Annotated in this window: 44 protein-coding genes and 1 tRNA gene (1 of these 45 cut by a window edge); 28 read left to right on the top strand and 17 right to left on the bottom strand. The window is 42.6% G+C overall.

Annotated elements, in window-relative coordinates; genetic code table 11:
• On the top strand, nucleotides 1–1167 hold the 3' portion of the coding sequence (locus F887_RS15745) for an electron transfer flavoprotein-ubiquinone oxidoreductase (protein ID WP_005291510.1). It extends 546 nt beyond the left edge of the window; the window shows 1167 of its 1713 coding nt (coding positions 547–1713); its start codon lies off the left edge, out of view; its stop codon occupies nucleotides 1165–1167.
• A 156-nt stretch (nucleotides 1168–1323) separates the two neighbouring features.
• Here the strand turns inward: F887_RS15745 and tusA are convergent, their stop codons facing one another.
• Complete coding sequence (gene tusA / locus F887_RS15750) at nucleotides 1324–1581, bottom strand: sulfurtransferase TusA (protein WP_005291507.1); 258 nt, start codon at nucleotides 1579–1581, stop codon at nucleotides 1324–1326.
• 175 nt (nucleotides 1582–1756) lie between these two features.
• On the opposite strand from tusA, the gene F887_RS15755 reads away from it, so the two are divergent.
• From F887_RS15755 to F887_RS15765, 3 genes are all read left to right on the top strand, one after another.
• On the top strand, nucleotides 1757–2596 hold the full coding sequence (locus F887_RS15755; protein WP_004802396.1) for an HlyC/CorC family transporter: 840 nt from the start codon (nucleotides 1757–1759) through the stop codon (nucleotides 2594–2596).
• Nucleotides 2593–4152 (top strand): apolipoprotein N-acyltransferase, encoded by a 1560-nt coding sequence (lnt, locus tag F887_RS15760; protein WP_005291505.1) that lies wholly within the window; start codon nucleotides 2593–2595, stop codon nucleotides 4150–4152. Before F887_RS15755 ends, lnt begins: the two co-directional genes overlap by 4 nt.
• A gap of 334 nt (nucleotides 4153–4486) precedes the next feature.
• Nucleotides 4487–4750: a DUF2798 domain-containing protein gene (locus F887_RS15765; protein WP_005291502.1), complete on the top strand. Its 264-nt coding sequence runs from the start codon at nucleotides 4487–4489 to the stop codon at nucleotides 4748–4750.
• A gap of 62 nt (nucleotides 4751–4812) precedes the next feature.
• On the opposite strand, the gene F887_RS15770 is transcribed toward F887_RS15765, so the two are convergent.
• The 3 genes from F887_RS15770 to gspF form a co-directional block, all read right to left on the bottom strand.
• Entirely contained in the window at nucleotides 4813–5157 is a 345-nt protein-coding gene (locus tag F887_RS15770; RefSeq protein ID WP_005291500.1) for a hypothetical protein, read from the bottom strand.
• 262 nt (nucleotides 5158–5419) lie between these two features.
• The gene (gene gspG, locus F887_RS15775) at nucleotides 5420–5857 is read right to left on the bottom strand and encodes a type II secretion system major pseudopilin GspG (protein ID WP_005154957.1); all 438 of its coding nucleotides are present in this window, start codon (nucleotides 5855–5857) and stop codon (nucleotides 5420–5422) included.
• A 23-nt stretch (nucleotides 5858–5880) separates the two neighbouring features.
• Nucleotides 5881–7086: a type II secretion system inner membrane protein GspF gene (gene gspF / locus F887_RS15780; RefSeq protein ID WP_005291498.1), complete on the bottom strand. Its 1206-nt coding sequence runs from the start codon at nucleotides 7084–7086 to the stop codon at nucleotides 5881–5883.
• A gap of 213 nt (nucleotides 7087–7299) precedes the next feature.
• Between gspF and F887_RS15785 the strand changes: the two genes are divergently transcribed.
• The 6 genes from F887_RS15785 (at nucleotide 7300) to F887_RS15810 (ending at nucleotide 14614) form a co-directional block, all read left to right on the top strand.
• The gene (locus F887_RS15785; RefSeq protein WP_416201958.1) at nucleotides 7300–9525 is read left to right on the top strand and encodes a primosomal protein N'; all 2226 of its coding nucleotides are present in this window, start codon (nucleotides 7300–7302) and stop codon (nucleotides 9523–9525) included.
• Between the two features lie 121 nt (nucleotides 9526–9646).
• On the top strand, nucleotides 9647–11464 hold the full coding sequence (locus F887_RS15790; protein WP_005291494.1) for a cation:proton antiporter domain-containing protein: 1818 nt from the start codon (nucleotides 9647–9649) through the stop codon (nucleotides 11462–11464).
• 119 nt (nucleotides 11465–11583) lie between these two features.
• On the top strand, nucleotides 11584–12459 hold the full coding sequence (gene hslO, locus F887_RS15795) for an Hsp33 family molecular chaperone HslO (protein ID WP_005291492.1): 876 nt from the start codon (nucleotides 11584–11586) through the stop codon (nucleotides 12457–12459).
• Between the two features lie 119 nt (nucleotides 12460–12578).
• A complete protein-coding gene (locus F887_RS15800) occupies nucleotides 12579–13190 on the top strand; it encodes a LysE family translocator (protein WP_005291490.1) in 612 nt (203 codons plus the stop codon).
• 141 nt (nucleotides 13191–13331) lie between these two features.
• Complete coding sequence (locus F887_RS15805) at nucleotides 13332–14276, top strand: DnaJ C-terminal domain-containing protein (protein ID WP_005291488.1); 945 nt, start codon at nucleotides 13332–13334, stop codon at nucleotides 14274–14276.
• A gap of 11 nt (nucleotides 14277–14287) precedes the next feature.
• Nucleotides 14288–14614, top strand: a complete 327-nt coding sequence (locus tag F887_RS15810) for a chaperone modulator CbpM (protein WP_005154940.1) — start codon at nucleotides 14288–14290, stop codon at nucleotides 14612–14614.
• Nucleotides 14615–14635: 21 nt separating this feature from the next.
• Here the strand turns inward: F887_RS15810 and F887_RS15815 are convergent, their stop codons facing one another.
• From F887_RS15815 to rpsO, 4 genes are all read right to left on the bottom strand, one after another.
• Nucleotides 14636–15859: a magnesium transporter CorA family protein gene (locus tag F887_RS15815; protein ID WP_005291486.1), complete on the bottom strand. Its 1224-nt coding sequence runs from the start codon at nucleotides 15857–15859 to the stop codon at nucleotides 14636–14638.
• A 134-nt stretch (nucleotides 15860–15993) separates the two neighbouring features.
• Nucleotides 15994–17313, bottom strand: a complete 1320-nt coding sequence (locus tag F887_RS15820; RefSeq protein WP_005291484.1) for a dicarboxylate/amino acid:cation symporter — start codon at nucleotides 17311–17313, stop codon at nucleotides 15994–15996.
• Between the two features lie 258 nt (nucleotides 17314–17571).
• Nucleotides 17572–19659, bottom strand: a complete 2088-nt coding sequence (pnp, locus tag F887_RS15825; protein WP_171067193.1) for a polyribonucleotide nucleotidyltransferase — start codon at nucleotides 19657–19659, stop codon at nucleotides 17572–17574.
• 255 nt (nucleotides 19660–19914) lie between these two features.
• Nucleotides 19915–20184, bottom strand: coding sequence for a 30S ribosomal protein S15 (gene rpsO / locus F887_RS15830; protein WP_005154935.1), 270 nt, complete (start codon nucleotides 20182–20184; stop codon nucleotides 19915–19917).
• Between the two features lie 240 nt (nucleotides 20185–20424).
• On the opposite strand from rpsO, the gene F887_RS15835 reads away from it, so the two are divergent.
• Nucleotides 20425–21723 (top strand): serine hydrolase domain-containing protein, encoded by a 1299-nt coding sequence (locus tag F887_RS15835; protein ID WP_005291482.1) that lies wholly within the window; start codon nucleotides 20425–20427, stop codon nucleotides 21721–21723.
• A gap of 702 nt (nucleotides 21724–22425) precedes the next feature.
• Here F887_RS15835 and recD read toward each other — a convergent pair.
• The 3 genes from recD to F887_RS15850 all read right to left on the bottom strand — a co-directional run bounded on the left by recD (nucleotide 22426) and on the right by F887_RS15850 (nucleotide 31629).
• Nucleotides 22426–24177 carry an exodeoxyribonuclease V subunit alpha gene (gene recD, locus F887_RS15840; protein WP_212749622.1) on the bottom strand — a complete coding sequence of 584 codons (1752 nt, stop codon included), beginning with the start codon at nucleotides 24175–24177 and terminating at the stop codon, nucleotides 22426–22428.
• 99 nt (nucleotides 24178–24276) lie between these two features.
• Complete coding sequence (locus F887_RS15845; protein WP_005291478.1) at nucleotides 24277–27990, bottom strand: UvrD-helicase domain-containing protein; 3714 nt, start codon at nucleotides 27988–27990, stop codon at nucleotides 24277–24279.
• 3 nt (nucleotides 27991–27993) lie between these two features.
• Complete coding sequence (locus tag F887_RS15850) at nucleotides 27994–31629, bottom strand: exodeoxyribonuclease V subunit gamma (protein WP_005291476.1); 3636 nt, start codon at nucleotides 31627–31629, stop codon at nucleotides 27994–27996.
• A 183-nt stretch (nucleotides 31630–31812) separates the two neighbouring features.
• Between F887_RS15850 and F887_RS15855 the strand changes: the two genes are divergently transcribed.
• Both F887_RS15855 and F887_RS15860 read left to right on the top strand, forming a co-directional pair.
• Complete coding sequence (locus tag F887_RS15855; RefSeq protein WP_005291473.1) at nucleotides 31813–32313, top strand: hypothetical protein; 501 nt, start codon at nucleotides 31813–31815, stop codon at nucleotides 32311–32313.
• 189 nt (nucleotides 32314–32502) lie between these two features.
• A complete protein-coding gene (locus F887_RS15860) occupies nucleotides 32503–33795 on the top strand; it encodes an MFS transporter (RefSeq protein ID WP_005291471.1) in 1293 nt (430 codons plus the stop codon).
• A gap of 27 nt (nucleotides 33796–33822) precedes the next feature.
• On the opposite strand, the gene F887_RS15865 is transcribed toward F887_RS15860, so the two are convergent.
• On the bottom strand, nucleotides 33823–35241 hold the full coding sequence (locus tag F887_RS15865) for a polyphosphate:AMP phosphotransferase (RefSeq protein WP_005291469.1): 1419 nt from the start codon (nucleotides 35239–35241) through the stop codon (nucleotides 33823–33825).
• A 211-nt stretch (nucleotides 35242–35452) separates the two neighbouring features.
• Between F887_RS15865 and F887_RS15870 the strand changes: the two genes are divergently transcribed.
• From F887_RS15870 to F887_RS15945, 15 genes are all read left to right on the top strand, one after another.
• Complete coding sequence (locus F887_RS15870) at nucleotides 35453–36160, top strand: DUF8198 family protein (RefSeq protein ID WP_005291467.1); 708 nt, start codon at nucleotides 35453–35455, stop codon at nucleotides 36158–36160.
• Nucleotides 36161–36370: 210 nt separating this feature from the next.
• A complete protein-coding gene (gene ubiE / locus F887_RS15875) occupies nucleotides 36371–37312 on the top strand; it encodes a bifunctional demethylmenaquinone methyltransferase/2-methoxy-6-polyprenyl-1,4-benzoquinol methylase UbiE (protein ID WP_005291465.1) in 942 nt (313 codons plus the stop codon).
• Nucleotides 37313–37322: 10 nt separating this feature from the next.
• On the top strand, nucleotides 37323–38003 hold the full coding sequence (locus tag F887_RS15880) for a ubiquinone biosynthesis accessory factor UbiJ (protein ID WP_005291460.1): 681 nt from the start codon (nucleotides 37323–37325) through the stop codon (nucleotides 38001–38003).
• A 12-nt stretch (nucleotides 38004–38015) separates the two neighbouring features.
• Nucleotides 38016–39635 (top strand): ABC1 kinase family protein, encoded by a 1620-nt coding sequence (locus F887_RS15885; protein WP_005291458.1) that lies wholly within the window; start codon nucleotides 38016–38018, stop codon nucleotides 39633–39635.
• A gap of 123 nt (nucleotides 39636–39758) precedes the next feature.
• Entirely contained in the window at nucleotides 39759–41075 is a 1317-nt protein-coding gene (locus F887_RS15890) for an FAD-dependent oxidoreductase (protein WP_005291456.1), read from the top strand.
• 12 nt (nucleotides 41076–41087) lie between these two features.
• A complete protein-coding gene (locus F887_RS15895; protein ID WP_005291454.1) occupies nucleotides 41088–41474 on the top strand; it encodes a VOC family protein in 387 nt (128 codons plus the stop codon).
• 536 nt (nucleotides 41475–42010) lie between these two features.
• Complete coding sequence (hisIE, locus tag F887_RS15905; protein WP_005291450.1) at nucleotides 42011–42778, top strand: bifunctional phosphoribosyl-AMP cyclohydrolase/phosphoribosyl-ATP diphosphatase HisIE; 768 nt, start codon at nucleotides 42011–42013, stop codon at nucleotides 42776–42778.
• A 9-nt stretch (nucleotides 42779–42787) separates the two neighbouring features.
• On the top strand, nucleotides 42788–44290 hold the full coding sequence (locus F887_RS15910; RefSeq protein ID WP_005154916.1) for a UvrD-helicase domain-containing protein: 1503 nt from the start codon (nucleotides 42788–42790) through the stop codon (nucleotides 44288–44290).
• Nucleotides 44291–44314: 24 nt separating this feature from the next.
• Nucleotides 44315–45697, top strand: a complete 1383-nt coding sequence (locus F887_RS15915; RefSeq protein WP_005291448.1) for an ATP-binding protein — start codon at nucleotides 44315–44317, stop codon at nucleotides 45695–45697.
• Nucleotides 45698–45947: 250 nt separating this feature from the next.
• Nucleotides 45948–48800, top strand: a complete 2853-nt coding sequence (locus tag F887_RS15920) for a monovalent cation/H+ antiporter subunit A (RefSeq protein WP_005291446.1) — start codon at nucleotides 45948–45950, stop codon at nucleotides 48798–48800.
• Nucleotides 48793–49161 carry a Na+/H+ antiporter subunit C gene (locus F887_RS15925; RefSeq protein ID WP_005291445.1) on the top strand — a complete coding sequence of 123 codons (369 nt, stop codon included), beginning with the start codon at nucleotides 48793–48795 and terminating at the stop codon, nucleotides 49159–49161. Before F887_RS15920 ends, F887_RS15925 begins: the two co-directional genes overlap by 8 nt.
• On the top strand, nucleotides 49161–50972 hold the full coding sequence (locus F887_RS15930; RefSeq protein ID WP_005291443.1) for a monovalent cation/H+ antiporter subunit D: 1812 nt from the start codon (nucleotides 49161–49163) through the stop codon (nucleotides 50970–50972). The genes F887_RS15925 and F887_RS15930 overlap by 1 nt, the downstream gene beginning before the upstream one ends.
• The gene (locus F887_RS15935) at nucleotides 50972–51499 is read left to right on the top strand and encodes a Na+/H+ antiporter subunit E (protein WP_005291440.1); all 528 of its coding nucleotides are present in this window, start codon (nucleotides 50972–50974) and stop codon (nucleotides 51497–51499) included. Before F887_RS15930 ends, F887_RS15935 begins: the two co-directional genes overlap by 1 nt.
• On the top strand, nucleotides 51496–51771 hold the full coding sequence (locus F887_RS15940) for a monovalent cation/H+ antiporter subunit F (RefSeq protein ID WP_005191977.1): 276 nt from the start codon (nucleotides 51496–51498) through the stop codon (nucleotides 51769–51771). Before F887_RS15935 ends, F887_RS15940 begins: the two co-directional genes overlap by 4 nt.
• An 11-nt stretch (nucleotides 51772–51782) precedes the next feature.
• On the top strand, nucleotides 51783–52160 hold the full coding sequence (locus F887_RS15945; RefSeq protein ID WP_005291438.1) for a Na+/H+ antiporter subunit G: 378 nt from the start codon (nucleotides 51783–51785) through the stop codon (nucleotides 52158–52160).
• A gap of 50 nt (nucleotides 52161–52210) precedes the next feature.
• On the opposite strand, the gene F887_RS15950 is transcribed toward F887_RS15945, so the two are convergent.
• From F887_RS15950 to F887_RS15970, 5 genes are all read right to left on the bottom strand, one after another.
• Nucleotides 52211–52612, bottom strand: a complete 402-nt coding sequence (locus F887_RS15950) for a ribosome-binding factor A (protein ID WP_005291436.1) — start codon at nucleotides 52610–52612, stop codon at nucleotides 52211–52213.
• The gene (infB, locus tag F887_RS15955; protein ID WP_005291435.1) at nucleotides 52612–55326 is read right to left on the bottom strand and encodes a translation initiation factor IF-2; all 2715 of its coding nucleotides are present in this window, start codon (nucleotides 55324–55326) and stop codon (nucleotides 52612–52614) included. Before infB ends, F887_RS15950 begins: the two co-directional genes overlap by 1 nt.
• A gap of 10 nt (nucleotides 55327–55336) precedes the next feature.
• Nucleotides 55337–56821 (bottom strand): transcription termination factor NusA, encoded by a 1485-nt coding sequence (gene nusA / locus F887_RS15960; protein ID WP_005191970.1) that lies wholly within the window; start codon nucleotides 56819–56821, stop codon nucleotides 55337–55339.
• Nucleotides 56822–56858: 37 nt separating this feature from the next.
• A complete protein-coding gene (gene rimP, locus F887_RS15965) occupies nucleotides 56859–57383 on the bottom strand; it encodes a ribosome maturation factor RimP (protein WP_005291432.1) in 525 nt (174 codons plus the stop codon).
• A gap of 202 nt (nucleotides 57384–57585) precedes the next feature.
• A tRNA-Met gene (locus F887_RS15970) sits at nucleotides 57586–57662 on the bottom strand.
• Nucleotides 57663–57671: the final 9 nt, after the last annotated feature.

Below are 57671 nucleotides of genomic sequence, written 5' to 3'. Positions count from 1 at the left end.
CATGCCAAATATACATTATTCGCTGAAGGCTGCCGTGGTCACCTCGGTAAACGCCTGATTGCCAAATATAATCTAGATAAAGATGCTGATCCGCAACATTACGGTATCGGGATTAAAGAACTTTGGGAAATCGACCCTGCAAAACACAAACCAGGTTTAGTGATGCATGGTGCAGGTTGGCCTTTGTCTGAAACAGGTTCGACTGGTGGCTGGTGGTTATATCACGCAGAAAACAACCAAGTGACCATGGGTATGATCGTGGATTTATCGTATGAAAATCCGCACATGTATCCATTCATGGAAATGCAACGTTGGAAAACACACCCAACCATCAAGCAATTCCTTGAAGGTGGCAAACGTATTTCTTACGGCGCACGTGCTGTTGTGAAAGGTGGCTTCAATGCTTTACCTAAACTCACTTTCCCAGGCGGTTGTTTGATTGGTGATGATGCTGGTTTCTTGAACTTCTCAAAAATCAAAGGCTCACACACTGCAATGAAATCAGGCATGTTGTGTGGTGAAGCAGTCTTTGAAGCGATTGCTGCAGGCGTTGCAAAAGGCGGCGATCTTGCCATTGCACGTGTGCTTGAAGGCGAAGACCACTTTGATAAAGAGCTCACTGCTTATACCGATAAATATAACAATTCTTGGTTAAAAGAAGAGTTATATAGCTCGCGTAACTTTGGTCCAGCGATGCACAAATTTGGTCAATGGATTGGTGGTGCATTTAACTTTATCGATCAAAACATCTTTAAAGTGCCATTCACTTTGCATGATCTTAAGCAGGACTTTGCGGTACTTAAAACTGTAGATGCGTCAACGTTTAAGCCGAACTATCCAAAACCAGATGGCAAGCTGACCTTTGACCGTTTATCTTCTGTATTCGTATCAAATACCGTACATGAAGAAAATCAGCCAGCACACTTAAAGTTGACTGATCCATCTATTCCAGTTGATGTAAACCTACCAAAATGGGATGAGCCTGCTCAGCGTTACTGCCCTGCTGGTGTTTATGAAATCATGGAAAATGATGATGGTTCGAAACGCTTCCAGATTAACGCAGCAAACTGCGTACACTGTAAGACTTGTGATATTAAAGATCCTTCACAAAACATCACTTGGGTAACACCAGAAGGTGGTGGTGGTCCGAACTACCCGAACATGTAATAGAACAGCACCTTCTCTGCAAAAGCATAGCTTTTGCACTTGCGGCAGGACAAAGTATTGCTTTGTGCTTCCTGCTTCAGGTGATGATGATTTGAATATGCAATGCAAAAAATCCGAGTTTAGACTCGGATTTTTTATGTGCTATTTAAACAAGTACTAACCTTTCTGCACTAAGTAACGATATTCAGTATTGCTGTTTTCGTCCTGAGTTTCTTCTTTCAGTACCAGTTCATGGCCAAGATGCATACAAAATTTTGGAATATCCCATGATGTAGACGGGTCTGTGGCAAGCACCTCAACCACATCACCCGACTTGGCTTTGCGAATGGCTTGATGCAACATCATCACAGGCTCAGGGCAACGTAAACCTCGCGTATTGATTTGAACAGCAGGAAGTTTTGGTTGTTCAGACATCATAAAACTCAAATATTCGAATTTTTACATTTTAGCATAAACTGCTGATATGAAAATCATCATCAGCTTTTTGAAAAACTGTACGTTTTTTACATAGTATTATTGATGCATATCCGCTTTATCTTCGGTATGATGAAAATCATCTAATTGATATAGAGAGTCTTTAGGAAAGATCATGGTCGAGGAATCCAGTCCGTCGTGGGGTATGCGTGGCTTAAGAAAATGGTTAGGTACCGCACCTGAAACCCGCGATGAATTACTCAAGTTAGTTCAAGACTCACGTCGCTTTTTAGAGCCAGATACTGTTGCTATGCTTGAGGGTGTTCTCGATCTGCCAGCAACCAAGATTCGAGAAGTCATGACACCGCGTACAGCGATTATTAGCTTACAGGAAGATGATCAATTACTTGATATTCTGCATGTGCTGATTGATTCGGCACATTCGCGCTTCCCAGTATTCTCTGCGGATCAAACCGATAATGTGGTTGGTATCTTATTAGCGAAAGATCTCTTACCTTTTTTAACTGAACGCAATGTCAAAGTTGATATTCGCTCATTGATGCGTCAGCCTGTATTTGTACCTGAAAGTGCACGTTCAGACCAAGTATTACGCATGTTGAAAAATACCCAGACCCATATTGCGATTGTGATCGATGAATATGGTTCAACCTCGGGTTTAGTCACGCTTGAAGACATTCTGGAAGAGATTGTCGGTGAAATCGAAGATGAACACGATATCGCAGATGAAGAAGCATTATATATCGTGCCAGATAATGATCCGACCACAGCCAATACCTGGATTGTGCAGGCACTTACACCAATCGAACACTTCAACACAATTTTAGATGCAGATTTTTCTGACGATGAAGTTGAAACTATGGGCGGTTTACTGCTGCAAGAGATTGGTTTAGTGAGCGATTTACAAGGTCAAACCATTGAGCTTGGCGATTGGCAATTCACCATTATTGAAGCAGATGCACGCACTATTCATCTGATTCGAGCTGTCCGTCAATGAGAACCTATTTTGAAAAGCTGTTAAATTCGTCTCAACCACAGAAACAGCTTCCTTTTATTTTTCCACTGTTGATTGCACTCATTGCGGGTGCAATCTTTAGTTTGGCTTTAGCCCCATATTATTTCTGGTGGCTTGCGATTTTATCGCCTGCATTGTTGTATGCAGTATTACGTCAACGTAGCCCTCGACAAGCTTTTGCACTCGGTTGGGCTTATGGTTTTGGTTTATGGTTTGTCGGCGCGTTTTGGCTGTACACCTCGATCCATACCTACGGGGATACCAATGCCTTTTTAAGCATTTTGATGATTGTCTTTATGGCAGCCGCAATGGGCTTATTTACGGCTTTTCAAACATGGTTGTATCGTCGCTTCTTTCCAGAAACACCATTAACTTTCGCTCCACTCTGGATATTATTTGAGTGGGCAAAAACTTGGGTATTTACAGGTTTTCCATGGTTGTTTGCAGGTTATGCCTTCACTGAACGCCTACTCGATGGCTATGCGCCTTTATTTGGCGTCTATGCGGTTTCTTTCGTGGTGATTGTACTGGCCTGTGCCTTGGTCGAAATTTTAAATCGTCGCTGGTTTTGGGCAATTCCTTCAGCACTCTTGGTATTAGGTGCTTGGGGAGCTGGATTTATTCAATTTGTGCAACCTAAGGCCACTAAACCACTGAGTGTTTCACTCATTCAAGGCAATATTCCACAAGACCTAAAATGGTTAACCGAATATCAAATTAAAACCTTAGAAATTTATGCCAACCTCACTCGCGCTGAATGGGGACGTGATCTGATTGTCTGGCCTGAATCCTCAATTCCGATGTTCCAAACGGATATTCCAGAATTTTTGGATGCTATGGCTGCGCAAGCTAAAAAAACAGATACCGCTTGGGTCACAGGGATTCCTTACTGGGATCTACCTAAATCACAACAAGCCGGCGAGCCACTGTATTACAACAGTATTATGGCCTCTGGTAGTGACTCACATGGCTTATATAAAAAACAACGGTTAGTACCATTTGGTGAATATATTCCATTATCAGGGATGTTGAAATGGGTACTGCCCGCGATGCAGAATGATGTCAGTATGAGTGGCTTTTCTCGTGGTGAAGCTAATCAAAAACCATTAACAGTGAAAGGCCATGCCCTTGCAGCAGCCATTTGCTATGAAGTGGCGTATCCAAACCTGACCCGTCGGAATGCATCAAACAGTGATTTTTTAATTACAGTGTCGAATGATGCTTGGTTTACAGGGACGGCTGGACCTTGGCAACATTTACAAATGGTACAAATGCGTGCCAAAGAAAATGGCCGTTGGTTTATTCGTGCCACCAATACAGGGGTAACTGCGTTTATCGATCACAATGGTCATATCGTCAAACAAGCCCCAATCGATCAAGAGGTCGTGTTGCGTGGTGAATTACCTGCCATGCAAGGGCAAACGCTCTACAATCGTTTAAGCGATTATCCAATCCTGATTTTCTCACTATTATTGTTGGTTATGGGATGGATCTATCGTCCACGTAAAGTGGATATTACCTTCAAATCCCGTCGATAAATGAGAGCAACGTTGTGCCCAGAGAAACTTCAAACTTTGGGCACAAAGGGTAATACCGCCTCTCAATCTTTCACTGAATTTACTGTATCTGTTTCTCTTCCCCGCCTTAAATAATTACAAGAAAGAACATAGGCCTATAGTGTTAAGGAAATGGCCCCTTCCAGATTTGTAATTTTAAATATTCATGCTAGATTAACTGTGCTGATCAAAAAAGCCGTAAACGTTTACGTCAATCAACGTGCCAACATATCTCCAACAAGGCTTGGAGCTATTTTAATCAAGATATTTATATCTTTGATAAGGCACTGGCTTTTGTTGGTTTACGGAGTAAAAAATGCAAAATTCTCAATCTTCTTCTTTTCGTTTTCAAAAGATTCCAAATCGTTACGCCTCGATTGTTTTACCTTTCTTCTTATCAATCATCATGACCTTTATCGTGTCATTTATTAGCACCTTACGTAGTATGGGCTTTGAACAATTTTCTGTTCATACATGGATGTCAGCTTGGGGGATTTCGTGGATCATTGCTTTTCCGGTTCTGCTTTTGGTGTTACCTGTAGTCCGAAAAATCACCATGCTGATTGTTCAACCCACTTAAATTCGACAAATAAAAAACGTAGATTTCATATCTACGTTTTAACATTGGACGGTCTAAAATATTTAGATGGCTATAGAAAACTGCATGGTTAAATAAGCAACCAAGCTAGATAAAAATAACATTGGAATATAGCGATAGGCACTAAACAGCAGCTGCTCATATTTCGAAATCAGCTCTTTATTACTCCAAACTGTGGTTTTTAAAGCACTTAAGAAACAAACCACAAACCATGCACTCAACATACTGAGAACAAAAAAGCCAATCATAATTTGACTACTGCCTTCAGTGGCCTGCCATAGGCTTAGGGCACCTTCACTAATCGGTAATAAACTTAAAATGAGCAATACAGATTTAAGCATTGCCCAATGAAACTGATTCAGTTCATCCAACATAAAGAATGCTTTCATCTGATTTCTCCACATCTTATTTTCAACGGCTTGAATTTATTATGCAAAGCTTTGATCTAAAGAAATAGTCTATTTTTCTGCATAATTTCTTTTTCTTGTAACTATCAAATATGGGAATAATTCTTATTATAACTCTCACATATTTAATATTTTATTCATTTTATATTTTTCAAACAGTTATGCTATTTTATTTAATTAAGAAACATTATCACTTCACTCTCTATTTATTTAATTCAAAAGTGAAGTGATATTTTATTCATAATTATGGCTGATAATAAATATCCGCATCATTCCCTTCGCCACCTTCTTTACCATCCGCACCAAACGAATATAAATCAAATGAACGTCCTTCACGGCCAGGAATCACATACTGTAAATCATTTTCCCAACTGTCTTTTGGATAGCCACCTTTCACATAACCGCCAGGTAACCAGTTTTTTGCAGATGCAGGCTGATTCACCAATGCATCTAAACCACCATCTTGCATCGATGGGTAACGACCATTGTCCAACTTATATTGATCCAAGGCACCCGCAACACCTTTTAAGGTAATACTGGTGGTATCCACTTTAGCCTTTTCACCACGACCCATGACGTTTGGAACGATCAGTGCCGCCAAAACACCTAGAATTACAATAACAACCATCACTTCTATTAACGTGAAGCCAGATTGCTTCACATACATTTTTTGATTCTTCATTTTCATCTCTTACATGTCACTCATTAGATCATATTGTTCATATTAATAATTGGCAACATTACCGCAATCACAATCACCAATACAATTGCTGCCATAAAAATCAACATCAAGGGTTCAAGTAAAGCCAGTAAGGTTGAAATAAAGGTGGTCACTTCACGATCTTGCATAATAGATGCACGATCCAACATGCGATCCAGTTCACCAGAGACTTCACCACTTCGAATCATTTGTACCATCATCGGGGGAAAATAACCGCAACGCTCTAATTGTGTTGCCAAATTACCACCTTCTGTTACACGCTCCATTGCCACCTCAATCGCATCACGGATCACCCAGTTATTACTGACTTCGGCACCAATACGTAAGGCCTCAACCAAAGGCACACCCGAACGCGTTAAAATGGACAAGGTACTGGCAAAACGTGCCGCATTTATACCACGTGAAAGTTTACCAAATAGTGGCAATCTGAGCGTTAATCGGTCAAATGCATAATGCCCTGCATTGGTTCTTAAAAATCGAGTGAATAGAATAATGGCAATAAAAGCAAGAATCAGCATGCCAACCCAAGTATGCCGAATAAAGGCACTGGCTTTCATCAATGCGACTGTAATCCACGGCAAAGCTTCTTTACTCTGTTCAAAGGTTTTGACGATTTCAGGCACGACATAAGTCATCAAACCCATCACAATCCCGAAAGACATCAGCATCAGCACAATCGGATAGATCATGGCACCCTGAATTTTCTTCTGCATGGCAAAACGATTTTCGGTGTAATCAGACAGTTGATCTAGAATCAAATCAAGATGTCCTGAACGCTCGCCTGCAGCAACCGTTGCAATATAGAGTTCAGGGAAACGACCTGACTGTTGCATACTTTTTGCCAGTGAATGCCCTTCAAGCACCTTAGACCGTACGGCGATCAATAAATTTTGGACATGTGATTTTTCACTTTGTTTACTGACCGCACGCAAAGCTTCTTCCAATGGAATACCTGCGGCAACTAGAACGGAAAGCTGACGGGTCATCAGTGCCAAATCATAAGCGCTAAAGCTTTTTTTAAACCATGACCGCTGTTGCTGTTTGTCTTTTTGCTCAACGGCATCAACCGCAATCGGGGTCCATGCTTTATCGCGCAACTGTTGGCGAATTTGACGTGCAGAATCCCCTTCAAGCACACCTTTATGTTGCTTTCCAGAGGCATCAAGAGCGGTAAATTGATAAGCAGGCATGGTTCTGTTCTAATTGTCCCAAAATAGTTGTTGTTGCTATTGCATCCGTGTTTGCAATGAAATACGTGAGTTTCACAAGAAATTCATCGACATAACACTCCGCACTTTAGCATAATTCCATGACATGCAGTCATGCCTTGTATAAGTTGTTTTAGTCAATAACACAACCTAAAGGCTGAAGTGTCAATCGCCCCTTATATGAATGAAGCCTATATGTCGTCCCAAAATTCTAACGCTATTTTGTACCGTATTCGAGTTGCAATACCCGTTTATGTGTACGACACGTTTGACTACACGGTCAGCGCTGAGCAGTACGCTCAAGCTCAAATCGGTGCACGTGTCGCGATTTCTTTTGGTCGGCAAAATCTTGTTGGGATCATTACAGAGAAAGTTGATCCAAACGAAGCATTTACAGGACAGTTCAAACTTAAGGCCATCACAGAATTACTCGATCAGGAATCGATTTTAGACCAACAAGTTTTAACTTTGTTGACATGGTCAGCCCAATATTATCAATTTCCGATTGGTGAGGTGATGCAAAGTGCCCTGCCGACCTTATTAAGACAAGGACGTGCCTTAGATATTCTGTTTCATTTATGGAAAATCACAGCGCATGATGATCCAGCATCTTTATTAAAACGCTCTCAAAAACAATATGATGCCTATCAAGTTTTAAAACTTCATCCGCACGGCACCACTGAGAATGTTTTAAATCTCAGCGGTGTAGAAACCTCAACCCTGAAAGCTCTGGAAAAGAAAGGCTTGGTTGAGTGCTGTCTAGAACCCCATGATTTCACCCCGACACCAGTACAATTGGCTCAAGTCCCTTTAACGCCCAATGACGATCAGAAAAATGCCATTCAACAAATTCTCAAAGCACAGCATCACTATCAAGCATTTTTATTGGATGGTTTGACTGGCAGTGGTAAAACTGAAGTCTATCTTCAAGTGATGCATGAGGTATTAAAACAGGGCAAACAGGTTCTAGTGTTGGTCCCCGAAATTGGCTTGACGCCTCAAACTGTAGCGCGTTTTAAGTCCCGCTTTCATTGTGATGTTGCCTTACTGCATTCGGGGTTAAATGACTCGAAACGCTTACAAGCTTGGCAACATGCCCAGACGGGTAAGGCTTCAATTATTATTGGTACTCGCTCTGCAATCTATACCCCGCTGCCTCATCTGGGCTTAATCATTCTGGATGAAGAACACGATCTTTCCTATAAACAACAAGAAGGCTTTCGTTACCATACCCGTGATGTCGCCTTATATCGAGGACATTTGCAAAACTGTCCTGTGATTCTTGGCTCAGCTACGCCGAGTATCGACAGTTATCATCTGGTTGAGTCAGGAAAATTACAACTTCTGGAGCTGAATCAGCGTGCAGGCGTAGCAGTTTTACCGAAAATGCATGTGGTGGATTTAAAAGTTGCAAAAAAGAAGCATGGTCTGAGCCAAACCTTAATTGAACAAATCAAACATACCCTAGAACGTAAAGAACAAGTTCTGATTTTTTTAAACCGACGCGGCTATGCGCCAATCTTGATGTGTGAAAGCTGCGGCTGGCAAGCCAATTGCCCCCATTGTGATGCGCACTTTACCCTACACTCACAGCCTTACCATTATTTGCATTGTCATCATTGCGGTACCATCAACCGCCTGCCCGATCATTGCCCTGCATGCCAAAAACAAAGCTTAAAAACCATTGGTGCAGGAACAGCCAAGCTTGAAGAACACCTACAAGAGCTCTTCCCTCACAATGAAGTCATTCGCGTCGATCGTGACAGTACCAGCCGAGTGGGTAGCTGGCAGAAAATTTATGATCGCATTCAGCAAAATAAACCCAATATTTTGCTAGGCACACAAATGCTAGCCAAGGGCCACCACTTCCCGCATGTCACTCTTGTTGCTATTTTAGATATTGATGCAGGCCTACTCAGTGTTGACCCTCGTGCGCCAGAACGTACGGCACAATTAATTGTACAAGTTGCTGGACGTGCTGGACGTGGTGAGCATAAAGGCAGTGTCTATTTGCAAAGTTTACGTCCAGATCACCCGATGCTGACCACATTGATTGAACATGATTATCGTACTGTCGCCAAACAAATGCTGGCTGATCGCAAGATCGCGCAACTTCCCCCTTATCGCTATGCAGTACTGGTTCGAGTCGAATCTAAAGATCGAGATTATAGCCAACAATTCTTAGCAGATATTGCACAACAATTAAGGACAATGGCTGGAGATTTAGTTGATATTTGGGGACCCATTCCTGCACCTATGGAACGTAAAGCTGGTCGTTATCGCGCGCATATGGTGATTTTGTCTACTGATCGCGCCAAACTGCATTTTTATTTGCGTCAATGGTGGCAACACGTCGTACACTTGCCTCGTCAACATCTATTGAGGCTATCCATTGATGTGGATCCACAGGAATTTAGTTAGAAGCTCAGTCTAAGCTTGTTCAGGTTATCGAACATTTTCCAATATCATCTTTTCAGATCATATTTTTACAGACGACTCATTTGAGTTAGTCTAGACAAAATAGAAAAATTTGAGGCATTCAATGTCTTTACTGCTACCGATTATTTTTTTACTGGCTGCGACTCTAATTTTTGTTCCACTCGCAAAACGTTATGCCGCCAATACTGTATTGGGTTATCTGATCGCAGGACTTTTACTCGGCTCCAGTGTTTCAGGTCTGATTGAAGACCCTCAACTGATCAAGCAAATACTAGATTTGGGGATGATTGCGGTCATGTTCTTTGTGGGTTTCGCTTTTCGACCACAACAACTTTGGCTCGAGCGCAGAGCTATCCTTAAAAATAGCGGCTCACAACTCACAGTCATTACCCTTGTTCTGATCGGAGCATGTTTTTTACTGTTCAATCAGCTACAGACAAGCATAATTCTCGGTTTTGCCTTAGCATTATCCGCAGTCACCTTACCGCAACAACTGCTACAAAAGAAACAACAACTCAATCAAAAATTGGGGCAAGCAACCTTAGCCACTTTACAATTTCAGACCTTCATTGCGGTCATCTTGATCGTGCTGTTTCCTTTACTTGAAGATACCGCTTCGACTCGACATGGTATTGCTTATTTTGCTGCCATTATCGCCACCATTTCAGGTTTATTTTTAGCGAGTCGTTATTTGGTCCGACCTTCTTTCCGTTTCTTGGCACGTAAAAACAGTACCCAGCTTATTCCTGTATTGAGTTTATTGATCGTTCTCTCGGTGATTCTGATCATAGATATTCTCAATATCCATATTTTGATTGCCGCATTTCTCGCCGGGCTGCTCCTTGCAGAGACAGAATTTAAAACAGAAATTGAACGTGTTGTAGAACCTTTTAAAGATACTGCGATCGGGCTTATTTTCCTTGCCATTGGTTTAGGGCTCTCACTGCACGCTTTAAGCCAATCTCCGCTCTTGATTCTAGGTTCAATCTTCGGACTGGTCTTAATCAAAGCTGGCGTGATTGCTGCAATCAGTTATTATCAGCAACGGCATGCCAAACGAAGTACATTATTTGCAATTACCTTGGCACAAAGTGGAGAACTCAGTTTTATTCTGCTCAAGCTTGCAGAAAGTGAACATTTACTGACAAAAGAGATTTTAGCACCGACCTTGCTGATTGTATGTGGATCAATGCTGCTGACTCCTGTGCTGTATTGGTTATTTGATTCAAAAATTTTGCCAAGCTTACAGAAACAAGTCTCGGTGATGCCTGACGATGTTGCTCAACACCCGATTCTTATTTTGGGTTTTGGTCGTTTTGGACAAGTGGTTGCACGCGTTCTGCACGCGCAAGGCCAACAATTCAGTGTGATTGACAGCAATCAACCCGATGCCGATTTTATTGAACAATATGGACATCGTTTCTTGGATGCTGACGTTACCCAACTCGAGAACTTACGTGCCGCAGGTATTGAATATTGTAAATTACTAATTCTTGCGATCGATGATGTTGAAGACAGTATGAATCTGGCACGCCACCTGCGTTTGAACTATCCAGATTTAACCTTATTTGTTCGCGCCCGTGATCGCCATCATGCGCATTTACTCAATGATTTAGGGGTACAACATATTTGGCGTGAAACTCATGCATCATCGTTAGATATGGCGCAACAGGCCTTGATTGAAACTGGTCTTTCAATTGAACAAGCACATCGCCAGATTGAGCAATTTAAGCAAGAAGATGAACTGCTGCTGATCCAACAGCATTGGGCCCATGAACAACAGGATGTGATTGAAAGCTATCCGAATGCGATTGCCGAACTTGAGTATTTGTTTGAAAACACAAAAACTTTAAGATCAGATCGCCTGAGCAATGATCAAAACACACAAAGTGATGCAAATTCACTCAATGAAACATCTTGAGTTTTGGCAAACTGACACCATTATTGACTGCATAACCATGCACCTTTTTATAAAGCCTGAAGTGCTTTACAAGGCAAAGCGTTGCTTTGTTTTCCCCTTCGGGGGTACTGGAGAAAAATATGTCTGATTTACGCCAACGCTTTTTTATCGAAGACTGCCCTGTTCGCGGTGAAGTAGTACATTTAGAAGAAGCGCTTCAAACTATTTTGGCGCAACGTGAATATATGCCTGCGGTACAAAGCCTGTTAGGTGAAATGCTCAGTGCAACAGCCTTACTTGCCAGTACACTCAAAATTCGTGGCCGTATTAGTTTACAGATTCAAGCAAATGGAACCTTTAAATGGGCCATGGCTGAGTGTAACCATTTAGGTGAAGTTCGCGCCTTGGCTGATTACGAAGAAGATCCACGGTTCGTTGAAGGCAGCGACAGTCGTACTGTGCTTGCAGCGTTAACCAACCCTGTGCTATTCATCAACATTGAACCTGAACACGGCGAACGCTATCAAGGCATCGTACCACTTGATCAACCGACCTTGGCAGGTTGCTTGACGCAATATTATGATTTGTCTGCGCAGATCCCAACCCATATTGTGTTGGCGACCAATAACCAACGTTCAGGCGGTCTATTGATTCAGCTCCTTCCTCGTAATGACGAAGAAGAACAAAAGTTGGTCGATGAAGATCTATGGCCACGTTTAACCATGCTCACTGAAACGCTTAAACCTGAAGAACTGACGGATCTATCAGCCAATGAAATTCTCTATCGCTTGTATAACGAAGAGGAAGTACGTTTGCCTGAAGTGGAGCAGTTAAAGTTTGGTTGCACCTGTTCGAAAGAACGTTGTGCCAATGCATTGATTCAAATCGGTGCACATGCCGTACATGAAACTTTAGAAGCACAGAATCCGATCCAGATGGATTGCCAATTCTGCAATACACGCTATGAATTTACTGCTGAAGAAGCATTGGCGTTATTTGGTGAACATTTAAGTTAATTTACCCAATGTTCAAAAATAAAAAGAGACGGGCTTCCGTCTTTTTTTATTTTGTATTAAGGTCTACTCGATAAAACAATTTTCAAATCTCCCAAGAACATAGACCTTAATTTTGCCTTATGAATTACTTCGAATATTTCCTGTTTATCATCAGTGTGGTTGTGCTGATCGCCACCCCTGGTCCTGTGATGATTTTGGTGGCCAGTGCTGGCCTTAAGGGTGGCTATAAAAAAGCCTTGCAAACCATTTTTGGCACCAACTTCGCTTCTTTAATCCTAATTTTTATTTCAGTACTGATTCTTAAAGGCTTTCTCACGATTGATCAAAACTATCTGAAAGCCATTCGTATATTAGGTTGTCTCTATATTGCCTATCTCGGTTATAGCATTATTAAAGAAGTGCTTCAGGCACCACACCCCGCAGCGATTCAAGCCGTATCTGCACAAAATGGTGGATTCAAGAAAGGCTTCCTGGTGGGGATTTCCAATCCGAAAGACATTATTTTCTTCTCAGCTTTTTTCCCGCAGTTTATTAATATCTCACCGAATATCAATTTCAGTTTAAGTCTACTGACTGTGACCTGGATTATCTTGGATTTCCTCACACTGTCTTTGGTCTATCTGTTCTTCCGCAGTCTCTCTCAAAGCAGTATCTACCCTAAGATTCTAGGTCTGTGTGGTGTCCTGCTGGTATTGATTGCACTCTATGGTCTGGTTGATACCTTTGTCTAAATGACAAATCAGACATCAATACCAGCTCATCAACATTGAGCTTTCAGCCAAACAGAACAAGTCTTATACAATCGAATCCATTGAAATCTCTTGGATTCGTTTCATAATGAAACAAACACATCATTATATTTATTATAGATCATGGCAAAAAATTATTATGAAGAGCTCGGTGTTTCCAGAGATGCCTCAGCAGATGAAATCAAAAAAGCCTATCGAAAACTGGCGCGTAAATATCATCCTGACATTAGCAAAGAAGCAGATGCCGAAGCCAAAATGCAGGCGATTAATGTCGCCTATGACACCCTAAGCGATAGCACCAAAAAAGCAGAATATGATCAAATGCTGGATCATCCACAAGGCTTTTCCAATTTTGGACAAGGCAATCAAAGTGGTTTTGATGGTTCACAATTCTATCGCCAGAGTTCAGGCGATGGTGCTGACTTTAGTGGTTTTGAGGACTTATTTGGACGCTTTGGCTCAGGCTTTGGGGGCGGGCAACAACGTTCTCAACGTCAACAGCGTAGCTATCGTGGTGAAGACCAACACGCCAGTATTCAAGTTGATTTAGATATTGCCTATCATGGCTCAACCCAGCAAATTACGCTACAGATTCCAACCTATAACGTCTATGGTGAACCCGAGGTCCAACGTAAGACCTTAGAAGTTAAAATTCCAAAAGGAATGAAGGAAGGCCAACAAATTCGCTTAAATGGCCAAGGTCAGAGTGGTGTTAACGGCGGCGAAAATGGTGATCTCTACATTGAGATCCAGTACAAAGATAGCGACAGAATTCGTGTCGAAGGTGCCGATGTCTATCAAACCATTGATGTCAGCCCTTGGGAAGCAGGTTTAGGGCAAAGTATTGAGGTGCATACTCCTGCTGGACAGCTTAAAGTCAACTTACCGAAAAATGCCAAGAATGGACAGCAACTGCGTTTAAAAGATAAAGGCATCCCAAGTAAGACTACAGGGCATTTATATCTGATTCTTAATATTGTTTTACCGCCAGCGCACAGTGAACAAGAGCAACAGGCTTATCAACAATTTGCCGATGCCTTTGCTGCATTTCAACCACGTGCCTCATAAGGAGTAAGATCATGACAACCATTCAATACAAAGAAATTCAATATGACGGTCATTACCAAGTTGAAATCATTGATGAACAATTGGCACTTGATCTTGAACACTTTGCAGAAGCATGTGGTCAAAGCACCGACTGGGTATTGAAACTGATTGATTATGATATTTTGCAGATCACTGTGGATCCGCAAAGTTATCAATTTATTGGTGAAGATGTGAGCCGTGCTCGACGTGCCTATCGCCTGCAACGTGACTTTGATGCCAGTTTGTCTGCTGTAGCCGTCATGTTGGATTTAATCGATGAAGTACAACAACTTCGCAAACAGCTCAAACATTTTCATTAAGCCATTTTTAGCATGACCAAACTATTTCAGCTTGGTCATTTTCTCGACTTCTTTCAGCGTTTGCTTAATCGGTTCATAGTCCAAGAACCACAACAGATTAAAATTACGTTGCCGATGTTGCTGCGCCAGCAAATCAATCACACTACGTTCACCGCGCCCAACCAAATGTTGACGATAAAAATAATACAGCAACACCACTGTACTCATCAGCATCACGCCCAGCATAATCCAGAAGCCAACTGGTGATTTCAACCCTGGAATAAACTCAAAGTTCATCCCATAGACCCCTGTCAGCAACGTCAGCGGTGCAAAGATTGCCGTAATAATGGCTAAGATCCGCATGTTTTCATTGGTTTGATTGGCAATCGCAGAGAAATGTAAATCGATGGCTGACTGAATCGCATTACGTAACCGTAAGGTATGCTTCTGAACCCGTTCCACATGGCTCATCAGGTCATTCAAACGCACCAACAGAATGTCTTGAGCCTTATGTTTATGCTCACCTACGACATGATGATAGTTATCGACCAATTCATCTCTAAACTCTTGCAGAGTTTCGATTTGCTCCTCACACAAGTTTTCAATTTGCTGGAAGGCCATATCTTCATGAAACAGTTGATGCCACTGCTTAAAACGACGATTGCCCTGTAACAATTGCTGTTGCCAATATTCAACCCGACGCGTTAAAGGATTACGCAAATTCAAATAACCATCAATCATACTATTGAGCAACCGCAAGCATAAATCAGCAGGTGTGCTCGGTAATTTACGTGGTTTATTCTGCTCTGCGATCGGCCGTCCCATAATCATTTGAATACGTTGGATATAGCTTTCTACCGCCTTATTGCCTTGTTCTCTAACACTCACGAGAACCGTTGGCGTTAAGATAAAACTCATGGGCGTTGTCGCAAGACCAAAAACACTTTCATGCGCTTCTAGCACGTTCTCACTTTCGAGAATCTGGTCATCTGGACTAATTAACTTGCGAAACACCAAGAGATCATATTCTTCAACGGTATCAAACGCACAAGGATGCTCAATATTGAGTAAATCCCGCATGTGAAATTCATTCAATACCAGTCCAGTACAGTCATACATTTTTTTCTGCCAAGACTCGGTATGATTCACCATATCTTGTCTTAAACTGTCCACCCATAAGAATTCAAGCGTATGTTCTGTTTGTTGTTCAATACTAATAAAAATTGTATTTTCACTGTTATGGCGATAAAAATAATAAAGCTGCATAGGACAATAGAAATTTGAATAGCTATGAAAGAAATGCTGCCACGAAGCTGCATAAAAAGCTATGCATATTACAGAGCAAGCACATCATCAAATAAAAAAAGCCTCACATGGAGGCTTTTTAACAATATCAGCAATTAAGCGTCTTTCTCGACAATACCATGTTTTAAAGCGTTGTCTAATTGCTCTTTATCTAAAGCATTATCCCATTTTGCCACCACAATCGTTGCACACGCATTGCCCACTAAATTGGTTAATGCACGACATTCAGACATGAAGCGGTCAATACCGAGAATCAACGCCATACCTGCAACAGGAATCGCTGGAACCACTGAAAGGGTCGCAGCCAAAGTAATAAAGCCTGCACCGGTAATTCCTGCTGCACCTTTAGAGCTAAGCATGGCAACCAAAAGAATCGTAATCTGTTGGGTTAAAGTCAGTTCAATATTACAAGCCTGTGCAATAAATAATGCTGCTAAGGTCATGTAAATATTCGTACCGTCAAGGTTAAATGAATAACCTGTTGGAATCACCAGACCCACAACCGATTTTTCACAACCAGCCTTTTCCATTTTTGCCATCAACGATGGTAATGCTGCTTCGGATGAACTCGTTCCAAGTACTAACCACAACTCATCTTTGATATAGCGAATCAGATCAATAATCGAGAAGCCGTTATAACGTGCGACTGCGCCCAAAATAATAATGACGAAGAGTAACGCAGTGATATAGAACGTTGCGATCAGCAGCATCAAATTACCAATCGAGCTAATTCCATAAGCACCAATGGTAAACGCCATCGCACCGAATGCACCAATCGGCGCAAACTTCATCAACATACCGACTAAATTAAATACTGGCGTAGTGAGTTGCTGTAGGAAATCAGTGATTGGACGACCTAAATCACCCGATTTCGCCAAAGCCAAACCAAATAGCACCGCAACAAAGAGCACTTGAAGAATTTGACCTGATACAAATGGGCTCACCAACGTATCTGGAATAATGTTCATCAAGAAGCCAGTAATCGTAGACTCATGCGCTTTTGCCGCATATTCGTCTACTTTAGTACTGTGCAAGGTGCTTGGATCAATATTGAGACCATGACCAGGCTCAATCACGTTTCCGACAATCAGACCGACAATCAAAGCCAAAGTTGAGAAGGTTAGGAAGTAGATCATCGCCTTCCCTGTTACTCGACCAACACTGCCGAGATTTTTCATCCCAGCAATACCCGTCACAACAGTCAGGAAAATCACAGGGGCAATAATCATTTTCACCAATTTAATGAACGCTTCGCCCAAGGGCTTTAAGCTCTCACCAAATTCAGGAAAGAAATGACCGAGCAATATCCCTGCAACAATTGCGAAGATCACTTGCACATAGAGAATTTGATAAAATTTGGGTTTCTTTGGCGGCTGTTGGTCATCTTGACCTGTGGCTACATGATCGACGTGCATGCGCGATATTCCTTCATATTGAGATGACAAATAGACTTCCGACTGTCTATCTAAAACCTTATAAACACAGGTAGGAGCGGAAAGTGGGAGAATTCTACGTTAATTGTGTGGACTGCAATTAAAGTATTAGACTAATGTCTAATATAAAGAAAATTTATGTTTATAGTTTTGGATTTTTATAGCTATAACAATCATTCATTTAATAAAAAAGCGCATTGTTTAAACAATGCGCTTTTTTAGATTTGGATCGTGATTTAATTAAGCTTGTTCAATATCTTTCATCGTTAATTTGATACGACCGCGGTTGTCAACATCTGCAACCTGTACTTTGATGTCCTGACCTTCTTTCAATACATCAGTCACATTCGCAATACGTTCATTCGAAATTTGTGAAATGTGAAGCAAGCCATCAGTACCCGGCATGATATTTACAAATGCACCGAATTCAACGATACGAATAACTTTACCTGCGTAAATCGTACCAGGTTCAACTTCAGCAGTAAGTGCTTGGATTTTTGCAATTGCAGCTTTAGCAGCCGCTTTAGTTTCACCAAATACACGTACCGTACCGTTATCTTCGATATCAATCGCAGCTTTAGTTTCTTCAGTAATCGCACGAATGGTTGCACCACCCTTACCAATAACATCACGAATCTTGTCTGGATTGATGTTGATTACTTCAAAAGTCGGTGCATTTGCACTGATTTCCGCACGAGCACGTGAAATGACTTTGTTCATTTCATTGAGGATATGCATACGACCAGCAAATGCTTGGTTTAATGCAACTTCCATGATTTCTTCGGTAATCCCTTCAATCTTGATATCCATTTGAAGTGCAGTAATACCGTTTGCAGAACCTGCGACTTTAAAATCCATATCACCAAGATGATCTTCGTCACCCAAGATATCTGAAAGTACTGCGAAACGCTCACCTTCTTTAACCAAGCCCATTGCGATACCCGCAACTGGTGCTTTCAATGGAACACCTGCATCCATCAATGATAATGACGCACCACATACAGACGCCATTGAAGATGAACCGTTCGATTCAGTAATGTCAGATACGATACGAATCACGTACGGGAAGCGGTCAGCTGCAGGAAGAACAGCTTGAACACCACGACGTGCCAAACGACCGTGACCAATTTCACGACGCTTAGGACCAGATTCACGACCTGTTTCACCTACAGAGTATGCAGGGAAGTTATAGTGCAACATGAAGTTGTCAGTTTTGGTACCAGAAAGCGTATCAACCATCAACGCATCACGAGTATTACCCAAAGTCGTTGTAACTAAGGCCTGAGTTTCACCACGTGTGAATAATGCTGAACCGTGTGCACGGTCTAATACACCCACTTGTACATCGATCCCACGAACAGTTTTCGTGTCACGACCATCAATACGTGGCTTACCTGACAGGATGTTGTCACGTACTGTGCGGTATTTAAGATCTTCAAATAATTCGTTTACTTCATCAGCAATACCCGTTTCGTCATTTTCAGGAACGAATTGAGCAACTGCTTCCGCATAAAGTGCATCAAGTGCTGCATAACGGTCTTGTTTCACCGCAATGGTATATGCTTCTGAAATTTTCGCTTCGAAAGCCGCTTTTAATTGCTCAAGAAGTGCTTCATTTTTGCTTGGAGCAACCCAAGTTGATTCAACTGCACCCGCAGCAGCAGCAAATTCTTTAATCGCTTGAACTGCAATTTGCATTTCGTCATGACCGAAAAGTACAGCACCAAGCATTTGATCTTCTGAAAGTTCTTTCGCTTCAGATTCAACCATAAGCACAGCTGATTCTGTACCAGCAACGACAAGGTCAAGATCAGATTGAGCAAGTTGTTCAAAGTTCGGGTTAAGAACATACTCACCATTGATTAAACCAACACGTGCACCAGCAATTGGACCACGGAACGGCGTACCCGCAATTGACAATGCAGCTGAAGCACCGAGCATCGCAGCGATATCAGCATCCATCGTTTTGTCAGAAGAAACAACGGTTGCTGTTACTTGGATTTCGTTGAAATAACCTTCTGGGAACAATGGGCGAATTGGACGGTCAATCAGACGTGAAATTAAAGTTTCAGCTTCAGAAGCACGACCTTCACGCTTGCCATAACCACCTGGGATACGACCAGCAGCATATTGTTTTTCTTGATAGTTAACAGTTAACGGGAAGAAATCTTGACCCGCTTTTGCTTTTGGCTGTGCAACAACGGCAACAAGGACAGTCACTCCGCCCATCGTTACTAAAACTGTATTTGCTTGACGCGCAACACGACCCGTTTCTAAAACAACTTGGTGTTGACCAAATTGGAATTCTTTACGAATGATATTAAACATTGACATGTATTGTATTTTCCTACTTTTTTTCTAGTGAGACCCCTAAGGTTTGGCATTCAGACCACAACTGCTGTGTGGATAAATGACAAAGCTTAGAAGCCATCACACTAGACCAAATATTTAAAAAAGTTAAACGCAAAGAAGGAGCGAACAAGCGCCCCTTCTAAAAATCACCTAAGGTAAATTAGGTGAAACTCTCTTTTCAGCAATAAAGCATAACAACATGCGAAATAGCGAAAACAAAGTAAAATCGAATTAACGACGTAAACCTAATGCACCGATCAAAGCAACATAACGACCGTGATCTTTACCATTTAAATAGTCAAGTAATTTACGACGTTGGTTTACCATACGAATCAAACCACGACGGCTGTGATGGTCGTGTTTGTGTTCTTTAAAGTGACCTTGCAAATCATTGATTTGAGCACTTAATAAAGCAACTTGTACTTCAGGTGAACCAGTGTCGTTTTCAGCACGAGCAAATTTAGCGATGATCTCTGCGCGATCAGTGTTAGTTAAAGCCATTCGATTTCTCCGAGATGCTTACAAAAATAAAATGATAATGATCAGTTGGAACCAACCGACTGCCGTGCATCACTACAGCAAGTCGCCTATTTTAAGTGATCTATCGCTATATTGCAAAAATGTTTTAACTTCGCTGGCAATTCGGCAGCTGACAGCGTTGTACAAAATAGGCACACTAGCCTGATTCTGTTTTCAATATATGACAGAGAAGAAAGAAAACGAAAATATTGCGAGGGAATCGTGAAAATTTTATCAACTAATACCTGTTATGTGCCACATGACTTAAATCAAGTGATTCGCAGCAAAGATGAAGTCTCGGCGGAATTGGGTGGCATGAGTGAAACACAGGTCCAAAAGATTTGGCACAGTGTGGAAGGACTGTATAAAACAGGGAATTATCCACTCATTACTTTATGTTTACGTCGTCAGGGGAAAATTCTTTTAAACCGCAGTATTGGCTATGCTCAAGGTAATTCCGCAGAAGGCCTGGCGACTGATGCCAAGATTGGGACGCCAGACACGCCCGTCTGTCTGTTTTCAGCCTCTAAAATGGTTACCGCTATGTTAATCCACATGTTGGATGAACGTGGAGACCTGAATTTACTTGATCCAATCAGCTACTACATTCCTGAATATGGTGTGAATGGTAAACGTCGTGCCACGATTTTTCATTTGCTTTCCCATCGTGGAGGCATTCCTCGTATCGATACCGAAGTCACACCAGAGCTTTTGTTTAATCAAGAAGATATTTTAAAACTACTTTGTGCAGCAAAACCTGTTTCTCCGTCAGGAACACACCTTGCTTACCATGCCGTCACTGCGGGTTATATTCTGGGTGAAATCGTTCAACGTGTGACAGGTCAAAGCGTTCGCGAGTTTTTAGCTGAGCATATTGAAAAGCCAATGGGCTTAGACTATTTCAACTATGGTTTAAAACCTGAGTATCGTGCTGATGTGGCTTTAAACTATGCCACAGGAATTCATCCAAGTTTAGGTACAGACCATTATCTCAATCATGTGCTCGGGGGTGGTTTACAACTTGCAGTCGATGTCACCAACGATACCCGTTTCATGGATACCATTTGTCCTGCTGGAAACATTTACACCAGTGCTGAACAAGTAGGCCGTTTTTTTGAAATGTTACTCAGCGGCGGCGAATACCAAGGCAAACAGATCATGAGTGCCAAGACCGTCTTCCGTTCTACCCTGCCAACTTCAGGTCTTAGCTTAGATCGAACGCTATTGGCGCCGATGCGCTATGCACTGGGCCCAATGCTGGGCAGTAATCCCGTCGGATTATTTGGCCCAATGACAGGACAAGCATTCGGACATATTGGCTTCTCAAATATTCTATGTTGGGCCGATCCAGAGCGTGATATCAGTGTATCGCTCCTGACCACTGGGAAGTCTGTAGTCGGTACTCATTTACCTGCTTTAGCCAAAACACTTTATCAAATCTCGACCAACTGCCCGAAAATACCGAAGAATCAACGTCGCTCGTTGTTTGCAACAGACCGTACCGAAGCCGATTTAGTTTAAGTATGAAGGCTTTAAAAAACGCATAAAAAAGCCCAAGTTTAACTTGGGCTTTTGCGCTTGAAACTTCTCATTGTTCTTATATTTTTGTTATCTTTTATTGTTTTTTCCTACACCATTCAAACCCTCTGAATGTTCACACACATCCTTTTCTTTATTGTTGTTTATCTTGCTTTCCCTTCTCTCTATACCGACTATTCTGTCAGATTCAATTATGGAGAAAAATAGCATTTCTCTTATCTCTGTGTACGAAAAAACGTACAAGTCTGTATAACATTTAACTTAATAATAACAAAAAATTGTCAGACAATAAGATTTATATTTCTTCCTTTTATTTGAACCCAAGGTCAAGCAGAAATACACATACAATAAACAATAGATGAATGTTCACGCATTAAAAAGGTACGATACTGAGTCAATGAATCATAAGGATTTTATAGCGGATAAACGATGAAAATAAAAAAGCCCTGTAGTCTCTCCCAAAACTACAAGGCTTAGCGGCTGTAAATTTCCTCTTTTATCACTTACTTCACTGTAAGTTCGCTGTCATCCGACGTTATTATTATATTTATGCGATTTACCTAGCTTTCCTTGCTAGGCTCTTTGTGTGTACATAATCTCAAAAAGCTTGCGCTTGCTCTAGCGACAATATCTCGAATCCTTGTAAGCTTTTACTTACAAAGTAGTGAATTCTGAAGCATAAGTTCACAATCTGTTCAAATTGATCTTTTGCACTAAACCACTACGACGAACAGTGCGTATCGTCAAAGCCTGCCGTAATGCATTTGAATCCGCCAAAATACTCACAACTTTTTTAGCACGGGTCACCGCGGTATAAATCAACTCCTGACTTAATAATTTCTCAGCTTGTGCATCTAATACAATCGCCGTGTGGGTAAATTCAGAACCCTGAGATTTATGAATGGTTAACGCAAAGGCAGTTTGCATGCTACGTGGTAATCGATGCGCTGCAATCCATTTATTCAAGCTTGGAAAAAATACTTCAAACTGCCGCGCTTGGGTACGGTGTTTAAAACAGATGCCAATATCACCGTTGGAAATTCCAAGCTGATAATCATTATACGTCATCATGACTGGACGTCCGATATACCAATCCCCGACGGCGACCTGTTTAAGCTGCTGGTTTAGCCACTGCTCGGCATAACGATTCAGTTGTTCAATCCCCAACTGCCCATGTCGGACGGCAGTTAAGATTCGATAATCATCAAAAGCATGAATGACTGACTGAATAGACTCTTCTGATGCATCTGCATATATATAGCCTTTCAAGGCAGCAACATAGCCTTGAAATCCATACATCAATTTTTGTTGATAAGGCTCAATCTCTAGCCCCTGTTGCTCGGGTAGATATTCCAGTTGAATCTGATCTGGCATCTCTTTAGTTAAGGTGATCGCTTGCAAGGGTGCTGCTTCTACAATGTCATGCGCTAGCTTCGACAGTACAAGCTCTGACTCAGTTGAATCTTGCTCGGCTTGAATAAATCTCGCAAACTGCCCAATCTTGGCTTCTGCAGAAAAACGACGGCTGGTTTGTAATTGGACTCTGTTTTCTGCCAATGCCTCGACCTGTTGTAAATCTGCTAAAACCGAACCGACATCGACAGAGGCCAACTGATTGGCATCACCTAACAAAATAATCCGACAGTGCTCAGGTATCGCTTCAAATAATAAAGTTGCTAGATTTAAATCCAACATTGAGGCCTCATCGACCACAATAACGTCATAAGGCAGAGGCTGTTTTGGATTAAACCGTGGAATCTGCCGATTGCCCATGCCCAATAAACGGTGCAAAGTCTGGGTATTTTGATTACGCAACTCATCTGTAATTAAACCTGATTCCAATAATTTTGGATCATTAAATGAGTTCTGTAATGCTTCCTGCATACGTTGCGCGGCCTTGCCTGTGGGTGCTGCCATGGCAATGCGAATATCTGGAATCGTCTGGTTTAAAGCCGCAATGATACGTGCCAAGGTATAGGTCTTACCCGTACCTGGGCCTCCCGTAATAATGCTCAACCATTGTTGCAACACCATTTTAAGCGCAGCTTGTTGATGTTCATCACTGAGTAAGTTTTGATAATTTTCTGGATTGACAGTCTGAATCGTTTGTCGCTTTAATCGACAAATCTGCTGTGCAAGGCGTTGCTCGAGTTGCCAATATCGGTATAATGCCAAGCCCTGCTGATCATAGACACATGGGGCAACTTGAGTGCTTGCGTTATCACTCGAAATAGCCAAATCAGCCAGTGCTTCGATCTGTGTATGATCCGCTTCGATACAGCTGTCGCCCTGTAAACTGGCTTCAACCAGTTGTTGCAGCACTTGCGCAGCGTTAACTGCTTGAGCAGATTGAGAAAATGGGGCTTGTGCGAGGTAATTACTCCACATATTTAACCAAGTCATTTGTTCTGACTGATGACCGATTTGTTTGTCCACAGAGTTATCCTCACAGTTACCCACACGCTTGTCCACAAGGTTATAAACAGAGTTACCCACAAGCTAAGCTTTTGTTTAATTTAAATTCATACACTTTATCTACACCATTTTTCCAGCATTATCCTCAGAAAAATATCCAAGAATTGCATCTAAGCGCAAGATAAATTCGTCCTCAGGTTTCCAATAGAAACAACCCTGCTGTGCTTGCCCATTCATTCCGCGTAAATACAGATACGATGCGCCTCCCAAATGTTGCTGCATATCATAATTCTGCAACTTCACCGTCAGATAACGATGCAACGCCACCAAATATAAAGCCGCTTGTAACCAATAACTCGACAGAGACATACTTTCAGCAATCTGGACTTGCTGATAATCCACTTGCTCTGCCCCCAGAAAATTACTCTTATAATCGGCAATATGGTAACGCTGTCCATCGAAGTACACCAAGTCGATCGAACCATTCAGATAACGAGCAGACTTTGCTTCAAGCAGCTCGGGCATTTCGATACCGTATTCTTCAAACAGTTGTTGTACGCGCTGCATGGCCAACACACGATCGGACAAAGCCAAATAGAATGGACATTCTGATAAATATTGCCCTGCCTCTAATTGCTGCAATTGGAAATCTTGATTGAGTGGTGTCATCAGTACTTCTTTCAGCCACTCAGCAATCCATTGATAGAGCTGCTGTTCGCTATGCTCCTGCTCAGGAAAATGCTGTTGATACTGTTGCAACAGTTCGAGCCATAAACTTTGATAGGTATTTTTAAAACGACGGCGAATTTCCTCCCCCCAAGTTGAGGGCTGTTGGAAATCAATTTGTTCAAAAATTTCATGCAGAAAATTCCCAGCCAAAGTACCTTTGGGGAAATACTGCTTAATCCAGGCAATCGGTTGAGCGACAACAACCTGATCTTGTGCAGAGAAATTTAACTCGTCTTCTGCTTGCTCAAAAACTACATCGATATTGGCCATGCGATCAACACGATTAGCTTTATGCTTTAAATGTTGCGCCAAATAACTAAAGCTGGTTTTACCACGTGCGTAAAAGCGCTGCGTAGGTAAAGGTTGTGCTGAGACTGCAATGCGCTGCTGCACTTGCTGTGCCTGTAGTGCCTGAGGCCGTTCTAAAATCGGAGCAACCTCAGTACTGTAAGGATGCTGGAAATGGTCACCTTGATTTTTCCAAAATGCCAAGCCAGAAAATTTATTTTTATCCCCCTTTTCAGGTTCAAACACGGCATAGACACGATGACTTGCGCGTGTCAACGCCACATACCACAAACGATTTTGTTCTGCCAAGGCACGTTGCTGATGTTGATCCAATTCAGTTTGCTGCAAAAAGTTTTTATCTGCCACGGCAACCACACGTTGAGTACGGGTTTGACCTGTCTCAGGTAGTTGGATTTCAGTGGTGGAAAAATTTAAGCTTTTCTGCACTTCAGCAAAGGCCTTATTTGCCCCAAGCAAAAAGACAATTTTAAACTCCAAGCCTTTGGATTGATGAATCGTCATCAATTGTACACCTGCTTCATTCGACAGCTTGTGCTCGAGCTCCCACTCCCGATCGCCAGGTGAATTTAATTGTTTTAAATACCAATGATATAAATTATGACTACCTTGTACCTGCTCACTATGCTGACTCAGCAGATCCGTCAAATGGCGTAAATTGACCACAGCACGCTCATTGTCTTTACTTTGTGCTGCAACCAATTGCTGCCAAATACCAAATTGGTTTAAGCAACGTTGCCATGCTGATAGAAAACCCTGATTCAGCCACATCTCACGGATGTCATCAAATTGTTGAATATAATGACTCAGCCCTTCTGCACTCTGTTCCAATGCCAGCAATCGGGTTAAATCAAATCCAAATAAACGGCTGAGTAAGGCACGCTTGAGCTTCGCTTCATCATAAGGATGCAACAACGCAGTGAGTAAAGCCCCCACATCTTTTGCAATTGCTGAATCAAACACACTGCGTTTGGAAGGACGATTGACGCGAATCCCCATGCGTTCCAATACATATTGCACTTCATCCAGCTGGCGATGACTGCGGGAAAGCACCGCAATATCCTCTTCATCAATCGCCGTGGCAACATCAGCAGCCAAATACAATTGCTTTAAATACGCCTGATTCAATAAAGTCTGAATCTGCCACGCCACTTGCGTCGCCTGTTCATTACCTTCTTGTAATTGTAACCAACGTAATGGCGCAGGATTGGATTGGGTATTTTCAATCAAAGCCGGATGAGGTCGTGAACCTGCTTGAATCGGGTCATACATGACCTGCTCACCAAAATCCAGTTGTCGTTGAAACAGCACATCAACCACTTCAACCAACTCTTTCACGGAGCGATGATTATGAATCAGTTTATATTCATGCCCCTGCTTGGACATCACATCCTGATAGGCATTCAGGAAGGTCAACATATCTCCACCGCGGAAGCCATAGATCGCCTGCTTACGGTCACCGACCATGATCATGCAACCTTTTTGATAACGCTGCGGATGCCGCCAAATATTGGCTAACATATCATCTTGATCTTGGTTCGTATCCTGAAACTCATCGACTAAAATCAATGGATAGCGAGCCTGTACAAACACAGCAAAACGCTGTCCTTGCTCCCCTTTTAAAGCATCAGACAAAGTTCTGATTTGTTGGGAAAAAGTGGTTTCACCTTTTTGCTGCAACACTTGGGGCAAGCGCTTCTTTACTTCAATACACAAATAAGCTTTGAGATAAACCTGTAACTGCTCAAAGGCTTGCTGAGTGCGCTGTAAGGATTGAAACAGAGATTGCAATTGCAACACTGTTTCATGCTGATAAAACCCCTCTGCAATGTCAGCAGGACATTTCTTAAAAATCTTTTGGTTTTCAAGCTTTTCTAAAAACTTAAATACCGCATCACGTGCATCGGCAAAATAAGCATCAAAAACCTGTACATTCTCTGTGCTTTCAAGTGCCTTTAACAATAGGGGTAGCGCTTCTGTAAACAGTTTATGGAAGGCATGATTACGAAAAGAAGCACCATTGATATGTGGATAATAGATACCGTCTAACTGAAAATATTCAGCCAAGGTATTCAGTTCAATCCCGTGTGCTTGCTGCTGCCATTGCTGTAATTGTGCCAACTCAATTTCAGGCATAGCAGGTAATTTAAACTGGGCCGAACTAAAGTTCAGTGAGCTTTCCACCATCCCCACAAAATGATCTACACTTTTCAGCCCACCCACACTGTATAGTGCATCAATGACCTGCTGCGGCTGAGTTTGAATCCATTCACGCAACACATCATGAATCAATTGGCGAGTATAACTTTTGGCATCATCCGTAATTTCGGTCCGTTCGATTTTGCCACTTTCAAAAGCAAACTCTCGCAATAGCTTTTGGCTAAAACTATCCAGTGTCCCTACAAACAACTCATCTAACTGATCAATCACCAGTTTAAGACGTTCACAAGCATAGGCAATCCGCGGTGCGAAATTTTGTAAAACCTGTTGTTTTAACGGATCGGACTCTTGTAATGCCTGTGTTTGAATATCCTGTTCCAGCACATCACGAAAGGGTTCTAAATACTCAAGTATCTCGACCAAACGCAAGCGAATACGACTTTTAAGTTCTGCGGCAGCTGCTCGGGTAAAAGTCGTGGCGATGACCTGATTGGGCAGATATTTTTCTAAAAAAATCCGCACCATCAAACTCGATAATGTGTAGGTTTTACCCGTCCCCGCAGAGGCTTCAATTAAATGTAAACCTTGAAACTGAATATCAAGGATGGGCTGATAAGACACTGGATATTGTGAACGCATGTCTTACTCCACCCGTAAAAATTCAAAAATTGGTTGATACAAGGCATAGGAATAATGATCACATGCAAATTGTAATAAGGCGGCTGCATCTTGCTCTTGCAAAATAAACTGCCAATCACGATGCAATTTACAAGCTTCATTTTGGGTCATATCAAAACCAGAAAAATCTCCGGTATCATTCCAGTCCTTGAAAATTTGCTTCTGGCTCTCTTCCGCTAAAACATAATCTTTATCGTGTTCAACCCATTCATAATGCTTGGCTTTTTCCAATGGTTTTAACAGCAATGCAGCAGGTAAGACCACGGGTTGCTGTTGTGCTGTAAGCCAAAGCTGTAACCATGCTTGCAGATATGCCTGTGCCTGCTGCGAACTGAGTCCTTCACAAATCACAGTTTGATCACTAAATACAACAATACGGCGCTGCTCCGTTGCGGTGTCGTTATTCAAGATCACTAACCACAACAAATATTCCAGCCAGACTTTGGCTAAGCGTTTAGCGCGCGCACTAGAGGGGTCCAAACTGACCCAATCTTGTGTTAACTGTTTAGGCGTGACACAGCCGATTTGTAAATGTTTAGATACACGCCAAACTCGTTGTGTGGTTTCCGTTGGCGCAGCGGCATATTGCTGTAGACGTTCTTGCAAACGCTGCTGTTCTAAACGGCTTTGCTGCCATGCACTTTGTTGAACTTTTCCAACAGGCAGTTGATCTTGCAAGATGCTCGGTGATACCGCCTCATCATGCTGCTGTAAAAAATGGCGAATGGCATATTTACCTAAACCATCCAACAGTAAGGGTTCATTTTGATCGACCAACTCAGTTGCTGTTAAATTTTCGACCCCCAATGTTTTTAAATATAACCGTGCAGGGAAAGTCATATCCTGAATCCATTGCTGACTACTCAAAATAGTCATTTCATGCTGCTCCACAGGATAAGGCGTATTGGCCCATGCCTGCCGCTCACCTTTCACTTGCTGAATCTGTGAGGCGACTTTAAACCATTGGTCCTGATATCGAACAGGACGATCGGCAACAAAACCCAAGGGATCAAATGGCTGTAACCGATGCAGATAATAAAGCGGGTAAAGCTGCGGCGGGATTTGCAATGCCTCAAATTCACCTAAATCCTCTAGTGCTAAAGCAGAATTTTGGTTTGCTGAAGATTTTACAATCAAAGCCAAGTGATCACGGAAGCCCTGCAGCACACTGGATGGCTCTCTGACCTCACCATCATTGATATCAAAACCATTATAAAACAACCACACTTGTTCCTGTGCCAGCAAGATTGCATCTAAAAATGCACCCTGATCATCTTCCAGACGGGAACGGTCGCCCAATTGTTGCCGCAATGAATCCATCAAATCAAAAGGAATATGACTGTCCCGATTCGGGAATTTACCGGTATCTAAGCTCAACAACACAATCAGACGATACGGAATCGGACGAATCTGCCCAATCTGGCTAAAGGTAATTTGTCCCGTTGGTTCAACTTGTGCTGATTGATTTTCTAGCGCTCGTTGGATCTCTTCGATGATATAAGGCAAAGGCAAGGAAATTTGACGTAACTGCGTTTCGGCATCGTCATAATAGCTGGCCAAAGTCAGCATACGTTCTTGTTTTTGGATAATTTCACGTACTGCTTTTAAGGCAACCACATCCGCCTGTTCAAACTCAAGCACGTCATCTTTGATTCGTTTTAACCACGCTTCAACCGCGAGACGCTGGCCTTGTTCATGTGCAATCAGCCAGTCTCGCCGAGTAGATAAGTCATGATAAATCTGAATCAAAATTCCGATCAATTCAAAATCGCTGGGTTGCACCAATGCATAGCTCAAGGTATTTTGTACCATCGCATGTGCAGGTACGGCAATGCCGAGAGCCAAACGGTCTAAAGCAAATTTAAAACTATAACGATAGTCTTGATCCTCTGCACTTAAACTATGTTTTAAATGTTCTGCATCCAAACCACGCTTAAACCCAGCATCATTGAGCAATTCCAATATTCGTTGTGTCTGCGTGTAATCCACAGCATAACGTTGCTGCGTTGCTGCCAGATTGAGCCAATCTGCAAATTCATCTAGGATAAACCGACCTTGCGTCAGTTGCAGACGCCCAAGTACTGCACGCCAAGCATTTAAAGCATCTAACTGTGCTACGCCTGCAATTTTAACGGGTAAAAAGACTTCATGCTCGTTTGCCACCGCAGGAAAAACACTGCGAATTGAAGGCTCCAGCTCGGCCAGGTTGGGCGTTAAAATCAAAATATCGCTTGGGCGGCGAGGGATCAAATCAGTTTCAGCCAACCAATGTAGCAACTGCTCCTTTAAAACTTCGAGCTGACGAATACTGGAGTGGCAAATATGAATCTGAATCGACCGATCTTCAGGCGCAAGTTCATATTGTTGCGGTCGAGGTTCTGCCAAATAAAAAATATCTGACTGGATTTTACCCAACAAAGTGTCAGGGAAATAATCCTCAAAAGCATCGACCCATTTCCCCTCTTCACCTGTTGCCAGTTGTGAAAGCAACGAGAAATGGTCACGTGCCTGTTTCCCCAAACGCGTCAGCAAGGGATGGCGAGATTCACGATTTAAGGCATTAAAACCGAGACTAAAATTTTCAAAGAATGCGGCAATTTCAGCATCACTGGCATGCGGATGTTTAACCAGAAAGCGCTCTTTTACCCCTAAGTCATAGCGTTTTTTCCAGAGTGGATCGACACTGTCCGCCCAATATTCTTGTGAGGGGTTATAGTGCAAAATCACCACATCTAAATATTGTCCCAAACGACGTAAAAATTGCAGTTGGCTCGGTGGTAAATCCAAAATCGTAAACACGATCACCTGATTCGGGAGCTGTGCCAATGCTTTCTGACGTGTCTGTTCATTGTCTAGAAGCTGCCAAAAATCAGCATCAATTGCTTGTATTTCTAAAAAATCATCATGGAAATAGTTCTGCCAAAGCCAACGCTGCCAAGCCTCGAGCTGTTGAGTCTGATTTAAGGTAAATGCTGAGGTTTCTTGATCTGTTTTCGAAATGAGTTGTTCAATATCTAAAGCACGATTTTGCCCCCAAGCCGATAACCAGTTGCCTGTACATGTGCAATGATTTTGACAAGCTCGCTGACAATGGCCACGGTAAATCATGTAGTTATTGAAAAGTTGTGAAACCTGCTCCGCGATCCAATACAACATGCTCTGCTTTTTAAGCTGCTTTTCTGTGCCTCGTTGTAACTGGTCTGCACTGTCATAAATGCGCTGTACGATTGAATATAACGGGTGATCTAAGGCAAGTGTATTCTGGTCCGCTTGTATAAAGGGCTGCAATGCCTGATGAATGCGCCATTTTAAAATCAAATGGGGAATATTGGCTTTCCGCACTTGCTCTTTGTTTTCCAATACCTGTTGATAGGCATACCACTGAAAACCACGAATGCGTTGATGAAATTGATAATTGGCCGTCATGCCTTGCTGTTCAGCAATTCTCTGCGTCAACCATTGTTCTTGTGCGGGGCTTGGTACAATAAAATGCTGGGTCTTAAACACCTGAAATGCAGCGTTACTCGGCTGAGTGATTGATGCCATCACACCTTGCAATAATACGTCAAGGCGTTGACTTTGAATAACATGAATCCCCATGCGTTAATGTAACCTCATCAATAAAACAGCAGAGTGTTGCACGAAATCGTACACAATCATCACTATACAACTTCAGATCACTATGTCACGCTAAACACACAAGGAAATAAAAAAATTGTTTTGAATTTCACCATTCCATACGATTGAATGTACTATCGAGGGATAGACTTTAGGTATAACTTTATGAAAATTGATAATATTCCTGAATCGATTAATCCAAACTTAAACTTGGAACAGATTCGCGATGAGTGTCTGGAACTCGCTAAAAAGCGTGCCTATTGGTCAGCAGGCGCAGCAATTGTACCGATTCCATTTTTTGATGTTGTTGTTGATTTAGGCATGCTGACCCAAGTCATTCCAGATATTAATGCGCGTTTCGGTTTAGCGCCTGAGCACATTAGTGTTTATGACCCTGAGACTAAAAAGATTCACTGGGATGAATTGCGCAAACGCGGTTTTGAATTCTCAGGCTTTGTGGTGGCACGTACCGCAATGAAAGCATCTTTTAATGGCTTTTTCACTAAAATTGCTACTAAGCAAGTGACCAAGTTTATTCCTTTAGGTGGGCAACTTGTTGCCGCTAGTCTGGGATACTTCATGATGCGTAAAATTACCGAAGCGCATGTGCAAGATTGTTACAACCTTGCAAAACGCATTCAAAACAAGACCGTTTCAACTTATTAAATAGAAAGTAGTCAGTTCATCTCAAGCTGCTTGTTGCATCACTGTAAAATCTCGACCTTTACAGTGATGCAACAGATCAATAAAAAAACCACACAAATACGTTAATATTCACTTAATTTTTTAAGCTTCGATAAAGATTGTATTTTTAATCTCCACATCTCGATGATAAACAGATGATGGAGCGTCGTTGTGCAAAATAGCCAATCACCTTCTCGTGTCCGTGCAATTTTTAACGTGACCAGCGGGAACTTTCTTGAACAATACGACTTCTTCCTGTTTGGACTCTATGCACAAGCCATAGGCCAAACTTTTTTCCATTCAGACAGTAGCTATGCTGCGCTGATGAAAACATTTCTCGTGTTTGCAGTCAGTTTTCTGATGCGTCCGATCGGTGCGTTGATGCTCGGTCCTTATGTTGATCGTATTGGTCGTCGCCGTGGTCTGATGGTGACCTTAAGCATCATGGCTTTCGGTTCATTAATTATTGCATTCACACCCAGTTATGCCAGTATTGGCTTTGCAGCGACTGTACTGATTTTCGTTGGCCGTCTTGCGCAAGGCTTCTCCGCGGGTGTTGAGCTTGGCGGTGTTTCGGTTTATTTAGCAGAGATTGCTGAACCGCATAATCGTGGTTTTATTACCAGTTGGCAATCGGCAAGTCAGCAGGTTGCTGTCATTTTTGCAGCTGTCTTGGGTTATATCGTCAGTGTGGTGTTTACCAAAGCGCAAGTTGATGCTTGGGCATGGCGCATTCCCTTCTTTGTTGGCTGTGCCATCATTCCCTTTATTTTCTGGCTGCGTAAATCTTTGGTTGAAACAGAAGCCTTCGCTTCTCGCAAAGAGCATCCAAGCACTCGACAAATTCTCAGCACATTAGCAGCCAACTGGAAAATTGTGTTGGCAGGTGTATGTATGGTGGCAACCACCACCACCATGTTCTATTTCATTACCGTCTACACACCAACCTACGGTAAAGAAGTGCTGCATTTAACGCGTACCGAAAGTTTGATCGCCACCATTATGGTCGGTCTCAGTAACTTTATTTTGTTACCGATTGGCGGACATCTTTCCGATAAATTTGGCCGTAAACCACTTTTAATCACGACAACTTTATTGATCTTTATCAGTGCCTATCCGCTGCTGACTTGGCTGACACATACCATTAGCCTATCGCATATGCTGATCGTGCTATTGTGGTTCTCATTGCTGTATAGCTTTTATAATGGTGCGTTGGTGGTTTCACTGGCTGAAATGATGCCCAGCTCAGTACGTATTGCTGGATTCTCAGTAGCCTATAGCTTCGCCACCTCTATTTTTGGTGGACTAACACCCATGATCGCAACCTATCTGGTACAAAGCTCTGGAAATAAGAGCATGCCTGCATTTTGGCTGATGTTTGCCGCCATCACTAGCTTAATTGCGACCTTAATCGTGTTCCGACAACATCGCAGCTATCGCACACAATTGGCAAATAACAATTGACCTAGGCAATGACAAACAGAAGGCGGATTAATCCGCCTTCAACTGTTTTAAGATCGCTTTGAGCACTTCAATCCGAGCTAAATATTTATCATCGGTTGCAATCACATACCAAGGCGCATAGTCAGTATCAGTTCTTTCAAACATATCCGCTGCCGCCTTGAGATAATCATCCCATTTATCGCGATTACGCCAATCTTCTTCAGTAATCTTAAACCGTTTATGTGGCGTTTGTTCCCGTGCTTTAAAGCGTAAGGCTTGTTCATCCTTGCTAATCGCTAGCCAGATTTTCACAATGACCGTTTGGCTATCCACCAAGTTTTCTTCAAAACGGTTAATTTCGCTATAGGCCCGCTGCCATTCGACCGTCGAGGCAAAACCTTCAATCCGTTCAACCAACACACGTCCATACCAAGTGCGGTCAAAAATCGCAATCTTGCCACTATCATTCAGCTTGCTCCAGAAACGCCATAAATATGGACGGCGTAACTCATAACGCTCAGGTGCGGCAATGGTGTGAATTTCATATTCTCTTGGATCGAGTTTTTTCACGATGCGCTTGATCGCTCCACCTTTACCTGCTGCATCCATCCCTTCAAAAGCAATCACCACTTTACGTTCATCATAGCGCAACTTATCCGCCACTTTTTTGGTGAGCTTACTCAGTTCTTCCTTATAATCTTCTTTTTCTAAGCCTGCTTTTTCAGGTTCAAGCAACGCTTTTGGTATTGCGGCTTGCTGCCATTTTTGCGTGACTTTGGTTTGATGCTCAGGCAACTCTTGCAGGGTTTGCAATAGATATTGTGCGAAACATTGATCACGCAGTTTTTCATCTTCACCATCAATCACAAACCAATCATCGGTAAAGCGCTGGCTCAAGCTTTGCAAAGTATCGTACTGTTTTTTATTGCGCCAATCCAAACCATGCAATTTATGCCAACGCTGCTCAGAAACATCAATTTGATCTAAACGCTTTTGCAGTGATTTCCATGATAAATCAAACCAGACTTTGACAATATGCACATGATTATTTTGCAGATCATGTTCAAAAGCTCGCATTTGTTCCACATAGCCATCAAACAGATTCTCATCTAAAGGCTTAGACACATGCATAGCAGTGGTTAGAAGATCGCTATACCAATTACCAAACATCACCACGATTTGCCCTTCGGCTGGAATAAATCGGGTGTAGGACTGCCAAAACGTTTGATTATTGGATAATAATTGCGGCGCATCAGCTTTAACCCGTAAATAACGTGGGTCCAGCCATTCTCGTAATTGTTTGACGGCTTCGCCCTTACCTGCCAACTCGATCCCGCTCACCAAAACCAAAACACTTTTAGCATTTTTTTTATCTCGGCTATTCTTTAAAGCATATTGTGCTTCAATCAGCTCTAGCGAAAGTTCATCTTCGTCTCGTAATTCAAATATCGGTTGTTGTTTACTCATGTTTTGCTCTAAACGGCTCATTATTCAAATTTAAAAAGAGTATAGTCAAAACCAAGGCCTATCTCGGAAAAACCCGTGTACAATTTCTGTAGATTGCTCTTAGGGCATCAACCCAGTGACCGATTATTAAACATTTAGAGTTTATGCTGTCATAGTTCTTGGTTATGATGCAGCCTATGATTTTATGGTTTTATTTTCTTTGAGTTCGAACATGTCAAAACTCGCTGCATTTGATAATCTTTTATTACAATATCAAACTTTGAATTACCACCAAGATCCTGTGCTTGCACAGAGATTGCATGACGTGCAGGCATGGATGAAAGAGCGTATTGCACAAACGCATGCTGAGTTTTTTGCTCAACCTCAAAATCAACTCATGGCAGAGTATTTTTTAAATCGTTTGTATGGTGGGCCTGATTTTGATGCAATGGCGCAGCAAATCGAACGTCTGCTGAAATATGCCCACAAAGCAGAAAGTCTTTTGCCAGAAAATGCCATCAAGACAGGCACAAAGTCAGTTAGTTTAGCTGTTCTGGCGACACAGTTGGATGAACAAGTCGCAGTACAGCTCTTGCAAGATTACGCTCCTGATACACCGTTAACTGATGAAATCATGCGTGAAACCTTAGTCAAACTCGATCAAGGCGATGCACGTTATGAACAATTACAGTTGCTTGATGAGTTAGGTCTTACTCTTGATAAATATATGCGTTCAACCATGATGTATGCCGCTTTTAAAATGTGTAAAGGCATTGCGCATAAATATCAATTTGACCGTATGTACGAGTTTATCCAAGAAGGTTTCGCAGCCATGAAACCGATGAAATCTGCTGCAACCTTTATCAAAACCTTTAGCGAAAAAGAGCGTGAAATTATTGATCAAGTTCATGCAGGGCACCCAAATCCATTCCGAGACTAGGACTAAGCTGATTTCTCTGCAACCTTAACGCTTATGGTTGCAGAGAAAAATGAGTCTTTTCAAATCTTAAGAAAAATTAAAACCCTTTTGAGAAAGTGACTTTCTGTATATTATTCATATCAATTACAGCTGAAACCCTGTAAAAAGATACAAAATCTGTCATCATGCTTGCTGATTCGTGCCGCTAGAGCGAAAGTTTAGGAGAAAACTATGTCTAACGAAAACCAACAGCCTACCCCAGAAGTTGAGCAAAACCCAAGTTCAGACAAAGTCAGCCCTTTCTTAAACACGCCCCTTCCGCAAGGCACACCACAAGGTCAGCAGCAGCCGATCCAACAAGATTCAGCACAGACCTCAACAGCTTCAATTCCAAAATATAACTTACCGCGCGGCGCTAATACTGGCAATGTCGGTGCAACCACTCACTTTGGTTATCAAACCGTGAGTAGTGATGATAAAGCACAAAAAGTTGCAGAAGTTTTCCATTCGGTTGCCAGCAAATACGACATCATGAATGACCTGATGTCATTTGGTATCCATCGTATTTGGAAACGTTTTGCCATTAATATGTCAGGTGTTCGTCGTGGACAACACGTGCTTGATATCGCTGGTGGTACAGGTGATTTAGCCAAAGTATTTAGCCGTGAAGTTGGGCCTCAAGGTCATGTTGTTCTATCCGACATCAACGAATCAATGTTGAATGTTGGTCGTGATCGTCTGATTGATGCAGGCTGTACCAACGTTGATTTCATCCTTGCCAATGCTGAAACTTTAGAGCCATTTGCAGACAACAGTTTTGATTTAGTCACCATCAGCTTTGGCTTACGTAATGTGACCGATAAAGATGCTGCATTACAAGCTATGTACCGCGTACTTAAGCCAGGCGGTCGCTTATTGATTCTTGAGTTCTCTAAGCCAGTGTTCGAGCCATTCTCAAAATTGTATGACCTTTATTCATTCACCGCATTGCCGATCATGGGCAAACTGGTTGCCAATGATGCTGAAAGCTACAAATACCTCGCTGAATCGATTCGTATGCACCCAGACCAGCGTACCCTTAAAGGGATGATGGAAAATGCAGGTTTCCAAAGCTGTGACTACCACAACTTAACAGGTGGTATCGTTGCTGTTCACCGTGGATTCAAACTTTAAGGTTTAAGATATGTGGTCGATTTTAGCACTCGGTGCAGTCGAACGTATCATTCATCATGTGATTGATTTGGATGCGATTACTCGCATTCAAATCAATCAGTTACAAGGTCAATTATTACGTGTTGTGATCGATAGTCCACAACTCTCAGTTGATGTTTTTTTTGATGAAAATAGAGTTCGTCTAGAACCGACCGTGACAGGACAAAGTCAAAGCCCTTCTATTTTTGAACAACGCCCTTTTGATCCTCAGCATAAACTTACGGATGCCACTGCAACCTTACATGTTGAAAATACCGTTGAGCTAGTTAAATTACTGCTCAGTGATATGGATCAAATTGGCAATATCCCATTGCAAGGTGATTATCACTTATTGCAGGATATTCAAAAAATTATGCAACAAGCTGAGCCAGATCTTGCAGCCCATTTATCTCCTTGGATTGGCCCACAGCTGGCACATGAGTTAGGTAAAATTCAACTTGCACCGAGGCAGTTGAAACGCTCACTACAAAGCCATTTATTTTTTGTCGAAGATGCCTTAAAAGAAGATAGCGGTTTATTTGCTCCACGTTGGCAAATGGATGATCTCAATCGAGAGACGCGTCAACTCAATCAAGAAATTGACCGCCTAGAGGCCAAGCTTCAGCAGCTCAATGCTCAATTCAACCCACAAAAGCACTCCACTCAAGACTAGGTAAGACTTTATATGATTCCGCATGTTACACGGTTACTCGAACTCTGGCGTATTGCAGCACACTATCGCCTTGACACCTTGTTCCCTGCGGAAGAATTACCAGTAAAAGCACGCCATGCGTTAAACCTGATTAAAATGCATCCTGTGGCTTGGTCGAGTCGTGAGAAAAAGAATCCACTTAAGCTAAAAGAAGCTTTAGAGGATATGGGGCCATTAGCGATTAAGCTTGGTCAATTGCTGTCTACACGTCGTGATTTAATTCCACCCGAAGTGTTAACACAATTGGTGTTATTGCAAGATCGCGTCAAACCGTATGACACACAGTTAGCCAAACAGCGCATTCAAGAATCACTCAAGGCAGATGTCTCAACGCTATTCTCGCGCTTTGATGAGCAACCGCTTGCTGCAGCCTCAATTGCTCAAGTGCATACAGCGGCTTTGCATGATGGCCGTGAAGTGGTGGTTAAAGTCACTCGCCCCGATATTCGCAGTCAAATTTTACAAGACTTTGAAATTCTGGCTTGGCTTGGCGATTGGTTGGAAAATCGCTTAGAAGCAGCACGTGCCTTACATTTAGCAGAGATTATTCAAGACTATCGTCAAATCATCTTAAATGAACTTGATTTGAGTCTGGAAGCAGACAACACCCGTCGTATGCGTCACTACTTTACTGGTTCAAGCATGATGTACGTGCCTGAAGTCTATATGGACAGTAAAGATGTGATGGTGGCTGAACGCATTACAGGCGTACCGATTTCGGATATCGCCACCTTTGATCGTTTAGGCATGGACCGTGCAGATCTTGCAGAAAAAGGCTTGACCATTTTCTTCACCCAAGTGTTCCGCGACAACTTCTTCCATGCGGATATGCACCCAGGCAATGTCTTTGTTGAAACCATTAACCCAAGCAATCCACGCTTTATTGCGTTGGACTGTGCCATTATGGGTGAATTGTCTAAGCATGATCAAATGACGATTGCACGGATGCTACTGGCAGTGATGAACAGTAACTTCATGCAACTGATTCAAATTGTGCATCAGGCAGGCTGGATTCCACCAGGTACAGATCAAGATGCCTTATCACGCGAAATGCGCCGCACCGTTGGCCCGATGGTCTCAAAACCGATGGATCAACTAGATTTTGCAGGTATCTTGATTCAAGTCATGGATATTGCCCGTCGTTTCCATCTAGAAATCCCACCGCAATTGATGTTGTTACTCAAAACACTGGTACATGTTGAAGGCCTAGGAACGGATCTGTATCCGCAACTGGACATCTGGAAACTGGCAAAGCCGATTCTAACCGAATGGGTCAAAGCCAATATGAACCCCGTCAAGAATGTGAAAGAGCTTGGACAACAAATTCCAGACTTGCTACTTGGCGCACAAGATATTCCAGGGTTACTGATCGACAGCCTCAACGGTTTAAAGAATCAGTCTGCATGGCACGACAAACAATTGCGTGAAATTCAGCAAATGCGTTTACAAATGCAGCAACAGCAACGTCGTAGTTGGATGTTTGGCAGTACCATGCTGATTTTACTCACGATTGCCATTATCACACCTTGGTTTATTTCTATTGTGTTGATTGTGCTGAGTAGCCTGTTAGCATTTTGGCGAATCGTGAAATAATAAAAAATCCCTTGCATAGGCAAGGGATTTTTTTATCAATACGATTTAATTTTTTTCAAACAAAATCAGATCAGTTAAGATGCTGCTTGAGCAAATTCAATAAAGACTTTAAAAGAACAAACAATGAAAACACTAGATTTTGCCATTATTGGTGCAGGCACGGCAGGACTCGCAACCGCAATTCTACTTGCACGAGCAGGCCATCGGGTTACGATTTTTGAACAGGTCGATGAGCTTTCCCCCGTGGGTGCAGGCTTATTGCTTCAACCTGCTGGCTTAGCTGTATTTGAACATCTGGGTGTACTCGATCAGGCCTTAAAACTGGGCGCCAAAGTCACAGGACTGGAAGGACAATTGCCAGACAAGCGCCTGTTGGTAAATAGTCACTACCATCAGGCGGGCAGCAAGCTCTATGGTCTCGGGATTCACCGCGCCACTTTATGCCATGTGCTGACCCAAAAGCTTCAAGAATATTCCAGTCATCTCACTTGGCATATGAGTCATACGGTTGATCGTATTAAAGAAAATACAAATGAAGTGCGATTATTCGGCACTCACCAGCAACAAAGTTTTGATACCAGCTTCGATGCCGTACTGATTGCCAATGGTGCACGTAGCCAATTACGCCCTCCAGCATGGGTAAAAGTCGACCAAGCCTATCCTTGGGGCGCAGCTTGGAGCATCGTGCCTGAATGTTTAAGTTTAAATCCTGAAATTCTGCATCAATTTTATGATCGCTCCAAAATCATGATGGGTGTGCTGCCTACAGGTGCGATCCCAACTGCACCTCAGCAACGCCTTTCTAGCGTGTTCTGGAGTCTGCCGACAACACAACTGCAATCTTTCTTAAAAGATGAATCTGCAAAACAGCAATGGTTAACGCAAGTGGCTCATCGTTGGCCTGATGTCGCAGAATGGTTGAAACAGCTATTATCGAATCAACAGAATCAACCACAATGGCTATCCGCTCAATATCGTGATGTGGTGATGTCTCAATTTGGACAAGGGAGAATCGGTGTCATCGGTGATGCCGCCCATGCCATGAGTCCACAATTGGGACAAGGCGCCAATATGGCCTTGTTGGATGCTTGGGCTTTTTCACAGTCATTACAAGCAGCCAAGCAAAATCAGCAAATTGACTGGTCGACACTGTGGCAGCATTACCATCAACATCGTCGTTCGTCGACCCAGTTTTATCAATTTTTAAGTCGCCTACTCACACCTCTGTATCAATCTGATCATTGGTGGGCAGGTGGCTTACGTGACTTGACCTTCCCGTGGATGTATCAAATCCCTTATTTCCGTAAAGAAATGGCAATCACCATTTCGGGTTTAAAAACAGGACTATTTCAACAACTCGATTATCAGCACGTGGCGCAATATAATCAAAGCGGCAATACATTCAGCACCAAAACTGAATCTCTACCTGAATATGAATAAGAGCAGTAATCTATGAAAATTAGTCACTTAGATCATCTGGTTTTGACCGTTGCCAATATTGAAATGACTTGCCAGTTTTATCAGTCTGCGCTGAATTTTGAAGTTATTCGTTTTGGTGAAGACCGTAAAGCACTACGATTTGGCACTCAAAAAATTAACCTGCATCAAGTCGGTAAAGAGTTTGAACCCAAAGCCCTACAGCCAACAGCGGGTTCTGCGGATTTGTGTTTTATTGCGGAAACACCACTCAATGAAGTGATTGCACATCTTCAAGCACAGCAGATTGAAATCATTGAAGGACCTATTGAAAGAACTGGGGCAATGGGAAAAATTCTATCGATTTATTTACGTGATCCAGATCAAAACCTGATTGAAATCTCGAACTACCTGAATACTTAAAAATTAAAATTCATCAATAAAAATAAGGTTAAAACATGAAATATAGTTTTCTATGGGCTTTGTATCGACAAAATAAGGGCGAAGCGATTCTGAAAGGATGCTGGTTTTTACTCCCTAGTCTCGCCAACTTCTTTTGTTTTCTAAATTTTCACTATCAACTCATTGAGTGGCAAGTGAACGCTAAATCCTCAGTCGGAAAGTTGATATCAGGACCTCATTTTTGGTGGGTCATTTTATTCGACTGTATCCCTTTTCTTTTATTAGCTACCGTTAAGCAAAAACATTTGCTTAAATTATTAAAGATTTGGTTATTTAGTGCAGTCTGTATTTTCTTGATTAATGCTTGGTTTTGGGCTAGTTATCCCTACAGTACAATTCTACTTTATGTGCTCTCTTTTTCATCTTTAAAACAAGAACAAAAGCAACTCATGAATACATATATTCGTCCACACTCTTAAATGTTTTACCCAACAAGCATAGCCAACCCTTGTCACAACCGCTAAACTACCTGCTCTCCACTCAATGGATTTTCACTCATGTCAAACTGGTTAGATGAAGTTAAATTTGATTCCAATGGTCTCGTTCCTGCCATTGCACAACATCATCAAACTGGTCGAGTGTTAATGGTTGCGTGGATGAATCGTGAAGCATTACAACTGACTGCTGAAAAAAATCAAGCGGTGTATTACTCACGCTCACGCCAAAAGCTTTGGCATAAAGGTGAAGAATCTGGACATTTTCAAACCGTTCATGAAATTCGACTAGATTGCGATGCCGATGTCATCATTCTACAAATTGAACAGCACGGTGGTATCGCCTGCCATACAGGTCGTGAGTCTTGCTTCTATCGCAAACTTACTCCTCAAGGCTGGGAAATTGTTGATGCCCAACTGAAAGATCCTACAGCTATTTATGGCGCATCAGCAAAAACCGAAGCACACGATCGCGGTCAAAATGAGCAAGTGGATGTGCTCAGCTATTTAGGTCGCTTAATGCAAGAGCGTAAAACGGCTGAATCGGATAGTTCTTACATCGCCAGCCTGTATAAAAAAGGCATCAATAAAATTTTAGAAAAAGTCGGTGAAGAAAGTGTAGAAAGCATTATTGCGGCGAAAGATTATGCCGTGCTTGCTTCACTGGAAAATAAACACGACCTTATTTATGAAGTCGCAGACTTGTGGTTCCACAGTATTGTCATGTTGGGTTACTTCGATCTTGACCCGCAAGTGGTACTGGACGAACTTGCACGTCGTCAAGGTTTATCAGGTTTAGTTGAAAAAGCTAACCGTAGTAAAGAAGCGTAAGCAGAGCCTGTGTCAAATATAGAAAAACCCAAAGCCACCTATGAGCAAGCCATTGCAATAGACAATGCCCGTTTAGGTCAATCCTTTAAAGTGATTGCATATGCTGGCACAGGTAAAACCACAACACTGCAAATGATCAGCGATGCCATGCCTGAACGGCGTGGCATGTACTTGGCCTTTAACAAAGCCATTGCTTCTGAAGCACAAAATAAATTCCACAGCAATGTGAATTGTCGAACCTTCCACTCTCTTGCATTTCGCAGTGCACCACGTGGCGTGACCGACAAATTACGCTTACCGCGCTTAAGTCCAAGTTTTATCGCGAAAGAATATCGCCTCGAACCTATTACGCTACGTCGCCTTATGGGTGGACGTTACGAAAAATACGTGCTAATGCCGAGTCGTTTGGCTAGCTTAGTTGCCAATGCAGTGAGCTACTTCTGTTCAACCAGTTCACAGTACCCAGCTCCTCGCCATATTCAGGCACCGAGTTGGTTACATCTGGATGATATTGAAGCCTTACAACAGCACCTTTATCCTGCTGTAGAACGTCGCTGGCTCGAATCAATTGATCCAAACCATCAAGCCGGTATCGGGCACGATATCTACTTAAAGCTTTGGGCTTTATCGGAACCGAATATCCCTGCCGATTATGTGCTGTTTGATGAGGCACAGGATGCCGATCCACTCATGCTTGGTATTTTGCTGCGTCAGAAAAGTACCCAAGTCATTTATGTCGGTGATGCACACCAGCAAATTTACGCATGGCGTGGTGCAATCAATGCCATGCAGCAAATGCCATTGCCTGAAAGCCGTTTAACCACCTCTTTCCGTTTTGGTGATGCAATTGCAGATGTCGCTAACAGCTTGCTGGGAGCATTAAACGAAACCGTGCCCCTACTTGGCAATCCAAACCAAAAATCAAGTGTGGTCAATAAACCGCATACCAAGATGCGCGATGCAATTCTGTGTCGAACCAACGCTCGCGCAATGGAATTATTACTTTCAGGTCTGGTCAATGGGGATAAGGTCGGTTTACAAGCTGATCAGCAGAAACTCAGTCGTTTTGTCGATGCTGCAAGTTTATTGAAACAAGGTAAACGGATTACCGATGTTCCTGAGTTGGCTTGGTTTAACTCTTGGCATGATGTACACGAATATTGTGAAACCAATGATGGTAGTGATATCAAGCCCTTGGTTAAACTGGTTGACGATCATGGAACCGATCCACTGAAGAAAGCACTGGCAAAAATCACTCCAATTGAACAGGCCGATTATGTGATTTCAACTGCACATAAAGCCAAAGGATTGGAATGGAATCGTGTGCATATCGAAGACGATTACCAATTTAAAATAAATGGGCTAGAACATAAAATTACAGATGAAGAGTTAAGATTACTTTACGTAGCCTGCACGCGTGCTAAAGTAAGTTTAAATATTCATCATCTATACGACTTAATACAACAATTAAAACGGTGCGCCCCCTCAAGTCTTCGTCAGTCCGCAGGTTAAAGCGCTTATGATTGAGGTCAGCTTATGCAACTTGAATCGGTTCTCTTTAAACACATCGGGATGTTTCGGGATTTAAATCTCGAATTTCAACCTGAGCAATATCCTATTACTCTGATTTTGGGTGATCAAGCCACAGGCAAAAGCACCATTTTAAAAAATATCTATCAAAGCCTGACTTGGTTTTCTGCGCGCTATAAGGATATTCGTACTGCGGGTGTGGTGATTGCCGATCAAGATATTATGCTGAATCGCTTACAGGCAAAAATTCAAATCCAGGTTCGTATGAGCAGCGAACTAAGTGGCACTTTGACTGAAAGTAGTTCATCACAACAAACTGACACTCAGGCCTGTGCATGGAAACTCTATAAAACATTTAACAGTCAAGGCGTTGGGATTAGCCAAGTTGAGACCCAACAGCTTGATCAGATGGTTACGCTGTATCAAAAAACAGGGCTGCAAGACCCCCTATTTGGACTGCCACTGATTGCATATTATCCTGCCGAACGTTTTGTCCAAGACATCAATTTGCAAAGTAAGAATACCCCTGGGACACTGCAGGAAATTTCGGCCTACGATCTAAGCGCTGTACCCTATACGACGTTTGCCCGTTTTTTTGAGTGGTTGCGTGAAATCAGCGATGTTGAAAATGCACATTCAGCCCATATCGTTAGGCGCTTGATGGGCAATGATTTTAATCAACAAAATCAATCCGAAGTATTGCAAGAGTTACAGCAGGAATTGGTCAATCATCCAAAACAATTGTCTGCACCGAATCTTTATGCCTTGAAAAATAGCCTGCATACTGTTTTTCCTGAATTAAACGATATTTACATTCAGTATGTTCCAAAGCTGCAATTGATGGTGCGCTACCAAGAGCAGTTGATTCCATTTCAGCAACTCTCGGCCTCACTCAAAGCATGGATTGCTCTGGTTGGAGACATTAGCCGTCGACTGTGCTTATTGAATCAGCATTGTTTTGATCCTTGTTTAGAGGGCGAAGGCATTTTGATGATTGATCAAATTGATCATCAACTCGATCAGAATAACTGCGCTGAAATTCTCGAACATTTACATCAAGCATTTCCTCGCCTGCAAATCATTGCCACGGGTAATCGCGACGCACTGCTCGAACATGCTGTGAATTATCAATGTCTAAAACTCGATCAAAAAGGTGTCTATCAACTCAATTTAGAAGCATCTCAACAGCAGCTTTCAGATTTATATCACGAACTAACCAAAACTGAAGCCACTGATTCGGCTCAAGCTCAAAGCTTGTTGCAAGCTGATCTTTTAACCCATAAAGTGGATGATTTATTTCAGCAAATTCAGGAATTAAACGAACAAGAAAAGAGCGACTTACTCAACCTACTCAAGATTGATGACACACCGCAAGAAAGCCCTTTGTAAAAGATTAGATAGAGCGAATATTGAAATGTTTTCAATAAATTATGTTGTTTGTTTCATGTAATATCACCAGATTTTCACTGGTATTTTATAGTAAAATAAATCGTATTTTTTATTTTCAAGTTGTGCAATACAACTTGCTGCCTCCGTTAACTTGATTGGGCTTCAAGATTTAAAGTTTTGGTATTCTCTTTGAGTGCCTGTAAGTCTTGAAAGAAAATTCACCCTTAGGTCTTCGACCTAAATCATCGACATGGATACCAGTGTGCTACCGATTATTATCTTATTACCGCTCATACTCGGCACCACCCTTGTCTCACAATTACAGCGTATTTCGCGTGGCGTGACGGCACTTGGGGCGATTGGCATCAGCCTTAGTTGTTTTATTTTACTTTTAACTCAGGCAGAAACGGTTCTTCAGGGCAATACCCTGCAACAAAGCTGGGATTGGCTTCCACAGCTCGGAATTAATCTGAGTTTTCGCCTAGATGCATTAGGCTTATTGTTTGGTCTGCTGATTAGCGGTATCGGCACACTGATTTATATTTATGCCTATTACTATCTCAGCCCGAAAAACTCTCTCAGTAAACTTTACCAGTTATTGATGTTGTTTATGGCAGCCATGCTGGGGATTTCGCTCTCAAATAACTTAATGATCTTATTGGTCTTTTGGGAGCTCACCAGTATTTCATCTTTCCTGTTGGTCGGTTACTGGAGCCAGTACGAAGCGGCTCAACGTGGCGCCCGTATGGCACTGACCATCACAGGGATGGGCGGCTTGGCCATGCTGGGTGGATTTGTCCTGATTGGACAAATCACGGGAACCTATCAAATCGATGAATTGGTATTGATGAAAGATACCATTCAACAGCATGCGCTTTTCGTTCCAGCCTTACTTCTGATTCTCTTAGGTGCATTTACCAAAAGTGCACAGTTCCCGTTTCATTTTTGGTTACCAAATGCGATGGCAGCACCAACGCCAGTTTCAGCTTATCTGCACTCAGCAACCATGGTGAAAGCAGGGATCTTCCTGCTGGCTCGCTTAGCACCTATCTTTATTGGTGCTGCGCTGTATCACAACATCGTTACATTCGTGGGTTTATTCACGTTGTGTATGGCTGCTGGTTTTGCCATCTTCAAAGAAGATCTGAAAGGTCTTCTGGCTTATTCGACCATCAGTCATTTAGGTTTGATCGTCTGTCTGCTCGGCATTGGTTCACCACTGGCCGTTGCCGCTGCAATTTTCCATATCATTAACCATGCAACCTTTAAAGCTGCATTGTTCATGATTGCTGGGATTATTGACCATGAAACAGGAACACGTGATTTACGCAAGCTGAGTGGTATTTGGCAATTGCTTCCATTCACTGGCACCTTAACCATGATCACCGCTGCTTCGATGGCGGGTGTGCCACTGACCAATGGCTTTATCTCCAAAGAAATGTTCTTTACCGAGTTATTGGCCAACCTATCAGGTCCAGTGATGGTAATTTCAGCCATCGTCGCAACGCTGGCGGGTATTTTTGCAGTCAGTTATTCGATTCGTCTGGTACACGGTGTTTTCTTTGATGGCCCGATTGGTAAACAAGTCCCGAATAAAGATGCGCATGAACCACATATAGGTATGCGCTTACCTGCCATCATCTTGGCAACCTTATGTATCTTGGTTGGCATCCTCCCTGCCCTACTGGCTGGGACCATGGTCAACAGCGTGACGCGCGCCAGTTTGGCACAGCCTGAATTCGAAGGCGTTCATCTCGCAATCTGGCATGGTGTTAATGCGCCACTGATGATGAGTCTGATTGCATTAATCGGTGGTTCGATTTTCTATTTTGCACTGGCAAAAGAGGGGCGTATTCGTAAAATCGACTTAGATCCGTATCTTGGAAAATTCCAAGGTAAAATCTTATTTGACCTATTCCTTAAGAATTTATTGCTCACCAGCCGTAAGATCAAACAAAAGACTGAGAATGGTTCACTACAGAGCTACCTCCTCTTGATCGTTTTGTTCAGCATTGTCATGGTGGGTTTACCATTATTTAACCAAGGTTTGACGACAGGCACACGTGAATTGACACATGCACCATGGGTGGCAATTGTGTTATGGCTCACGCTGTTCTCTGGCTGCTGGATGATGCTGTGGTTCCACCATGAACGCATCAAAGCTGTATTGATCAGTGGTGCAGTCGGTTTGGTGGTGACCATGGTATTCGTCACCTTATCGGCACCAGACTTGGCATTGACCCAGATTACCGTCGATGTTGTGACGACGGTTCTATTGTTAATGAGCTTGTCGTTATTGCCGCAACTCACCCCATATGAATCAAGTCGTTCACGTCGTTGGAGAGATGCTAGCCTTGCCATCGGAGGTGGCTTAGGCATCGGTTGGATTGCATGGTTATTGCTGACACGTGATCATAATTCCATTTCATGGTTCTTCATGCAGCAAGCGATTCCATTGGGCGGTGGTTCAAATGTAGTGAACGTTATTCTCGTGGACTTCCGTGGATTCGATACCTTTGGTGAAATCACGGTATTGGGTATTGCTGCGATTGGTGCACTTTGCCTTATGGATGGTATGCGTGCACATGGTACGACCATGACACAAGGCCTGTCTTATCGTTTTAACCCTTCACCGTTGATGTTCCGTATCACAGCATCTTGGATCTTGCCGCTTGCCCTCGTCGTTAGCGTGTATATCTTTATGCGTGGTCATAATCTTCCTGGTGGTGGATTTATCGCAGGTTTGATTACCTCGCTGGCATTAATTATTCAATACATCGTTTTAGGTCAAGACCAAACAGAACAGATGATCAAAGCAAAATCAGGTCGTCTGTATGAAGTATGGATTGGTTCAGGTTTAACCATTGCAGGTTTAACAGGTATTGCCGCATGGTTATGGGCACGCCCATTCCTCGCCAGCGCACATATTTATGTTGAACTGCCTGTGCTAGGAAAAATGCATATTGCCTCTGCAGTGTCATTTGACTTAGGTGTCTACATTACCGTTGTTGGTGCCACCATGTTGCTGATCTCCGTCCTCGGAGATTCACGCCACTCAAGCATGTCTGGTCCAATCCCAAGTGGAGATAAACAAAATGGTTAGTATTGAATTTTTACTCGCTTCTGGGATTGGCTTACTTACAGCAACAGGGATTTATTTAATTCTGCGTGCCAGAACATTCCCTGTGGTACTCGGCTTGGCCATGATTGGCTATGCCGTCAATCTATTCCTGTTTGCAATGGGACGTTTACAGATCAATGCACCCGCTGTACTGACTGAAACCACAAAAGTCACCGATCCTTTACCTCAGGCACTGGTATTGACTGCGATTGTGATTGGCTTCGCAACCACAGCCTTTATCGTGCAACTGGCATTACGTAGCCGTTATGAGTCTGGTACAGATCATGTCGACTCGAAAGAAGAACCCACCATAACTTATGACCCACGTGAGGATGAGCCATAATGTTTGATTTTTATAATTTCTGGCACGCTCACGCTCCAATTATCAGTATTTTAATTCCTGCATTTACAGGCTTCATCTTGGTGCTATTGGGCAATCCAGGTTCGGGTTCTTTAAAACAAGATTGGCGTCAGCCATGGCGTCGCGGGATTAGCCTTGTCTCTGCTATTTTAGGTTTAATCACCGCAATCAGTTATCTCGGTATTGCCAATACTGGGCAAATTACAGTGTATCAACTCAGTGAATGGTCTGCACCATTCGGGATCGTCCTTGTCCTCGATCGTTTATCTGCATTCATGCTGGTACTCACCTACATTCTTGCAGTCCCTGTGATTTGGTATGCAAGCGATAACTGGGACACGCGTGGTCGTTATTTCCATACTATGCTGCATTTCCTGCTTATGGGAATCACAGGTGCATTCTTAACGGGTGACTTGTTTAACTTATTTGTCTTCTTTGAAATTCTGCTGTTGGCGTCCTATGTGCTGTTATTACACGGTCAAGGACGTCCACGTTTTCAACTGGGGGTTCATTACGTCACCATTAACCTACTTGCCTCTGCCCTATTCCTGATTGGTCTAGGCATGATCTATGGTAGCGTTGGTAGCTTGAACATGGCCGATGTAGGCCGTCTGGTTCCTCTGCTTGATGGTGACCAGCACAAGCTTGCGATTGCAGGTGGAATGCTGCTATTCGTGGTGTTTGGTATTAAGGCGGCAATGTTGCCTGTCGGCTTTTGGTTACCGAAAACCTATGCCGTTGCCAGCACACCCGTTGCAGCAATTTTTACCATCATGACCAAAGTCGGAATTTACGCCATTTTACGTGTTAACGGCACAGTCTTTGACGATGCCATGGCACAAAACTTTTTCAAGAATTGTTTGTTGGTTATTGGTCTTGTGACCTCACTTTATGGTGTGATTGGTGCGATTGGCGCTGAACGTCTACGTCGTTTTGTGGGCTTTATGGTGCTGTCATCGATTGGTACCTTGCTGATTGCGCTTGCAATGTTCAATACACAAGCATGGGCCGCTGCACTCTATTACGTGGTTCATAGTACCTTAGTCGCAGCGTCGTTCTATTTATTCTGTGGCTGGATGACATCGCAGCGTGGTGCTTTTAAAGATCATTTAAAAGTTGCCCCAAAGATTAAACAGGAAAAAGCGGCTGCTTTTACCTATTTCATCATTGCCTTAATGATGGCAGGCTTACCGCCATTTAGCGGCTTCCTCGGTAAAGTGTTTATTTTACAGGCCACTGCCGAAACACCATATCAGGGTTGGATTATTGCGGTTATTCTGGTTGTCAGCTTACTCAGCATTATCGCACTGACTCGCGTTGGTTTTATCCTGTTCTGGCGCGCAACACCCCCTGAAGAAGATCTGAAAGAAACCGCTTATGCTGAATATCAGGCCTTGCCTGAAGTTGCACCAAAGCGTAATGATACGGCGATTTATGTCTTACTTGGTGCTTTGATGACTTATGTTGTCTTCGCCTCGCCTATTCAAAATTATACGGTTGCAACAGCGCAGCAAATTCAAAATCATGCGCTATACAATCAAACCATTTTGAAAAATGATGCGCAAGGTCGTCCAATCAGCGTACAGCCTTATGATCCGAGTTATCTCCCTGAAACCAAATATGGTGGTGAAGTGGAAGATCATAATGCACTGCTTATCCCAGATGTTATTTCGAAGCCAACCCTTCAAGGTGAGCACATTTCTGAATATAAGCAACGTCAAATTGCTGAGCAGATCTTAGAAGCACCGACCATTCCAAATACAACACAGTTAAAACCAATGGAGGATCACTAATGCAAAAACAATCTTTGCTTGAGCGTTGGTTCCCGCATCCATTTGTGTCTTTTCTGATTTTTTTGAGCTGGTTGATGCTGGCACACAGCCTCGATGCTACTGATATTTTAATCGCACTGGTTTTGGCTATCGGGATTTCCCGTCTAGTGAGCCCTTTTATTGCCAGAACCCCTCACATTCATTGGATTCCGGCGATCAAATTAGTTTTTGTGGTGTTATGGGATATTGTAGTTTCTAATTTCCGTGTTGCCAAAATGGTGCTTGGGCCAATGGATAAACTCCACCCCAAATGGTATCGCGTCCCACTTGAAACTGAACACGAGCAAGTCAACACCTTGCTGGCAATGATCATCACCACCACCCCAGGTACCGTTTCAGCAGGTATCGATCAAGAGCGTGGTGATATTTTGGTGCATGCGCTCAGTTCGGATGACACTGAACTTGATATTCAAGAGATCAAGAACCGTTATGAAACGCCTTTAATCGAAATCTTTGATGTAAAGATTGCAGAAGGAGCTAGCAAATGACCATTTTACCTTATGCACTTGGGATTGGCTTAATTGCGATTACCATCTCCATGTTTTTATGTTTGATTCGTTTGATTGCTGGCCCTTCTGTGATTGACCGTTTGTTGGCATTGGATACCTTATTTTTAAATGCAACCTGTCTCATTGTTGTATTGAGTATCTATTGGGTCAGCACCAATCTATTCGAAGGTGCACTCTTGGTTGCAATGCTCGGTTTTGTTTCGACTGCCGCGCTTGCTCGTTATTTCACTACGGGTCATGTGATTGATTAAGGAGCCATACCATGCAACTGATTCTTGAAATTATCGTTTCATTCTTTGTGGTCTTTGGTGCGTTCTTTATGCTGATCGGCTCAATCGGTATGATTCGCCTACCCGATTTGTTTATGCGCCTGCATGCACCGACCAAATCAAGTACCTTGGGTTTAGGTAGCTTCCTGATCGCAGCCATGATCTTTGCAGCCATGCATGGCCGTTTTGGTTTTGCAGAGCTGCTGATTACTTTATTTGCATTTATCACTGCACCAGTATCAGCAAATTTAATGGCCCAAGCAGCCATCCACTTACGCTTACGCTCAACCAGTGGTGATGTACCTGAGGCGCTAAATCGCCCACTGCCTTGGCAGCGTTATCGTCGTCGTCATCCAATGAAAAAAGATTAATATCATCAAGCCATAAAAAAGCCACCCGAAGGTGGCTTTTTTATATCGATTTACTTTTGTTCATCTTGCCCTTGTTCAGGCAGATCTTTAACCGCTTCAGCAATCAGACCAAACATATAGTTACCATAGGCATTGGTCTTATCGTAATGGAAACGTAATCTTGGCGTAATACGCGTCTTGATACGACGACTCAATTCATGACGCAAGAAACCAGAAGCTTTATTCAATACATCTAAAGTTTCTTTATTTGCTACTTCACTTTGGTCATCACCAAGTTCACGGCCCATTACAGTGACATATACTTCAGCATATCCCATATCTGCACTGACTTTCACGGCTGAGATGGTCACAAGACCACCCAGACGTGGATCTTTAAGCTCCTGACGAATCAGCTCAGACAACTCACGTTGTACTGAATCCGCCATGCGCTTTAAGCGTTGGCTAGCCGCCATTAAAGACTCCGTTTAATCAATTGAACATCATAGACTTCGATCTTATCTTTTTCTTTGATGTCTTTATAACCTTTCACCGCAAGACCACATTCCATACCAGCACGAACTTCTTCAACCACTTCTTTATAACGACGAAGAGATTCAAGTTCACCTTGGAACACAACCACGTCATCACGTAATACGCGAATCGGTTTGTTACGGTGCAATACACCTTCAAGTACCATACAGCCTGCTGCTGCACCAAACTTACTTGAGTGGAAGACTTCACGAACTTCAGCAACACCCAAGATCGTTTCACGATGTTCTGGTGCAAGCTTACCGCTCATTGCAGCTTTCACATCATCAATCAAGTGATAAATGACGCTGTAGTAACGAATATCGATGCCATCTTGATCAGATTTTTGACGAGCAGTGTTGTCTGCACGTACGTTAAAGCCTAACAATACTGCTTCTGAAGATTCAGCTAAAGTAACATCTGACTCAGTGATCGCACCAACACCAGAACCGATTACACGGACTTTAACTTCATCAGTAGAAAGCTCATCAAGCGCAACATGTAACGCTTCCAAGGTACCACGAACGTCAGTTTTGAGTACGACATTCACATAAGGAATATCTTTTTTACCCATAGACGCCATGATGTTTTCAAGACGCATTGCACTTGCACGCTCTAAACGCTTATGACGTTCACGGTCAGAACGAGCATCAGCAACTTCACGTGCTTTCTTCTCATCATTAACCACAAGAACTTCATCACCCGCCATTGGCGCATCAGGTAAACCTAAAATCTCAACTGGGATTGAAGGACCTGCAGAAGTAATACGTTGACCATTTTCATCAACCATCGCACGTACACGACCATAAGATGAACCTGCCAATACAAGGTCACCAATATTCAATGTACCGTTTTGCACAAGAATCGACGTTACTGCACCACGACCTTTGTCTACACGTGCTTCGATGACCACACCTTGAGCCGCACCTTCTGCTGAAGCTTTAAGCTCCATCAATTCAGCTTGAATCAAGATCAAGTCAAGTAAACCATCGATACCCGCACCAGAGTGTGCTGATACTTTTGCGATTGGAACATCACCGCCCCACTCTTCAGGTACGATACCTTTAGTGGTCAATTCGTTTAATACACGGTCAACATCAGCTGATTCTTTATCCATCTTGTTGATGGCAACAATAATCGGCGTACCAGCAGCACGTGCATGGTCAATTGCTTCCGCTGTTTGTGGCATCACGCCATCATCAGCAGCAACAACAAGTACCACGATATCAGTCGCTTTTGCACCACGTGCACGCATTGATGTAAACGCAGCATGTCCTGGTGTATCTAGGAAAGTAATAATACCTTTCTCAGTTTCAACGTGATAAGCACCGATATGCTGAGTAATACCACCCGCTTCACCCGCAGCTACTTTAGAGCGACGGATACGATCCAGTAATGATGTTTTACCATGGTCAACGTGACCCATGATGGTAACCACTGGTGGACGAGTTGTTTGCTCACCACGTGCTTCTTCAGCTGCAACCAATAAGTTATCTTCTGCTTGCGTATCAGAAACTAAAACTGGATTGTGGCCTAATTCTTCAACTACAAGTACTGCAGTATCTTGATCAATGGCTTGGTTCTGAGTTACAAGCTCACCCATTTTCATGAGGGTCTTGATGACTTCACGAACTTTAACCGCCATTTTCTGTGCTAAGTCGGCAACGATGATTTTCTCACCGATCTCAACATCATAAATTTGCTTTTTAACAGGTTTTTCAAAACCGTGCTTGTTGGCTTGGCTAGTTTTCAAGCCACGCTTATGATGACTCTTGCTAAAACTTTGCTCAGACTGAGCATCGCCACCACGACCGCCTTTCTTACCAGCACGTGGATTTGCAGTTGCGCCACCACGTTTGATTTCACGGTCTTCCTTATTGAAGGAATCTTCATATGCTTGGCCAACAAGACCAGCGGCTAAAGGTGAATCATCAATCACACGGATCGTTGCAGTTGCATCATCATTTGAATATTTAGATGCCATCTGACGCATTTGCTCAAGTGTACGTTGCTGCGCTTCTTCAGCTGCTTTACGACGCACAACTTCTTCAGTCGCTTTCAACTGAGCAGTTTGCTCTTCACGTGCTTTCTTTTGCTCTGGTGTTTCTGTCAATCGAACAACAGGTGCCTTAATCACTTTATCGCTATTACGCTTTTTCACCACAACAGCAGCTTTTGCCGGTGTTTGACCTGCACCTTCAGAAGTATGCGCTGCACGCATTGCTTCTAAAGTTGCATTGGCTTTTTGTTCAGCTGTATGACGTGCAGTTTGCTGAGCATCATTACGTACTTTCTGTTCAGCACGTACTTTTGCATCTGCTTCTACACGCGCTTTTGCTTCAGCTGCAAGTAATTCAGGGTTTGGTTTAGCAAAAACTTGTTTCTTGCGAACTTCAACATTAATGCTTTTCGCTTTACCTGAAGTACTTGTAACTTTAGCAGTACTCGTTGTTTTACGTTTCAACGCAATCTTTCCTGTGTTACCACTTTCCTGACCATGTACTTTTTTCAAGTGATTGACCAAAGTATCTTGCTGTTCAGTGGTAATAATGTCATCTGCTTTACGCTGTGGTAGACCTGCTTCGCGAACCTGCTCTAGGAGTTTCTCTACAGGACGTTCTACGCTGAGCGCTAACTCTTGAATCGACTTGTCCGTCATCTATTATCTCCTAGTTAAACCATGATTCACGTGCTTTCATGATTAACTGACCCGCTTTGTCATGACCTAAACCTTCGATATCTGAGATATCATCAGTTGCTTGGTCTGCCAAATCATCAACAGTAACCACACCACGCGCCGCCAATGCATACGCAATCTCAGTCGTCATACCTTCCATACCGAGAAGTTCTGCACTTGGCTCTTGAATATTTTCTTGCTGTTTTAAAGCATCCGTTAAAGCGGCTTCTTTAGCACGGCTTTGCAACAATTCAACCAAATCAGCTTCAAGCTCGATTTCATCAAATGTTTCAGCTGGTACATAAGCAATCTCTTCTAACGAAGTGAAGCCCATTTCAACCAATGCCATCGCTAAATCTTCTTCAATATCCAGACGAGAAACAAACATGTCTAAATATTGTTGCGCTTCATTTTGCTGACGTGCACGATACTCTTCTTCCAACATCATGTCGAGTTTATAACCCGTCAATTCTGATGCTAAACGAACATTTTGCCCTTGTGAACCAATTGCTCGCGCTAACTGGTCATTGGTCGCAAAAATGATATCTGCACTACGTGTATCTTCATCAAGTACGATACCCGATACATCAGCTGGTTCTAATGCACTTGCAATATATTGCGCTGGATCATCAGACCACACCACAACATCAATGCGCTCACCATTTAATTCCTGTTGTACAGCTTGGATACGTGTACCACGCATACCAATACATGCACCTACAGGGTCAATACGATGATCATTGGTTTTCACTGCAATTTTAGCACGAACACCTGGCTGACGCGCCGCTGCTTTAATTTCGATGATTTCTTCAGAAATTTCTGGAATTTCTTTCTTCATCAAAGCAATCAGCATTTCAGGACGAGCACGTGACAATAACAATTGTGCACCGCGACCTTCACGGTTCACGTTAAACAAAATTGCATTGATACGTTGCTTAGGACGCAAAATTTCTTTGTGAATGGTTTCTTCACGCGCTAAATATGCTTCTGCATTGTCGCCAAGATCAATGATAAAGCCATCTTTGGTCTGCTTCTTCACTTCACCGTAAATCAGCTCGCCGACTTTAGATTCATACGCATCAGCAACCAATGCACGTTCTGCTTCACGAATCTTTTGTACAATGACTTGTTTTGCAATTTGCGCTGCGATACGACCAAATTCAATCGATTCAACTTCCAACTCGCGCACATCACCGATTGACCACTGAGCAGGGTCTAAATCAGAAATAGCGTCTTGGCATGCTGGCATTTCATGGTCTTCATCCGCAACCACAGTCCACTGACGGAAAGTACGGTAATCACCAGTTTTACGATCAATCTCAACACGTAGTTGAGCTTCTTCTGAACGTGTACCTTCGTAAAACTTTTTCTTCGTTGCCGCAACAAGTGCTTGCTCTAACGCTTGGAAGATCGCTTCACGACTAACACCTTTTTCATTACTAACCGTTTCTGCAACGGTAAGAATTTCGCGGCCCATAAGTCACCTACCGATTTCTTATAAAATTAAGTTAATATTAGTCTTGATAGATTAAATTTGCTTTATCAATATTATGACTATCAATTTCAAGTACATGATTACCTTCAACTTCGACTTGAATCGTTTCGCTTTCTAAGTCTACAGAAAGTAATTTCGCCTGAAATTTTCGACGGTTTTCGACAGCAGCAATTAATCGTAAAGCCACTTGTTGCCCGATATAAGCAGGCAATTGATTGAGTTGGAAAAAAGGACGATCCCAACCTGGCGATGACACTTCTAACGCGTATTCACCAGCAATTGGATCATGGACATCAAGCATTGCACCCACTTGTTGTGTTACCAGAACACAATCTTGAACGCCAATACCACGCCCTTGTTCGACTTCACCATCTTCATTTAAGACAGATTCAACATTCTCATCGATCGCTTTATCAATATAAATGCGTAATAAAGAACGTTTACCTTGTGGCAGGAACTCAATCCCCCACAGATCTACACCACAAGCAGCCACAGCTGGTGCGATTAGATCATGCAATGCTTGAGACTTATTTGATAATTTCATTTACTCTCGTCGCTCTCATGCGAGCCAATCAATCTTAACCATATAGTGAAGCACGACTATTTGACCAATTGATGTCGAACAACTACACGATAGCTAAACAACCAATAAAAAAGGGCGCAATCGCCCCTATATATTACACAGAAAAAGCATAGCCCACTGTGCAAAAAGGCCCACCGTAATTGTGAGCCTCTTTTTAGAAACTTGGTAGCGGGAGCTGGATTTGAACCAACGACCTTCGGGTTATGAGCCCGACGAGCTACCAGACTGCTCCATCCCGCATCAACGTGC

Source organism: Acinetobacter sp. NIPH 2100, assembly GCF_000369805.1.
In the GTDB taxonomy this organism is placed as follows: domain Bacteria; phylum Pseudomonadota; class Gammaproteobacteria; order Pseudomonadales; family Moraxellaceae; genus Acinetobacter.
The sequence above is the reverse complement of the archived record's forward strand: the minus strand, read 5'-3'. Positions and strand labels throughout refer to the sequence as shown.

Coding starts and splice junctions, on each gene's coding strand:
- tusA (WP_005291507.1), bottom strand. CDS start 1,581: ATGTCTGAACAACCAAAACTTCCTGCTGTTCAAATCAATACGCGAGGT.
- F887_RS15755 (WP_004802396.1), top strand. CDS start 1,757: ATGGTCGAGGAATCCAGTCCGTCGTGGGGTATGCGTGGCTTAAGAAAA.
- lnt (WP_005291505.1), top strand. CDS start 2,593: ATGAGAACCTATTTTGAAAAGCTGTTAAATTCGTCTCAACCACAGAAA.
- F887_RS15765 (WP_005291502.1), top strand. CDS start 4,487: ATGCAAAATTCTCAATCTTCTTCTTTTCGTTTTCAAAAGATTCCAAAT.
- F887_RS15770 (WP_005291500.1), bottom strand. CDS start 5,157: ATGAAAGCATTCTTTATGTTGGATGAACTGAATCAGTTTCATTGGGCA.
- gspG (WP_005154957.1), bottom strand. CDS start 5,857: ATGAAGAATCAAAAAATGTATGTGAAGCAATCTGGCTTCACGTTAATA.
- gspF (WP_005291498.1), bottom strand. CDS start 7,086: ATGCCTGCTTATCAATTTACCGCTCTTGATGCCTCTGGAAAGCAACAT.
- F887_RS15785 (WP_416201958.1), top strand. CDS start 7,300: ATGTCGTCCCAAAATTCTAACGCTATTTTGTACCGTATTCGAGTTGCA.
- F887_RS15790 (WP_005291494.1), top strand. CDS start 9,647: ATGTCTTTACTGCTACCGATTATTTTTTTACTGGCTGCGACTCTAATT.
- hslO (WP_005291492.1), top strand. CDS start 11,584: ATGTCTGATTTACGCCAACGCTTTTTTATCGAAGACTGCCCTGTTCGC.
- F887_RS15800 (WP_005291490.1), top strand. CDS start 12,579: ATGAATTACTTCGAATATTTCCTGTTTATCATCAGTGTGGTTGTGCTG.
- F887_RS15805 (WP_005291488.1), top strand. CDS start 13,332: ATGGCAAAAAATTATTATGAAGAGCTCGGTGTTTCCAGAGATGCCTCA.
- F887_RS15810 (WP_005154940.1), top strand. CDS start 14,288: ATGACAACCATTCAATACAAAGAAATTCAATATGACGGTCATTACCAA.
- F887_RS15815 (WP_005291486.1), bottom strand. CDS start 15,859: ATGCAGCTTTATTATTTTTATCGCCATAACAGTGAAAATACAATTTTT.
- F887_RS15820 (WP_005291484.1), bottom strand. CDS start 17,313: ATGCACGTCGATCATGTAGCCACAGGTCAAGATGACCAACAGCCGCCA.
- pnp (WP_171067193.1), bottom strand. CDS start 19,659: ATGTTTAATATCATTCGTAAAGAATTCCAATTTGGTCAACACCAAGTT.
- rpsO (WP_005154935.1), bottom strand. CDS start 20,184: ATGGCTTTAACTAACACTGATCGCGCAGAGATCATCGCTAAATTTGCT.
- F887_RS15845 (WP_005291478.1), bottom strand. CDS start 27,990: ATGCGTTCACAATATCCAGTGTCTTATCAGCCCATCCTTGATATTCAG.
- F887_RS15850 (WP_005291476.1), bottom strand. CDS start 31,629: ATGGGGATTCATGTTATTCAAAGTCAACGCCTTGACGTATTATTGCAA.
- F887_RS15855 (WP_005291473.1), top strand. CDS start 31,813: ATGAAAATTGATAATATTCCTGAATCGATTAATCCAAACTTAAACTTG.
- F887_RS15865 (WP_005291469.1), bottom strand. CDS start 35,241: ATGAGTAAACAACAACCGATATTTGAATTACGAGACGAAGATGAACTT.
- F887_RS15870 (WP_005291467.1), top strand. CDS start 35,453: ATGTCAAAACTCGCTGCATTTGATAATCTTTTATTACAATATCAAACT.
- ubiE (WP_005291465.1), top strand. CDS start 36,371: ATGTCTAACGAAAACCAACAGCCTACCCCAGAAGTTGAGCAAAACCCA.
- F887_RS15880 (WP_005291460.1), top strand. CDS start 37,323: ATGTGGTCGATTTTAGCACTCGGTGCAGTCGAACGTATCATTCATCAT.
- F887_RS15885 (WP_005291458.1), top strand. CDS start 38,016: ATGATTCCGCATGTTACACGGTTACTCGAACTCTGGCGTATTGCAGCA.
- F887_RS15890 (WP_005291456.1), top strand. CDS start 39,759: ATGAAAACACTAGATTTTGCCATTATTGGTGCAGGCACGGCAGGACTC.
- F887_RS15895 (WP_005291454.1), top strand. CDS start 41,088: ATGAAAATTAGTCACTTAGATCATCTGGTTTTGACCGTTGCCAATATT.
- hisIE (WP_005291450.1), top strand. CDS start 42,011: ATGTCAAACTGGTTAGATGAAGTTAAATTTGATTCCAATGGTCTCGTT.
- F887_RS15915 (WP_005291448.1), top strand. CDS start 44,315: ATGCAACTTGAATCGGTTCTCTTTAAACACATCGGGATGTTTCGGGAT.
- F887_RS15920 (WP_005291446.1), top strand. CDS start 45,948: ATGGATACCAGTGTGCTACCGATTATTATCTTATTACCGCTCATACTC.
- F887_RS15925 (WP_005291445.1), top strand. CDS start 48,793: ATGGTTAGTATTGAATTTTTACTCGCTTCTGGGATTGGCTTACTTACA.
- F887_RS15930 (WP_005291443.1), top strand. CDS start 49,161: ATGTTTGATTTTTATAATTTCTGGCACGCTCACGCTCCAATTATCAGT.
- F887_RS15935 (WP_005291440.1), top strand. CDS start 50,972: ATGCAAAAACAATCTTTGCTTGAGCGTTGGTTCCCGCATCCATTTGTG.
- F887_RS15940 (WP_005191977.1), top strand. CDS start 51,496: ATGACCATTTTACCTTATGCACTTGGGATTGGCTTAATTGCGATTACC.
- F887_RS15945 (WP_005291438.1), top strand. CDS start 51,783: ATGCAACTGATTCTTGAAATTATCGTTTCATTCTTTGTGGTCTTTGGT.
- F887_RS15950 (WP_005291436.1), bottom strand. CDS start 52,612: ATGGCGGCTAGCCAACGCTTAAAGCGCATGGCGGATTCAGTACAACGT.
- infB (WP_005291435.1), bottom strand. CDS start 55,326: ATGACGGACAAGTCGATTCAAGAGTTAGCGCTCAGCGTAGAACGTCCT.
- nusA (WP_005191970.1), bottom strand. CDS start 56,821: ATGGGCCGCGAAATTCTTACCGTTGCAGAAACGGTTAGTAATGAAAAA.
- rimP (WP_005291432.1), bottom strand. CDS start 57,383: ATGAAATTATCAAATAAGTCTCAAGCATTGCATGATCTAATCGCACCA.